We start from the raw sequence: 57,671 nt of genomic DNA on the forward strand, positions 1-57,671 counted from the left end.
AAGGGAGTCGTTATTTCCGTCAGCAACAACAAAGGTGGCGTTGGTAAAACTACCACGGTAGCAGCCTTGGCCGACCTGCTTTCCAAAAAGGGGAAGAATGTCCTGCTCATTGATGCTGACCCTCAGGGCAACCTTTCCAACACTTTTAACTATATGGGCGAAGGTCAAAATCAGATTCTGGACAATTACCTGGGCAATCTGTTAAAAGATAGAATGAGAGCCGTTCAGGACGATGCGCCGGATAAATGCGTGAAACTCGACTACTTTATCCTCAGCTCCACCGAATTCCCACGCATTGATCTTATCTGCTCAGATATCCGCCTTGACGGTACGTATGCTGAACTCAATGCTGGCGGCGTCCGTTATGCCTATATCATCGCTGATATTATCGAAGAGGCGAAGGCTATGGACAAATACGACTATATTCTAGTAGACAGCAGACCTGCCATGAATAACGAGGTGGCCATGTTCCTGCTGGGTACTGATTATGTAATCATCCCTGTAGAGCCGGCAAAACATGCTATCTTGGGTGCTAATGCAATGGCTCGTTTCGTTCTTACCACAGCTAAGCAGCGTCCGAGCCTCAAAATTCTCGGTGCCTTCATGACCAAGGTTGTAGACCGCACAAAATCTTTCCATGATTTTCTCCCCATGGTCCAGAATGGCTGGGACAAAATGCTTTTCGAGACTCGCATCCCCTACAACCAGGATGTAATCAACTCCGAAAACTTAAGTGCTCCTGTTACTTATAGAAAGCCTGCATGTAAGGCATCTAAAGCATATATCAAACTTTGTGACGAGGTGGTGGCTAGAATTGAGCAGCAATAAAAAGAAGAAAAACAACAATATAATGGGTATTTCCTTCGTCGACCTTTCAGGACAGACTGAGGAAACAACCACTACGCCCGTTGGCGTCAGCAGTCGTTTCGATAACGATGAGTTTAGAGAAATGACTAAAAAGAGACTTATGGCGCAAAATAACAGCACCTCAACTCCCCCAGCGTCTCCCTCCCCTATTGAATCAGCCGAATCCGTACGGGAAACCTCCGAAAAGACGGATAAAATTTTGCAGGACATTGCTGGCAATACCGGTGCCTACACCCTGCTGCCGCTTAATTTACTAACCCCCACTCCTGCAGAGTGGAATCAATTTTCGACCATCTCCAATGAGAAAAAAGTACTTATGGCCGACAGTATCTATCGTAACGGCCTTCAACAGCCGCTGGTCGTGCGTGCTTTGGATAAAGAAGGCACTACCTATCAGATACTGGCAGGCAACACCCGTAAAAGTATCTACGAAGTACTCTATGAAATCACTCAGGATGAAAAATACCTCTCTATAGAGTGTAAAGTATATGGTTATAAAGAACTAAGCGATGATCAAGCCAGAGAAATCGCTTCTGACACTAACTATGTACAAAGAGCTAACCTTACCGGCAGAGATAAGAGCTTTGCCGTACGCACAAAATTAAACATACTGAAAAAACGCGGCGAAAAGCAGATACTGGAAAAAGCGGCCGAACAAATGGGCATGAAACGCACAGCAGCATTCAGCTGGAACAAAATGGCTAATCTTATCCCGGCTTTCTTTGATATGTTCGATGAAGGCCTTATTTCCCAAAAGGCAGCTACACGTATTGCTGCCTGGTCGCACGAAGTTCAGGCGGAATTACACAAACAGGCAGACCTGCTCACCAACGAGATAATTATGGCCATTCCGGCCAAAACCCCATCGGAAAGGGTTTTAGATAAATTTCACGAGGTATTGGACCAGACTACGCAAGAACATACTGCTGCCACTAAAATTGGTTATATCGACACGCTGACTGAAGAAGATGATGGCTATACCATTCACCTTTCCGGCAAGGCTCCTTCCGCCTCTCAGCTGATTGTCATGTATATTCCAGATAAGAAAGCCACCGCTTTCAAAAACGCTTACAAAGATTATATACTCGACTCTTCCGAAAAAGCGGATTGACAGGTGAAAAGGACCGACTATTGTAATAAAGTCTGTCCTTTTTCTCTTATAGCTTTTATTGTGGGTCTTTTTGTCGGTGATTCAGCCTTTTACATTTATATACTTCTTTGCTATGGTACTTATCAACAGGATGTGGATAAATTTCCCCTTTATCTTAAAGGCTTTTCATATTTTATCAACAGGTATCTGTGGATAGAATAGACAGATTCCCCCACCATAACGGCTGAACAGACAAATTATACCACCAATAAAAAAACCTGCTGCTTTTCTATACCATATGAACCGACAAATCATACCACTACAAATGATTTAACGACTATTATTACCACAATAAATAATCTGCCATCCCAGATTTTATCTGGCTTCACAATTAGCATACTTCTAAAAGCTAAGACCTTCTCCGACAAAATTACCCACTACAACCGACAAATCATACCACCATACAAGTATAAACACCGACAAATCATACCACCACAAAGCCCTAAAACATGCTTACGCCCTTTTAGATAAAGGGGAATCCACTAGTTCCGACAAAGTCACCCACCACAAACTAATTAGAGACATAATTCCCCACTACAAACACTCATCCAATTATCAAAAAATCCTTCTCCGCCCTTATCACCACTGGATTCATCATCATCCGACAATTTTCCCCACTACAAGACTCTCTATATATAATATTATATGTTTATTATATAAACATATAATATATAAGAACTCTACTTGTTGTGGGAACTTAATGTTGATAATCTCTACCACAAATAGTATAATATAATATAATATGTATTTGCTATTATTCGAAAGGACATATGCATATGCCAGCAAAAAAGGGAAACCCTCTCTCCAATGAAACTGAATATGTTTATCAGAATTTGGATTTTGAAGCACCCACTAAGTTTGCAAACGAACTCATGTTTGCAAAACACTCCATGAAAGAAAATGAGATGAAAATCTGGCTTTTAACTATGGCATCCTTAGCTCGGGAACAGGAAATCAATAACGATGTACTTTATGAATATAACATTTCTGTTCTTGCAGATAAACTAAGTATCAATAAGGACAAAGGCTGGCGTGGCATTATCCGCGAAGCGCTGGACCATGTTTCAGATAAAAGTCTTAAAATAGTAAAGCGCTACTCCAGCGAGGAAGATAAACATAATTGGTTAAAAATACCATTATACAATTCTGTTGAGTACAATGATTTTAATGATACTGTTTCTGTCTCTGTAAATCAAAAAATGCTGCCTTATTTACAGGACTTTACCGAAAAGTTTACTGAAGTAGACATTGATGAGATGTTAGCTATACGAGGCATAACACAACTCAAAGTTTTCATGGTAGTTAAAGAGCTTATTGCAGAAGGTACATATACTATTTCCATTGACCGTTTTAAAGAACGACTTAACATGCCTGTTACTGCTTACGCAAATTTCCGTGATTTTCAACGTGATGTTTTAAAAAAAGCTGAGCAACAAATCAGGAAAAGCACTTCGCTAAAACAGTTCCACTTTTCACATGATGGTAAAGGTCGTCGTGCTGCCACAACCATTACTATTCATTTAACAGATGTTACTGGTAAGGTTTTACCGGCACCCAAAAAAGTAGTTACTACTGAAGATAAGATAGAAATGCTGGATTCGGAGCAGCTTAGATTGTTTGATGAATTTTCCTCTTTTGGAATCAAGCCCGAATCTACTTGTTTAGATATCATCAACAACTACAGTATAGAAGTATTAAAAAGCAACCTTGCATATTATAAGGAACAACTAAAAAAACGCAAACCAGAACAAGAACCGCTTAGTGCCGGTTATCTTATTACTTGTATAAAAAAAGACTATGCCAAATCCCGTCGCAAATCCTGGCTTCGTAAGGCTGATACAAATGGCAGTGTGGAGACTGAATTACAGAAGACAGATATGCAGTTGGAAGATGTTTACAAAACATGTAAAAACAATGCCGGTGTTCTAATCAAAAAAGGCAATATGAAGAAACTCCTTGAGATTTTCGATGTTGCTGCTATGTCGATGAAGAATATGGCGGCTAATATGGGAATACCTTATGACGAAGGGGAAGCTCGAGTTAAAATCCAAAAACGTGACCTTCGTAATAAGGAAACAATGCTTTTCCGAGAACATCTGGCACAACGGTTGATGTCCGGTTATATAACTATGGATAGCATGATATAAATAAATTCGCCGAGCGAATACTTTAATTTACTAAAGTATTCGCTCGGCGAATTTTATATCTTTTTTACATGATATAATCCATAAAAAATGAATAATGGACTTTATTGTGGTATTATTTGTCGGTCTACTTTTTTTGATGTTTCATAACTGGCTGCTAGATATTGAATTATTCAGGGAGGAGCTTAGGACAGACCTGGTTTCTATCTGGATGGAAGGGAGGGGAATAAATATATTGCTTACATGAAAACGCTTTTCAATTAGGCAGGATTTAGGAATATCATATAGAAAATAACATAGGAGTAGTGTGCTTGCTTGCAAGAATAATGTGTTGTCTTTTGCTTTTTATATACTAGAGGTGTCGTGGAAAAATGAGCAATAAAAAGAACGTGGCAATTATTACAGGTGCATCCAGTGGCTTGGGAGCAGAGTATGCCAAGTTTTTGGATAAAGAGGGAGTAGACGAACTGTGGCTCGTTGCCAGACGTAAGGAGCGTTTGGATAGTCTGGCGGCAAAACTTCGTACGCAATGTCAAATTCTTACGTTGGATTTAGCAGATGAAATATGTTTAGATGAATTGGAACAGGAGTTGGCCGTCCAAAAGCCTCATGTTAAATATCTGGTAAATGCAGCTGGCTTTGGCTGTATTGGTTTAAGCCGCGATTGTCCAAGGGTAAAACTCCAGCAGATGGTAAAGCTTAATGATATGGCAGCTATGGGAATTACAGAAATGTGCATACCGTACATGTCAAAGGGGAGCCATATTCTGGAAATTGTATCATGCTCAGCGTTCCAACCAATACCTAATCTTGCTGTCTATGCGGCCAGCAAGGCCTTTATGTTGTCATATAGCAGAGCATTAAGCGTTGAGCTTAGTGAATTAGGGATTCAAGTTACCGCTGTATGCCCGTTTTGGATTAAAGATACGGAATTTGTGGACAAGGCCAGAGAAACAGATAGGCATCAGGTTTATAAGGATATGCCAGGCGCAACTAACGCCAAGAGCGTTGCTGAAAAATCCTTACGGGCTGCAAAAGCAGGTGCAGTGGTATGTACTCCGGATACTGTAAGTACTGTGCACCGAATAATAGCCTCTCTTTTACCGCATTGGTTGTTGGCAAAAGTCTGTTTCTAGCGAAGTGTTTTCCCTAAGGAGAGGGGCGATTAAAATAACGATGATGGATAAGAAATAATAAAGGCGGACCGCTGACTAGAAATAGCCGGTGGTCCGCCTTTGGCGGCTGCTCTCGCTGCTGTATTTTATGGATTTTATTCATACCTTCTCTCATTTCTTCACGAAGATAATCTACTGCAATTAGTCGTCCGAATTCAGCCAAGGCTTGAATTTGGCATCTGCTCTACAACCGTTTTTTATCCAATAGCACAGCTCTTCATGACGGATAAAACGTCCGGTAGCTGCTTCCCAATACACATTGTTGTCAAAAACACCTGTTTCTGCCTTTATGCCCCAATGGGCCAGCATCTTCTCACAATCTGAGCCAATCCCCACAAAGGTAGTCTTATACGTGTGATAATTACCGGGCCAGTGGGTTTTTAAAGTACATTTCCCTAATGCGGTCAGAACGTGGTAAAAATGGCATGATTTATACGGAGATTGGAAGGTTTTAGTAACGCAGTGGCAGAAGTCATAATATTCTTCTACCATTTTTTTTGGCGCTCCGATACCCAAGGAACAGAAACATTTCTGCAACTGTCTTAATGATTTCGTTACAACGCCAATTCATTAGCTGCTGAAGGCTGGGTTGGCAGTACGGATGGTGCCCAGCTGGCTGGCGTTTAGAATTTGAAAAGCTTTTTCAACTTCCGGTGGGATATCTACGTGTGTGATGAAACCTTTACCTTGGGGGCCATAGCCATGCTTGTCATCTCTGAGCCGGGATATATCTCCCAGGAGTAGGGTAATATAATGCTCTACATCCCATAGGCCCCAATATTGGCGGATAAAGCGCAGGGAGCCATTTTCAGTGGCAAGATAGGGGAGGTAAGGTGCATAGTTTATGAAGGTAGTATCTGTGTTATACTTCAGCTCCTTGGCAAAGCCAGCTGCCATGCGGCGCTGCATAGAAGGCTCCTGCATGATTATGAGCGATTTTGCCGGGATAGCGGCCTCTTTTAGTTTTGCTAAGGCATAAGTGACATTATTGCCGCAGTTGGTGGATTTTGTTTCCAAGAGGATATCATGAATATCGTACTTCCGGGACAGGTAGTTGGCAATCATCTCGGCCTCTGCTTTGTCATTGGTTTCCATATCTGGGAATCTGGCTTTGAATTTAGCTCTAAGAGACTGGGTGGTATGACCGATGCCGCCAACTACCATCAGGTGGCGGGCCACGCCGCGTTTCCAGACGGTGGCAGCAACGTCACAGCCAAAGGGAATGGTGCCACCGAAGAGTATCAGTACATCAGCCTGTTTAATGCCATATTTGCTTTGTAATGTTTGGGGGCTTAGTTCTGGCAGGTCACGGACGCCGAGAAAACGGGTAAGTGTATTGGCAGCATCAGCAAGCTGCTGAAGAGGGATATTATTTTTCGGATAAATTTGCATGGCATTTTGTCCTCTGCTAAAAAGTTTACATATTGAAAAGGATAAGACCGCCTCTGCGGTCGTGGACGCAGGTATGGCTCCTTGAGGTAGGCAAAGTCTACATAGGCAGCTCTGGTTATTGGTAACAATTCTTGGCAAACCGGAATTTACCTGCTATTTTTACAATATATGGAAAAGGGCGCTGTGATGACACAGCGCCTGTTAGCGTTTAGGGAAAAGATTAACGGATCAAATCGAAATCAGCTGACTGGCAATCAATAAGGTTAGCAGGATCGATATTGGAGTAGATACCAGGAAGAACTTCAAACCTATTGAGATTGTCGGAGTTTTCTTCCATAATTATACGGTTATAATCCTCAACAAAATCATAAATCATTTTCATCATGATAAATCGCTCCTTTGCCCTAAATATAAGTGTAGTATATGAAAAAATGTTAATCGATTTATATATATTATGGCATATTATATAAAAAAATGTAAAATACGGGTTTTTGATATACTTATAGAGAAAAACTATGGAATAAAGCTATAACCGGCCAACATTCAAAAATAAAGGTGCTGTGACGAAATGGGAAATCATTACGTCACAGCACCTTTTAGCTATTGTTGATTGGCTGCGGCCGCTGCCGTCTGGCGGTAGTGGTCCATGATGTCTGCATGATGCTGCTGGAGGTAGTCCAGAGCCTGTTGCTTTTGGCTGGGGGATGAATCTTCTGCCAAATAGTCCTTGGCGGCCTGTTCCTGGTCTTTGGCCATCTGATTGAGACTGCGGCAGCCGATGGTCAGAGCGGCGGACTTCAGTGCGTGGATTTTTATACGGTAGTCATCCCAGTTGCCAGTGGCCAAATCTTCGTCCAGCCGCGCAATTTTGTCGGTGGATTGTTTGCTGAACATATCCAGTATTTGGTGGTAGATGGCCTCCATGTTGTTACAGTATTTCATGCCCAGTTCGCGGTCAATAAGCGGTGAGGGCAGTGTGTCTGCTGTCGTGGCTGGAGGAGCCTCTGAGGCAGGGGCGGGTGCAGGCGCTGCCATCGGCGGCAGGGCGGCCAGCGCCGGCTTTATCAGTTCTGCTGGCAGATAGCGGTGCAGCATGGCAGTGAGTTCATCACCGGTCATGGGTTTGCTGAGGTAGTTGTCAAAGCCTTCACTGAGGAATTTTTCCCGGGAACCCGAAAGGGCAGTGGCTGTCAACGCGATAAAGCGGGTGCTGCCGATGCCTTGCAGCTGTTTTGCTTTGTGCAGGGTTTCCACTCCGTCCATGCCAGGCATCATGTAGTCCAGCAGCACAACGTGGAACCTTTGTTTCTGTAGGGCTTCCAGGGCTTCTGCACCGCTATGGGCAATGGTTGTTTGCATCTGCGTTTCCTTGAGCAGGCTGTTGGCCACAAAGCAGTTCATATCGTTATCGTCAACGATGAGTACATGGGCGTCGGGGGCGATAAAGCTGGCCTGATGGCTTAGGTTGGTATCAAGGTCAGGCTGGTCATGGAGATTGAAAACACCAATCGGGTCAAAGGAGTGAACTTCCTGAGGCAGCTCGATGGTAAAAGTGCTGCCTTCGCCATAGGTGCTGTCTACATGAATGCTGCCATTCATAATGTTCAGCAGGCGATGGGTGATAGCCAGTCCCAGACCAGTGCCTTCAATCTTGCAGTTGCGTTTGATGTCAAGACGTTCAAAGACATGGAAAAGACGTTCTCTATCTTCCTCACGAATGCCAATGCCGGTATCGGTGATGGCAGCCCATAGGCGCAGGGTGCTTGCGCTGCGCTGGCCGCTAATGTCCAGTGTAACGGAGCCTGACGGTGTGTATTTTATGGCATTGTTCAGCAGGTTGATGAGAATCTGGCGCAGGCGGCCCGCATCACCATAAAGTCCGTTGGGCAGATAGGGGTCAACGTGAATCTTGAAGGTCAGATTTTTGGCCTGGGCCCGCACGCCTACCAGAGTGCCGACTTCGCGCAGAACCTGAGCCAGTTGATAATCCGTAGACACGATTTCTATGTGGCCGGACTCAATTTTTGAGAAGTCCAGAATTTCGTTGATGATGGTTAAAAGAGCTGCCGTAGCGGATTTGATGTTGCTGGCATACTGCCGGACTTCTGCAGGCAGATCCTGCCGCAGGATCATTTCGTTCATGCCGCTGATGGCGTTGATGGGGGTGCGTATTTCGTGGCTCATATTGGCCAGGAACTGGCTCTTGGCCTGATTGGCGGCGTCGGCAGCAAGACGCGCCTCGCGCAGTTCCTCCGTTTCGGCCACGCTTGTCTGGGCCATTAGCAGATAAATGCTCAGGCAGGCAAAGAGAATCAGCATAAAGGAAAAGAGGAAGAACACCCGCTGATAGATGCTGGTAATATGACCGGCCACTGCTGACCAGGGCATATAGCCAATTAGGGAGAAGTCGGTCTGGGGAAGGTCTGCACCAAAGACGAAGAATTTTCCCTCGGCTCCTTCGGTATAGACGGCAGCAGCTTTGCTGCGCTGCAGGCGGCGGTGAACCTCCCGCATACCCTCCTGAATCGTTTTATCGGCCCAGAATTTTGTATCATCAGTGGTGAAGTTTTCGTAGGGTACTGCCAAGGTGCCGTCGCGGTATTGGATGATGACATGGGTAAAGGCATCATAATCGGAAAGGGCAAACAGCTGGGGCAGGATTTCCAGCGGATATACCTGATAGAGAACATAGCGGACATTGTCACCGTAAAAGACCGGTGTGCCGAGCAGAATGCCGATTTCGGGATTGTAGTCAATGATGGTGTTGCCATGGAAGGCCAGCTGCAGGCGGGGAAAGGAATCCCTGTCCAGGTATCTTCCCATGGTATGATGCTGGAAGTCGATGAGACCCGCTTGCCCCTGGGGATTTTGCTGGACAAGCATCTGCAGTACAGCCTCTTTGTCCTGTTCGTGCGTGGATAAATGGTTGGCGGCCGTCTGCAGCGGCGTCATAAAACGGCGGAAACGTTCACCGGCCAGCAGGGAGAGGTCTTCGGTCTGGCGCGACACGGAATGCTCAGCGGCATTGTTGAGCATATTCACAATGCGTTGCTGTATGAAGATTCCTGCAAGAAAAATTAAAAAAAGCATCATTGAAATTGTGATCAGCATTTTTTTGCGATTATTCAAGAATCTCCACCCCCTTTACCAGCCAGTCCATGTGCTGCAGCAGGCGGTCATCCCGGATGGCTTCATCCGGACGGCAGCGCAGGTTGCCCTGCCGGTCGTAGATTTCGCCGGCAAAGACGAAACGGCCGTCCAGCATCTTTTTCTTTATCTGGTCAAGTTGTGTTTTTTGTTCGTCGGTGACAGCAGGGGAAAAGTCGCAAAGTTCCACAAAGCCGGCCTCCATGCCCATCCATTGCTTATCCACGAAGTTTAGTTCGCCCTTGAGATAGCGGCTGATGATGTTCTCGTAGTAGCGGTCCCAGTTGCAGATAACTGAGGTCAGAGCATGGCTGGAGCGCCAGCTGTGCTTGCCTAAATCTTCGTAATAACCAATGTAATCGATGCCGAGCTTTTCGGCCACATCAGCAGCTGCAGGTTCGTCCTGATGGTATGTGAGGATGTCGGCCCCGGCTTCTTCAATCAGGCGGCGTGCTTCCTGTGCTTCTTTTTCTTCGTCCTGCCAGCTGCCTGTCCACATGACTACAACCCTGGCATCAGGATTTGTTTGCTTTACTCCCAGCGTGAAAGCGTTGATGCCGCGGTTGACTTCGGAGTTTTTCATGGCCGCCACGTAGCCAATCACGTTGCTCTTGGTGCGCATTCCGGCCAGTGCGCCAGCCAGATAACGCCCCTGATACATACGCACGAAATAGGAGGTCATATTGCGGGCGTGACATTCAGCGGAGTTGGTGGCAAAGGCAATATGGGGATACTCGTGGACGAGTTTTTGGGCTTCCTGCGAGTAGGAGTAACTGGCCAGGAAAATCATGCCGGCACCATCATTGGCGAGTTCACGAACGGCCTGGGTGCAGGCACCATCGCCGATAATACGCTCTTTGGTAATGAGTTTGAGGCCCATGGCAGCACAGGCCTTGCGGATACCGCGGTACTGAGGAGCGTTCCAGCCCTCTTCGTCAATGCCACCCAACAGGACAATACCGGCTTTGGGCTGGGGCTGGTCGAAGGTGCTGCTGGAAAAAATCCAGCAGGCGGCAACCAATACGATTAAGATAAAGCTGACAATGAGCCGGGTAGCCCATTGGGATAATCTGTGATGCAGCCAAAAATTCATACCGTTACCTCCCATCCATGGAAAAAGATTGAAAATTTTACCTAATTGTAATTTTAACAAAAATATTGCAGGAAATCTATACTTAGATGGAAAAGTAGTGATAAAATGATAAAATAGCAGTAAAGAATAAGATTTGCAATTTATTGGCGGCTTTTATGTGAGATTGTCTATGAATAAAGGGAATAGCAGCTCAGAAGGCGAGGGATGTGAATGGAGTATTTATTGGCGTTAATGATGGTTCTTTTGCAGTTTTCTGGTGTTTGGCTTCGTTATCTGCCTTTTGCGAAAACAGTTACCGTTATTCAGCGGCGTAAATTGGTGCAGCTGGCAGTGGGCTGGGGCATTTTAGCTTTTGGTATCTATGCGGTTCTTATGAGTATGTATGGCGGGGAAGTTCTGCGTTTTAAGCTGCTGGTGGCTTTTGGCTGGTTGCCGTTCTTCCTTATTGCCTATTATTGTATTCCAAGGGACTTTGTGCAGCATTTGTATGTGCTCGGCATGCAGAGCCTGTATGCGGTGCTCTTGCATACTATCAGTGGTTTTGTCGTGGGAGCGGTACTCGCGGCTGAATATGGTGAACGTGTGCATATGCTCGCTGTAATCTGTTGTTATCTCGTGTTATTTACGCTGCTGATTCCCTTGGAACGCCGCTGGTTCAGTACGTTGGTACCGGCACAGCGATTTTTCCAATTCCGGCATCTGGGCCTATATGTTGCCTTGATGCCGATGGTGGTTCTGTTTGCGTATGCATTGCCCTGGCTGGATGGCCAGCTTTATCACAGCGTGCCTGAGCGAGTGGGACGACTGGCACTGCCCATATTGTTCTTCCTGGTTTTCCGGCTGGTGTTAGACGCTGCCCATCAGATGTCTAAGCATATGGTAGAAATCAACCGCAACAATCTGCTGGCTCAGCAGCTTTATTCCCTGAGAGAGTACACGCGCCTGACGGAGGAACGTCGTCAGACATTGCGGGTGCTGCGTCATGATATGCGCCATTATAACCGTTTGCTGGGTGCATTGCTGGACAGCGGACGCATCAGTGAAGCAAAGGAATTGGTGGAAAAACAGGCGGTGGAGCTTGAACGCACGACAATTCGCGAATTTTGCGCCAATGACCTCATCAATGCGACGCTGTCGATTTATCATTATCACTTGAGCAATCTGGAAATTCCGTTGCAACAGAAAATCAGCTTGCCTAAGGAGATGGCCGGCATGGATACGGATGTGGCTATCGTTCTGTCGAATCTGTTGGAAAATGCCCTGCATGCCAGCATGAAACAGTCGGTCATAAATCGTGAGGTTAAGGTGTCGGCTCAATATGAGGGAGGAAGTTTTGTACTGTCGGTGGCTAATCGTTTCGAGGAACAGCTGCTCTTAGACCGCGACGGCCTGCCCTACAACGAAGATCCTGGGCATGGTACGGGAATGATAGCATTGCGGGCCTTTATCCGCAAGTACAAGGCTCAATGTGAATTTTCCCAAAAGGATGGCTGGGTTACAGTGATACTTAATTGGCAGGGGGAGGATTAGTACGGTAATTTACTATTATTCGACAACAGGGAACTCTTTATACGTGGCCAGAGAATTGCAAAAGGCTATACCGGATGCTGAGATAGAATCCATATCAGAGGCCCTTCGGAAAGATAAAATGGTGGTTAATGCCGAGTGCGTGGGTTTTGTATTTCCCATGCACTATTTTGGCCTGCCGATACAGGTGGAGGAGTTCTTGCAAAAACTCACAATACTGGAATCTCCTTATATCTTTGCCATAGCTACCTGTGGTGTTCCCTATTGGGGCAGGCCGTTTATGGATGCAGAAAAGATACTTAAAGAGAAGAATTGCAGCCTGCACGCCTCGTGGTATGTGCGGTTGGTGTCTAATTATATTCCTTACCGGGATATTGCTGCCGATTGGCGGATAAATATCCGGGCATGGCTGGCTAAAGGCAAGCTGCAGCGCATCGCCAAGGCCGTAAATAACCGGGAGGCCCATAGTACATGGCAGCTGCTGAAGAACTTTTGTGGCCGATATCATGATAAATGGCTGGCAGGCCAGAAGGAAATTGATAATAACTTCCTGTGCGATACGGAGAAATGTACTGCCTGCGGTTTGTGTGAGCGTATCTGTCCCAGAGAAAATATTAAACGGCCAGCGGGAAGTCCGGTTTGGCAGCATCATTGTGTGGAGTGCCTGGGGTGCCTGCATATATGCCCGGCCAGGGCAATAGAATACGGAGAGATTACCAAAGGGCGCAAACGGTACCGGCATAAGGCGGTAAAGCCGGTAGATTTGTTGCGTAAGGGCTGAGACCCGCAAGGAGATTGACATGGATGAAAATGAGTTTGAGCTTTTAGCTGGGCTTAATAAGGCGCAGCTGGAGGCTGTTACAGAGACGGAAGGCTATGTACGGGTGCTGGCCGGGGCTGGTTCCGGCAAGACAAGAGCACTGAGTCATAGATTTGCCTACTTGGTAAACGAAATCGGCATTATGCCGGGGAATATCCTATGTGTGACCTTTACCAATAAATCGGCTGCGGAAATGCGGAAACGAATTCATTTGCTTACGGGGGATAATGATACAGGCTACATCAATACGTTCCATGGCTTTTGCGTGTCCGTACTGCAGGAAGACAGCTATGCCGTACAGTATCCCAAAAGCTTTCTAGTGCTCGATAACAGCGATATCGATGCCATGCTGAAAAATATCTACGAGGAAAGAAATCTTTCCCTGCGGGATATGACCTTTGCCAAGGCCCGGGATATGATAGAGGTACGGAAGATTTTCACCGAGCCGGAATACTATCAGGACATGATTGCCATGTCGCAGGAGGCCATCAAGGAAAAGTACGAAAGAGCTGTGGAGCCTGGTGATATTATCTTCTATGGGTATCTGTATCAGGAGAAGAAGTGCTTTGGCCTCGATTACAATGACCTCATCAAATTCACGCTGTATATTTTTGAGCAGAAAGAAGATTTGCGGCTGAAATGGCAGCAGCGGCTGGAATACATCATGATTGATGAATTTCAGGATATTGATGAGTTGCAGTACCGTCTGATGAAGATTTTATGCGGCTATCATAAGAATCTCTTTGTCGTAGGTGATCCCGACCAGACCATTTATACATGGCGTGGGGCAAATATCCGTTATTTGCAGAACTTTGACCAGGAGTTCAAGCCTTGCAAGACCATATATATGATGGAAAACTATCGTTCTACGCCGGAGATTCTGGCTGCAGCCAACGATCTGATTGCCCATAACCGTTACCGGATAGAGAAAAATCTGGTGCCAACGCTGCCCAATGGTGAATCTGTCCTGTGTTCCAGTAATGAATCGCCGGAAAAAGAGGCCAGGTGGATTGCACAGGAGATTGAAAAGCTGCATGAAAAGGATGTGCCTTATAGGGATATCGCGATTTTATATCGAGCACATTACCTGACGCGTTCGCTGGAAGAAGTATTTATGAAGGAGGAACTCCCGTATACGCTCTATAGCGGCATAAATTTCTTTGACCGCAAGGAAATCAAGGATGCCTTGTCCTACCTGCGTATGATTGCCTACCGGGATGACCTGTCTTTTCAGCGGATAGCCAATGTCCCCAAGCGTAACCTGGGGGAGCGGCGGATGGCCTTTTTGCAGGAATATGCTGAGCAGAATAAGTGCAGCCTTTATGATGCCTTAAAAACAAACCTTGACCATGAACTGATTAAAGGAACTAAAGCAAATCGCTTTGTGGAGCTTGTCGAGGAATTTTCGGCAGCATATAGCGGCCGGCCGGTATCGGAAGTGCTATCTGCGTTATTAGATGCCAGCGGCTATGAGGAAATGCTGCGCACGGAAGGCAGTCAGGAGCGGCTGGATAATCTGGCGGAGCTGAAACAGGCCATCTATGAGTATGAAACTTCCTGCGGGGAAGAAACCATGCTGGAGCACTATCTGTCCCGCGTGGCACTTCTTACCAATAGTGATACTGCTGAGCAGGGAGATAAGATAAAGCTGATGACCGTTCACGCAGCTAAAGGATTGGAGTTTCCCTATGTGATTATCTGCGGACTTAATGAAGGAATATTTCCTTCCAGAAAAACCAGAACGAAAGAGGCCATGGAAGAAGAACGGCGTCTGGCCTTTGTGGCCGTTACACGGGCACAGAAAAGGCTCTATCTGTCGGCAGCCTCTGGCTTGAATTTTGATGATTCCTTAAGATACCCCTCCAGATTCCTGTTGGAGATTGATGATAAACTGCTGGAATATGCAAAGCCCGTTGCCGAAAGTATGCAAAAAGATGCCTGGAATTACATCCGGGGGATGGAAAAACGGATGGAGCAGGGGCAGATTGTAAAAAAAGCAGCGTTTGCTAAAGGCGATAAGGTTTTGCATCGTATCATGGGTGAGGGAGAAATATTGGATATCAACATGGATAAGGGTGCCTATGTCATAAAGTTTGACGATATTGAAACGCCCAGGGAAATATCCTTTAAGGCCAAACTGGAGAAGTTATAGTTCCCAAAATAGATGAAATCGAATCCACGGCAGATTACGTTGGTATGTGCCAGCTGAACGTGCGGAAGGGAAAGCCGCCGTATTTCGGACAGCCTTTATTTGCCAGGAAAATCTTTTTCCTCAGGGCAGGTTTTGGTAAAATAAAACTAAGAATATTTTAGGAAAAGTTATATTGAGAGGAGAGTTTACAATGAAAGTCATGATGGTCAATGGTTCACCGCATCCACAGGGGAACACGGCAATGGCTTTGCAGGAAATGCAGAAAGTCTTTGCAGAAAACGGTGTAGAAGTCGAATTGGTTCATGTGGGCAATAAAGCAATTCGCGGCTGCATAGGCTGTCGGGCCTGTGCACAGAAAGGAAAATGTGTGTTTGACGATATCGTCAATGAAACGGCACCACTATTTGCCGAATGTGATGGTCTGGTCGTGGGCAGTCCTGTTTATTACGCTGCAGCAAATGCTACCTTGGTCGCTTACTTGACGCGCTTGTTTTTCAGTACCGGTTTTGACAAGACGATGAAAGTGGGAGCAAGCGTGGTTGTGGCCCGGCGTGGCGGTTTGTCGGCAACTTTTGATGAACTCAATAAGTTCTTTACCATCTCGGGCATGCCCATTGCCGCCAGTCAATACTGGAACAGCGTTCATGGCGGAGCGCCGGGAGAAGCCGCGCAGGATATTGAAGGCATGCAGACCATGCGGACGTTGGCGCGTAATATGACCTTCCTGATGAAGAGCATTCAACTGGGCAAGGAAAAGTTTGGCCTGCCAGAGAAAGAGCCGTGGCAAGCCACTAACTTTATCCGGTGATTACCCTGCATATGGGATTTGACTCGCTGCGGGATAAATTTGTCTTCGATATTTTTCATCAGACTTATCCGCATAGCGGATGAGGAGCAATTTTTATTACTTGACACTGGATTTACAATATGCTATTGTAAATTCATCAATAGTGGCAAAGGAGCCCAGGCGAAATATAGATTCGTCTGGGCTTTTTTATACCCTTGGATAGCTGCTGTTGGTAGTATATTGGTATTGCAGGACAAAGGTGTCCTAAATCATTGATTTGTGGTTTAGGATGCCTTTTCTTGCATTTTACGAGGGGGAAGAAAAAATGATTACATTTCCGTTGTTTACTGAATTAGAAAAACACCGTGATGAGGCCAATGAAAATTTCCATCGCAATATCAGGCCACAGCTGGTTGAACGGCTCAAAGCCTTTGGTTTTACGAGCATTAGCGAAGATGTTACGGGTATTATGCAGCTGCAGGAAAAGTCAACCAAGAATAAATATGTTCTGGCTATCTGCAATTACGAAATCACAATTCATTTCGAGCATATAAAAACAGGAGAGCAGTTACTGATTTGTTCTATAAGCAATTTTGAACTGAGTGCACATGTGATTATGGATATAATTATTGACTCCATAGACAGTTGGCTGCAGTATGGGGAGATTTATGATTACAAGGCTGCACAGAATCTGACGGAAAGAGCAAAGAAAAGACGGTAATCAGGAATAATCGTTGCTTCCTGTGATTAGTTTTTTATTCCCTTTGGTGGCCTGGTTGGCAACATAATTGCCAACAGAGATAGCAGCCAGACAAATGGCCAATAGACTTTTATCGCTTGTAGCCGGTGGCTGTTGCTTTGGTGTACCATTCCTGGGCTTTCTGCGAATTTTTTTCTACGCCTAGTCCGTTTTCATACATATGCCCCAAAGCTGCCATGGCCGGGGCGGCGATAATGTCACCGCGTTGGGCAGCTTTTTGATATAAGTTCAGCGCCTTGCTGTAATCCTGAGGAACGCCGTTGCCGGTTTCGAAAAGCCGTCCTAAATAATACGTACCTGTAATATCGCCCCGCTCGGCGGCAATGGCATACCATTTTGCGGCTTCTTTGGTATTGGCTTTTACGTCGTAGCCGTGTTCGTAGCAAAGGCCTATGTAACGAGGGGCTTTCATATGTCCTTTGCTGCTAGCTGCTGTGAAATTTGCGAGTGCTTTTTTATAATCGCCGGCGTTGTAGGCGGCAAGACCGGCATCCTGTAATGCTTTGGCAAGCAGGCTGTGTTGTCCTTGCTTGTCCTCTTTGCGCTGCTGAAACAGCCAGTCGCGGATAGCCTCGATATCATAGGCGAATGACCAGGTATACATGTGGTTGCCGCCGGCAAAGACGGAGTAATTTATAGGCGCATTGGCAGCTGCCAGGTCTTTGACATTTTTATTGATTTCCGTCATACTTGCATGACTGTCCCAAAAGGTCTTATTTCGCGCGACTTTGCTGCCCAGGGATTCCCAAAGGGCTGTTGCGTCATTCATGCCGGGGAAGGCTTTTGTATCGCCTTCACAGACGGTTATCCAGAGCTTTTTGTCCTTCATGGCAGCCATTTCTTCCACATTCCACTGGCAGGCTACGAGCCATTGTGCGGCAAATAAATCCGGATATTTATCGCTGATGGCAATGTTGGCCATGCCGCCCTGCGACTGGCCGGTGCCGTAGATACGGTTTTTGTCTATACTGTAACGCGCAATCACATCTTGGAGCAAATCGGAAACAAGGGTAAGTCCCGGTGTCCAGACATTTTCATCAGTGGTCATCATGCCGAGTTTTTCGACTAAGGCGGCGGTATACTGCGGAGCAAGGATAATGCATTCATGCTTGGCCTGTTCGCTGTCACTGGCCCAGACGGTGGCACCGTTGCCTTGGAATAGCGGCGTTTTTATCGCGTTGATGTTCGCACTGGCATCAGCCACAAAAAACAGCAGCGGATATTTTTTCTTGGGGTCATAATTTTGAGGCAGGTATAGATTATAGGGAATCGTGGCGCCCACTTGCTTATCGGTATATTCATATTGCTGGAAACGTTCCATGTCCGGCTCATTTACCTCTGTCGCGGATAAAGTCAGTGGGGCAAAGGTGGTGCCGTCAATAGCGGTAAGAGGGCGCATCTGTTGTACCTGCAGGGATAAGTCCGGCAGTTTTCTGTTGGATTGGCGGGGCGCATCAGTGCCTCGGCCGTTTTTATCATCAGCAGGTTTTGGCTGACGCCCAGGCTTTTTGCTCAAATCACCATCATAGACATTGTTCTGCTGGGCAAACTGCAGGATAACATAGCGCCCTGTCTGTGCTTTGTCTGTAAGTTCCGGTTTAGCGGTTACCCTTACCGCCGTAATCTCTTTGCCGGATACAGTAAAGTCCGTTGGCTTTACTGTATCCGGCAAAAGTGCTTTAGGATATTCTAAAATCGCAGCGGCAACCTGTTCGCCGCTGCCGTAGACGCGAGTTACAGCCGTGACTTTTTGCAGGCCATGAGCGGCAGCCGCTGCCTGAACTTCACTGGCCTGTACGGTGGCTGCCTGTACCGGCAAAGCGCCCGGCAGCATAAATGCTCCTGTCCCCACCAAAGTCAAAGCCAATAATTTTTGATATCTGCGCATAATTGTACCTCCATACTCTTTTTGAGCAATAAAAAAATCGACGCTCCCTAAAAAGGGCAGAAAGCCACTGAGGCTCTCCACGTCGATTTTCTGCCGCCGAAACAGCACGGCTCCTACACAGCCGTATATGCTATTGGACATACTATAACACAAGCAGAGCGGATTGACAAGGATGTTCTCGGCTATATACTACGATTATTTTTAGGGGTCGTAATTACGCTTTGCAAAAGCTATCCTGTCCAATAATATGACGTGCTGGATTTTAGTACCGGTTTTGACATGACGCTGAAAGTGGTAGCAAGTGTAGTTGTGGCCCGGCCTGGCGGTTTGTCGGCAGCGGTTGAATACAATAATATGTTCTTCAACATCTCGAGCATGCTCTAAATTTTATATCAGCGCATGGCCATAGAATAAAGCAAGGCCTTTATAAAAGATATTATTTGATATAATGTAAACAATGTCTTAGTCGATGTTTTACATAAAAGAAGAATAAGATGAAAATAGGTTATGTTCGTGTTTCCACCTTGGAACAACACGAGGAGCGGCAAACGGTAGAGCTGACAGAAAAAGCACACGTTGAAAAAATCTTCCTTGATAAACTATCCGGCAAAGATACTGACCGTCCCCAGCTTCAGGCAATGTTGGAGTTCGCCCGTTAGGGTGATACGGTCTATGTATCAGAGTTCTCCCGGCTGGCGCGTAGCACAAAGGATTTGCTGGACATTGTGCAGCAGTTGAAGGAGAGTTTTGATACATCAACACCTGCTGGCGAGTTGGCAATGACCATGTTCGCGGCTATTGCTACATTTGAGCGGAAGATTATGTTGGAGAGACAACGAGAAGGAATAGCGCTTGCAAAGGCGCAAGGAAAGTACAAAGGGAGAAAAGAGGTCAAAAAACCCGCTAACTGGCAAGAGCTTGTTGAAAAATATAAATGTAGAGAAATATCATCTGTTAGTGAGTTAGTAAGAATTTGTGGGTGTTCTCGTCCTACAGTTTATAAATGAATGGCTGAAAGAAATAGGTATAAAAGCTTGAATTGAAGCTTATTTAATTATATAATATATATACAAGGGGTGGATAGTGTGAAATTAAAGATTGCAAAAAGCGCAAGAAAGTTCGGGTATTTGATCTGGAATAATAAAACCAATGATGATATGGAAAAGTTACTGTCCGAAAAAAGTTATGTACAAGTAATTCTAAATGGATTTAATCTTGGAAAAAAACATATTGATAGGAAATATTATCGAATATCATTAGGTTATAAGTTTACGCGCTCTTTACCGAGTGAACATGATACATTTAACATTTCATTACGAAACGATTATTTAGAGGTAATAACAACTAATGAAAACGAATGACATTTATCGAAGTCCAATTATCCATAATGTTCCCAAAGAACATGAGCGGTTGATTGATACAGGTATGCTACATTATGAATCTTCTGTGGCTGGCTATAATGAGAGATATCATAGAGGTGAAACATCCCATACTATTCATGTATGGTGGGCAAGACGACCTCATAGTGCAATGAGGTCGTTATTGTTTTCATCTCTTTGCAGAAATAACGATGAAACTTCTATAGAGACTATGGCTAATCTTGCTATGAATTGCAATAAAGAAAGCCTTACTCAAGCAAAAAATATTTTAAAAAAAGACTATCAATATCAACCGAAAACACTGGATATGTTTGGTGGTGGTGGAACAATTCCATTTGAAGCAAAAAGATTAGGATTTGATTCATATTCTATTGATTCTAATCAATTATCTGTTTTTATCCAGCGTTGTAACATGGTTTATGCTAATAAGATAGATCTAAAAAAAGCAGAGATATTTGTAAAAAATATCGGAGAAGAAATATTAAATAATCTTTTAGAAAGAACAGATTGGCTTTACCCTTTACGTCAAGAAACTAAAGGAAAAACATTTGGATATATATGGACTTATAAAACTAAGTGCCCACATTGTGGTAAAATATTTTATTTATCTAAAAGACCATGGTTATCTAAAAAAAATGGAAAAAAAATTGCATTTGTAAAAAATAATAATAACAATGACGAAAAATTATGTATATGTGACTTATCTAATGGAGGAGAACCATACAGCTCAGCATGGGAAAAGCGAACGGGAATTCTTCGCTGTCCTAAATGTAAAGAGATATTAGATAAACCAAATGTAATTAAGTGTCAAGATGTTATGATTGGGTTAGTGAGTAAAGGCGAAAAAACTGGCAAAGTATATACTGAAGCAAATCAAGATGATGCCTTGCCTAATATAGAGAAAATAAAAAATGAGGAAAATAGAGTTCTTACCAATATAAAATGCTCGTTACCATCATCAAAATTACCTGTTTGGTCTGGAATAGTAAATCCAGCATTATATGGAATTGAAACCCATGCTGATTTTTTAAATTTTCGTCAAAGACTTGTATTACTATATTTAATTGATGAACTTATTATGCAATATGATAAATTGGTAGTAAGTAATGTTGAAATGGCTAAATTCGTCATAGGTTCATTGTCAAGTTTAATAGACCAAGTTGTTGATTGGAATTGTCGTCTATCAATGTGGATTCCTCAAAACGAGCAGGTGGGAAGAGCCTTTTGTGGCCCTGGGATTGCAATGCTATTTGATTATTGTGAAACAGATATGTTATTGAAAGGCCCTGCAAATTTATGGGATAAACTAAAGAGAATTATAAATGGTGTTAAGTCTTTTGAAGGTTGTATCGGCGATGCTCATATATATCACGCTCATGCGCAAGATTTGCCTTTTGAGAGCAATTACTTTGATGCCATTGTAACAGATCCACCATATTATGATAACATATATTATTCAATCTTAGCTGATTTCTTTTATTCATGGAAGAAGATATTACTTAAAAAAATGGAACCAGATTTGTTTAAAAGTGATATTACTGATTACAAATTTGAACTAGTAGCATCGTCTAGAAGAGTTGATACCAATCAATCACCACATGATGAATACTGTAAACAACTAAATTTAGCATTTAGTGAAGCAGCACGAGTGCTAAAAGAAGATGGGATTTTTTCATTTGTCTATTCTCATAGTTCTGTTAATGCTTGGGAAGCTGTTGCTGGTGCATATAGGCAGTCACCTTTTATCGTAACAAGTGTTCAGCCGCTTAGTATAGAGCGAAAAGGACGGCCTAGAGCAGTAATGTCTCAAGCCGTTAATACATGTGTTACTTTTGTTGCTCGAAAAATTAACGAAGAAAAGAAGCCTATATCATTACAATATTTGCTAAATAAAACAGAAGAATATGCTCAAAATTTTGGTAAGTCGTTAATAGAAAAATCTGGATGGACAGAAAATGATGCTGGTCTTGCAGTGATAGCATGTACAGTTGGTCTTATGGCTAATGCAAGTTCTATAACTGGTAATTACACTAATAAATCTGCTTTAATTAGTGCATCGAAAATTGTAAAAAATTACTTTCCAGATTTCTCAATAAAAGTAAGGGATTCCATATAAAGAATGAGGAAAAGAGTCTTTTAAGGGAGACTCCTTTCCTCATTCTTATATTTAATCTAAATCTTTATATGTTCTAAATTCGTCAATATGTTTAAGATATTCTATTGCTTGGCAATTATCTCTTGATATAATCATTTTTAAAGCATATTCTTTCAATTCATCTATAGTTTTAAATTGTTCCATTTCAGTAGAAATGTTTTTTTCTGTTTCAATTATAGTGCTTTCGACTATTTTTCTGTACTCCGCAATAGCAGATATAATTCTAGAATGATATTCTTTTATTTCAGAATCATACTGTTGACTATTAATAGAAATCAATGTGCATACATATTTTTTTATATATCTCCAATAACTTGCCTTATTTCGAGAAGTATTAACTCTATTTTCCCGATACGACCAAAGACCATTTAACTCTTTTATAGAATAATTATTTTTATATTTTAAAAGGAGTGCTAGTATTTCATATGGAAACATTACTACAGGAATATCTAGGTTAGTACATTCTTCGTATACTTCGCTATCATTTTCCCATTCATGTAATGAGGAATATGTAACAAGTCCACCTATGACTGTATGTTTAGAATTCGTTTTTAAATACTTTTTATTAAGATTATCAATCCATAACTTTACACTTGCTAATTTCAAAAAATCTTTTACATTAGGTGCTTTTTGACTACGACCAAGCCTAAATACCTTCGCATCACATACAATAGAGATATCATCTTTAATTAGTTCAACGTCTTCCGTTCCTGATTTCTTAGTAGGAAGATTATATGTCCCTCCAATACGTCTCCACCATTCCCCGACCATTAACTCTGTTAGTTTCGTGAATAATTTTTCACTTTTTCCCATACCGGAATATAAATCTGGTATAAAGCAGCTTATCATAATTTCCTCAAAATCAGAATCAGATATTTCTTTCAGACTGACAGCTGTTTCATTAACAACTGATGAAATATCAACTGATGGTCTTTTTTCGTCAGGATAGTAACTATCTACAATGTTTTTAAAAAAGAAAATATTATTGGAATTCATAATTATCCTCCTCTATGTTATTAAAAAGTTCACCCAATGTAATATTGAAACCTTTTGCAATTTTCTCTATATTGCAGATGGAAATATTTCTTTTACCTGACTCAACAGAGGCATAATATGTTCTGTCCATTTTTATAGATAATGCAAACTTTTCTTGACTTATCCCCATTGACTGACGATACTTTTGTATGCGTTTACCTAATTTTTTTTTGATATCCAATAATCATCACACCTTTTGTCTTATCACAATATTTAAATGTTAATATATATGTGTATATAAGACAACGGACTATAAGTAACAATGATAATAAAAATGAATAAAGTTTAACAGAAATCAACTTGACTTTTATTTTGATTTCTGTTAAACTTTATTCATAAAGAAAAGCTAAACATTAAAAAAGGACGTGTTGAAAAATATATAGTTAAAACTATATATTTTGATTTTATGTTCATTTCTGCAATACAAGAAATAATATAGGGAGGAAAAAAATGGGCAGAGGCGGGGCAAGAGTTGGAGCAGGCAGAAAAAAAGCAGAAGTTGAAAAAAAAATACGAGGTTTCCGTCTCACTGATAATGAATGGGCCTTTATAAAAAAAGTACTGGATAAATACCGCAATAGCAACGTTACTGAGCCACCAGCAAAGCAGCCCAGCAATGACAGTTTACAAGTCCGGCAGTCCAATTCTACCAATGAAGAACAAGGAGCCAGCTTGCTGGCCCACCTAGAATACTTATACAGACAGCAGTATAGGTGGCTTTTGGAATACAGGGATTACATGAAGGATGAGAATTACGATAAATATACATTAGATGAAATATCTCTGCATCAAGAAATGGTTCATTTACAAAAGCTGACTTTGCTTCCGCACTTACAAAAGCTCAAGTTTAGTGAGAGAGTAAAATCGGCCTGTTCTCTTTTCGATGTAGCTTCTATACATCCAGTAGCTCTTTCATGTATAAAACAAAAAAATGAGCTATATGTTTACCCCTGGAAGGAGCAGGAAACGCTGGACTATAATGAGGTGAATAAAAGTTTGGATAAAACCTTTGAAGCCCTCAGCTTGCTAGAACTTGAAGTAAAGGCATTAGAAAAGAAATTTGAGATAAGCAAGCATAATATCCTTGAATCTTCCTGTATCAAATAACATACAGCTATTTTTTTCAGCTTCGTCCTGCGCGGTTAATGGTTTAACTTCAGATAAGGCCGTCAGGGCTTCTTCTAATGTCTTTTTGATATTGTCCGGGGAGCGGTCAGGGTATCTGCGTGAGAATGTCTCCAGCAGGGCAGATAGTTCTTTTAATTGCAGCTCGTTCATGTGGCAAAGTCCTTTCTTTGTAACATAACCATATTATCATTATACCACGAACAACCAACTGATCCCCGCGTAAGCGGGTCGATTTTAAAAAACGCCACCAGCTGCCGCGCTGGGCGCGGTGGCTGGTGGCGTTCCTTATTTCTGGCTTCCCTTAATTATTCCCTATATTCAATTTTGTCGGTTGAAGTATTATATATCAATTCGTAGATTTTTCTATTTTGCCCGTTATAAAAAAACTCTAACCCGTTAATTGACTTTCCATTTTTTGTCATCGTCTTGATTGATGCGAAAGATGCACCATATGGATTGTAATAACTGTTACTATCTACATAGACTTTATATTTTCCATCTGACCCTTTTCCTAAAAGGATAGCTCTACCTATACGAGTTGTGTAGTCGAAATAACCATAGGAAAAGAAATATTTACCTTCCATTTTAATAGCAGACATTTCTCCAATATCGGCATTTTTCATATTAGGCACATCTAACATATAAGTAACTTTGTTTTTCTCGATAATCATAAATTTGTTTATATTATTACCAGCATGCGTTATCTGTAAAGTTACTTTTTGACCTTCGAGGTTATATATCTGTTGACGATATTGTTTATTGCGAGTTGTTAATACAGGTCTTACTTGTAATTGTCTAACTTCCTCATACACTTGGCTTCCTAACCCCGTCCAATTTGAGTTTTTCATAGCAATTTGTGCTAGATATCGAAGTTCTTTTTTACTATCAGACAATTCGTGTCTTCGCTCTGCGTCTAAAAAGAATTTATCCCGGACAGGGTCCCACCATATACAAGTTTTACCTGTTAGTTCTATAGAATCGACTCTCTCGTGACCAATTCGCCATGCAAATCCCCCTGAGGAAAATCGCATAACAACAAGACCTGCTTCAATATCTGTTCCACCAATCATTTCAGCAGTATTTAGTTCAGCATAACTTCCAGCCCCAGTTCCGTGAGAATATACTAATAAATTTGTGTCTCCATTTACGTATTTCAGTCCGTCTACTGTTTTCATATCTGCAGCCTCTGTTGGTAATGGCACGAAATAGACTGGAGAGCATACAGTAATTGCGGCTACCATTAGGGGAAATATTTTCTTCCTTAAATACATTTGTTAATCACTCCCATAGATGATGAATTATAGTTACTAACATAATTAGACATCTATATTTCATTATCCTTTAAGTTCTTAAATAAAACAATTCCCTACATCTTGGCAATGATTATATCATTGTTAAGATGTAGGGAATTAAAAAATAGGTTTCTCCCTGCAGTACTTCTCTTTTTGACAATAGCTGAAAAATCATATAATCCCGATGATCCCCGCGTAAGCGTGGCGATTTTGAAAAAACTCTTTTTGCTTATATGATTATGGTCATACATATTTCAAAAGGCGATGCCCTACGGCATCGCCTTTCCTTTATCCTGCTACAATTTCAATCATATAGTCAACGGCTTTCTGTGCTGCATTCGCGCCATTTATTAGCCAATCGGGGGTTCCTTGATAGCTGCGCTCCAGCCTTGCAGGTAGGCTGCTGTGTTGTCATCCTCGGATATAGTACCAGATGGACGTCAGATGAAAGTAGCACCGAACTCAGCTACAATTTCTTTCTTTGTGGTATCCGCAATAGGAAGGTGACAAATCTGACTTGGGCGAAGGTATTATGAGGACAGTGTGAATCGTTTATTTTTTTCTGCGCACAGCGGTGTCTTCATGTGGAAAGCCTTAACTATTGTAAAATCCTGCAGCAGCAAGGGAAAACTCCTGAGGAAACCCTGGAAATTCTTGCAACCCGTTCCCGTGATAATGGCCGCACCCCCATGCAGTGGTCAGCAGAAGAATATGCGGGCTTTTCTACGGCCAAACCCTGGATACTGCCGCCGGACAACTACCGCCAAATCAATGTGGAGTCAGAGCAGCAGGAGCAGGATTCCATCTTTTCCTTCTACCAGCAGCTTATCCGTCTGCGTTATGAACGGCCACTCATTGCCGAAGGTTCTATAACATTTCTGGAAAGAAAAAATACAGATATAATTGCCTATCAGCGGGAACTGGACGGGGAAAAACTTGTCGTCTTCTGTAATTTCCGCAGCCATGAGGTTTCCTTGCAGGAAAAATCCCTGCAGGAATACACCGAGGCCGGTTTCAGTAAGTTACTGGGAAACTATGAGGGGTTGGAAAAAAATCTGCGGCCCTTTGAGGTGGCAGCTTTAATTCGTTAGTCATATTTAGGGAAAACAGTTTTGTTTTCCTTAAGCCACATTCATGGCATAGGTGCCAATGATGAATCCTGCAAGTTGACAACTGTTGGCTATAGTAATAGAATACGAAGTGTCGAATGATTTCTTCGATTAGATATTGTTTTTTATTGTTGAGGAGCTGTCCCGGTTGTTTGGAGCACTATGTTCTGCATTGTCTGCGAAATGACCCGTATTTTGTAAAACAAGATAATTAAAACAGCCGCTGTGGGGGAATATTATGGATGCTATGGAATGTATATCCAGCAGACGGAGCATACGGAAATTCACTAATCAACCGATAACGAAGGAAATTGTAAAAAAAATTGTACAAGCATCTTCGTATGCACCTAGCTGGAAAAATACTCAGACTGTACGTTATTGTCTAATATTAGATACGGCGAAAAAAAGAGAAATTGCTCAAAACTGTGTAATGGATTTCAAATTGAATCAAAATACCATAGAAAATGCGCCTGCCTTAGTGGTACTATCATCTGTTACAATGCGTTCCGGTTATGAAAAGGATGGTTCTTTTTCCACGGATAAGGGAATGCATTGGCAATCTTTTGATGCAGGAATTTCGGCACAAACATTCTGCCTTGCAGCACATGACTTGGGCTTAGGGACTGTTATTATGGGCATATTCGATGAGAAGAAAATTTCCGAGGTAATATCATTGCCACATGATCAGCAGATTTCCGCTTTAATTGCTATTGGCTGGCCGGTCGAATCGCCCAACATACCTAAACGCAAAACGGTGGATGAACTATTACAAATTATAGAATGAGCAGTAATTTTGTATGAAACAAGAATCTCTGTTGCTGTAGAAGAGGATACGGCAGCCTTTACTAAAATGTTGGACAAGGGAACGAATAATGTGAAAAAAAACCATGTGGATCTGTCAGACCCACATGGTTTTTTTCACAGGCAATTTGTTTTGTTTTAATGTTCCACAACAGCAGCGTGGACTTTTTTACCGTCCTCGATGCCACGAAAGTCTTTTTCAATCTGCTCCAGAGAGCGGCCTTTGGTTTCGGGAACGAATTTGAAGGTGAATAACAGCCCCAAAATCAGCGGCCTGCGGCCGTGACGTCCCAGCATCCAGATGCCGAAGAAGGTGGCTGTTACGGAAATCACGCCGTTTGCTACGTTGCCAATAAGGGCTGCTTGTGTGGAGAACCCTGCTTCCGTAAGAATCTGGGTGCCATAGTACATAATCGAGTTTACCCCGGAAATTTGCTGGCAAATGGCAATCCCCATGGCAATAAAGACAATGTGGCGAATCCAGGGAGTAGCCAGGTCAGAGTATGTGGCTTTTTCCATGTTCTTTTCCGTGGCCAGGTTGTCCTGAATTTCGTTCAATTTAGCGGGTGTTTTGCTTTTCTTTTTTTATATGATGTTATATAATATGGTCAATAGAAACTTAGTAAATAGCTATTGAGTAAAAGGTGATGGAGATGCAGGAGTATAATTTTATCGGTCGGGAACGAGAATTAAAGAGATTGGATAAAATGTATAGCAGCCGGGGGCAGGAAGTTGCTTTGATTTATGGTCGGCGCCGTGTAGGCAAAAGTGAATTGATAAAGTATTTTATTCAGCAACATGATGAAGATGCTATTTATTATGAGTGTAAGCAGACCACTGAACTTAACAATGTAGATTCGCTGGCTGAAATTGTTTCGGAAAAAATGAATTTACCACCTCTGGGATTTATCAATGTGGAACAGGTACTGGATTTCCTGTTCAAGCAAGCTTGTACGAGAAAGACTATATTGGTGTTGGATGAGTATCCGTATCTGCAAAAGATAGTTGCAGGATTAGATAGTATACTGCAGGCACTGGTTGATAAATATAAGACTCAATCGCAAATGAAGCTGATATTATGTGGCTCCTTTATGGATACGATGAAAAAACTTCTCTTGCGGCATAATCCTTTATATGGGAGAATTTCTGTCGTACTCAATCTAAAACCTATGAACTATTTGGAGTCAGCACGCTTTTATCCATCTTTTTCCCATGATGACAAGATAAGACTTTATAGCGTATTTGGTGGAATCCCATACTACAATAGCCTTATTGATGAGAGCTTGTCAGTGAAGGAAAACATCATGGATTTGATTGCGCTGCCTGGTGCTCGTCTGGAAGATGAAGATTCCATGTATCTGAATACGGAGCTTTCCAAGATAAACAGTGCAAATGAAGTGTTTGAGGCATTAACCAGAGGGGTTTCAAGATTCAGTGATGTTCTATCACAATCGCATTTATCCAGTAGCTCTTTATTGGCCGATGTGTTGAAAAAGCTGATGCTGATGGATATGGTAGAGAAGGAAGCGCCTATCAATGATGCCAACAATAAGCGGAAAACTGGTTATTATATCAGCGATAATATGTCGATGTTTTATTATCGGTATATTTTCCGTTATGCCTCCCAAAGGCGCATTATGAATTCGGAAATCTTCTATCAGCGTTACATCGAGAATGATTTTGAACAATTTTATGTACCAAAGCGGTTTGAGGATATTTGCAAACAATTCCTTATTATGAAGAATCAGCAGGGGGAAATGGAGGAACCTTTCGAGGCCATAGGTAAATATTACTATGATTTGCCCAAGGAACATAAAAATGGTGAATTTGATGTTGTGACGAAGGATGACCGTGGGTATGCCTTCTATGAAGCAAAGTTTCGCGAAGCACCTGTTTCCAACGCCATGGTTGAAAAGGAAATCCAGCAGGTAAATATGACTGGGTTGTACTGCTATCGGTATGGATTCTTTTCTAAATCAGGGTATGATGAAGATATTTCACGTTCGGATGTGGTCAAATATACATTGGATGACCTTTATAATGAAAAAAATAGTTAACATTGAACCTTATCGACCGCGCCATTCTCGCTTTTGTGTGGTTCCGATTGGCGAACCAAACATCGTTGACCGCTACACAGAAAATGGGCAGGGGATGGAGTAGACCTTCTTGATCTTGCCGTAATCAAATTGGACGAACACCGTACTATTTACTGCTTACCATAAAGCCCCCTATAAGTTAGATTCCTTGGTCTAACTTATGGGGGGCTCTGCATTTCAGCCATGGCCCAAAACATCGACACAGAAAGGTGCTGTTTCACAGAGGCTATTTTTGCCTTTAGTTGCAGGAGTAGCAGTCTTGGGGAGAGAATATAAAGTAAAGGCATTGGCATGAAAATTTGCCGTTGAGAAAGAGGTTCAGGTAATGGAAGAAATGGATGAACGTTTATGGATACAGCTTTGATTGCGCGGCACGTGGGGGCCTCAATCCTGGCTATGCTAGGGGCTATGGCGGGGAGTCTTGCGAATAGTGCGCTGGCAGGGATATTTTTTGGGGCAGCCGGGCTGGCCGTCATGAGTGTGGTGATGCCCTTCTATTTTCTGTTCTCCGTTATCGGTTCCTTGGTGGGCGTGGGTGGAGCTACGGCAGCCGCCTATTCTTTGGGGCGTGATGATACGCGCGGGGCAGATAGCGCATTTTCATTGTCCGTCTGGTTGTGTCTGGGGCTTTCATTCTTGCTGGGAGCAGCAGGTTCTCTATGTTTGCCGGATATGTTGTATGTTTTTGGTGCGACGCCTGAGATACATGGAGCGGCTTATGACTATGGCTTGGTCTATATATGGGGCGGTGTGGGCACGGCACTTTTTTATTTGCCGTTTAATTTTCTGCGATTATCCGGGCGTCTCAAACTAATCATCGGTTTGTTTTTGGGATTGGCGGTGCTGAATGTTGCTTTGGATTTGTTTTTTATCCAGGTGCTGTCTTTGGGCATCGCGGGCATTGCTGGTGGAACCGTGCTGGCGTCGGTTCTGGTTTCGCTGGCGGGGTTGTTTTTTTTGCTTAGGGGGGAATCGGCTTTTCACTTTGTGCGGCAGTGGAACATGCGCCTTGCTTTGCGTCTTATGCAGTTGGGGAGCCCGGCTGCATCAAACAATCTTTTGACGTTTTTCCGGCTGATAATTTTGAACCGTTTATTGCTGGCGACAGCTGGCGAAGTTGGGCTGGCAGCTTTTTCCGTGGTTACGGCTTTGGAGAATTTTTCCCTTATTGTGCTTTCCGGTTTAGCACAGGGGACATCTTCGTTTATCAGTGTATTGACGCGGGAGTTTGATACCGTAAGCGTGCGGCGTATTGAGCATGATGCGCATATTATCGGTTTTGTGCTGGTGGGGATTTTGTCATCAGTTATCTGGCTTTTTCCCACAGAGATTGCGGCTTTGTTCGGTCTGTCAGGTTTGGAACTGGCAGCCGCTTCTGAGGCGGCCTATATCTTTGCCTTTAGTCTGCTGCCGTCTGTATGCTGCTATCTGATGATTTTCTATTATCAAGCGGCAGGTTTCACAGGCCTGGCCAATGTGCTGGTGATTTCCCGGTCCTTCATCTTTATTCTGCTGCCCGCCTGGCTGCTGGCACCTATATTGGGACTGTCAGGCATTTGGTGGTCGTTTACGATTGCCTCTCTTAGCCCGCTCATCTTTATGCTGATTGTCAAGCCATTTTATGCCCGGCGCGGGTATGCTGGTTTTCTGCTGCAGGACCTGACCGCTGAGCGCACGGGGAAATACTATTCCTTTTCTGTCAAGGCTGACACCGAGGCCATCGTAACAAAGATGGATGAGCTGGAGGATTTCTGCGAGAAGAATTCTTTGACTGGCAAAGAAACTATGCTGGTGCGTATGTCCATGGAGGAAATGATGTTGAGCATCAAAGACCATTCCTGCCGGGACAAAGAAGCTTTGCTGGCTGGTCGGATATTGTTGGTAAAAAAAGAGGGGAAAAACACAATTGTCCTGCGTATCCGAAATATGGGAAAAATGTTCAATCCCTTGGAATATTATGGGAGGCTGCAAAAGACCGATCCTTTGGCGCTGCAGGATGCGCTTGGCATTGCGATGGTGTTGAAGGCTGCAGATGTGATTCATTACAAAACGACTTTTGGCATAAATAACCTTATGGTTCTGATATACAGGAAATGAAGGAGGCAGCGTATGGAATGTAAGATAGCTGAGCGTGATGGACAGCAGCTGCAGGTGGTGTATCGCGAATTTCGCATCGCTGATGCACCAGGGCTTATTGCCTGTATTCGGGACGAATATGACAGCACTTATTTGAAACCTGATTTCTATGATCCCGACTTTATTGTGAGCGGCGTGGAAGAGGGGACTTTTTATTTTCTGTTGGCTGAAGCAGAGGGAAAGATTGTAGCAGCTTTAGGGCTGAAACTGAATCCTCCCTACGATACCATGTGCGAGTGGATAACCGGAGTGGTGCTGAAGGCATACCGCCGCTTTGGCATCATGAAGGTCCTGTTTCGGATGATGCTGGACAAAATGGCGGTCATGCCGGGGATTTCAGCGGGTTATGGTTTTTCTGTTACCTATCACGATATATCGCAACGGGCAATGGGCCAGCTGGGCTTTATGCCCTGTGGCTTTTTGCTTTCTGTGTTGGCTATACAAAATATCTCCCATTCCTATGTCCGTGATGGAAATAGGAAGCATCATCATATCATCATCGTCAGACGGCAGGAAAAAGAAGATGCAGGAACAATCTATGTGCTAGCTGAGCATGAGAGCATAGCTAGGCGGGTTTATGACTCTTTAGGCGTAGCGGTAGCTATTGATAGTGATTTTGTCCCACTGTATGGGGAAAGTCATTGCCGGGTGGAAAACGATGTTGGGCAGGCAAGCTGTACCATCTGGGTAGAGGAATGCGGTTTGGATTTAGCAGAATGCATCGCCGCCATTGAATCTGAATATCAAGGGCAAAACCAAACCTTCAACGTTTTTTTGAATGTGAGCGATGAGCGGGCGGTGGCGGCATATCAGGAGCTGCGGCAGCTGGGATATTTCTTTGCCGGCTGGCGCCCTATTTCCGGACAGCGGGAAATCATGGTACTGCATAATCCTTGCGGGGTACCGATAGATTTTGCTGCACTGTCTATTGCTGAAGCTGGTGAATATTTGCGGGAGTATGTCGCAACGTGTTATGAGAACAGGGGAAATTCTTATGGTTAAAACGGGGATAAAAAAGCAAACCTTGATGCTGTTGCTTTTGTGTATTCTGGTGACACTGGTTCTAGTGGGAGGGATTGCCCTTTATGGCATGGTAAACATCCGCTCCAGTGCAGTTCAGATCGGACAGAGTATTGGGCAGTCTGCGGCGAAGAACAGCAGTGAAGTTCTCCGCGAGGACCTGAAAGGCGATTTGAGGCGTATGCTGGCTAACCGCGGCAAGCAGATCGAGCTGATATTCGCAAATATAGGTCAGAACGTGACCATGCTGTCACAGGAAATGACGAATATTCGGCAGAATCCGGGGAACTATGCCCTGCGCCATGTATACGAACCTGATCGCAGCCGGGCAGGGCAATTAACAGCCCAGTTGCAGTATGCGCCCAATGCGGAAAAAGGCAGCGCGGCTTTGCAGCGAGAAATTGGCCTTACAGCTAATCTGCAGGACTGGCTGTTTCAGGTAAACGACAGTCAGGCAGCAGTGGCCTCGGCTTATGTGGCCTCAGCCAGCGGTTTCGGCATTACCGTAGATGATCGTTCGGACAAGAAATTCAAAGATGGTGAGGCGGTGCCCTTTGCTATTGACTTCAGGACTCGTCCATGGTATCAAGATGCAGCCACCCAAAAGAAGATGATTTTTTCCCGCGTGTTCCATGATTTATACAGCGGGAATTTGGGCATAACCTGCGCGGCCCCGTATTATGACGAGCGGGGAGAAGTAGCTGGTGTTGTAGGTATGGGCATGTTCCTGACACAGGTCAGCGATGTCATCGAGGGCACCCGTCTGGGCGAGACCGGTTATGGCTTTTTGATGGGAAAGCAGGGGCAGATTATCTTCTCGGCTAAAGAGAGCGGTGTGCTAAAGGCCGAGGGGCCGGAAGGGAAGAGCTTGTTTGAGGCTGAGGATACACTGGCTGATATTGCCCGCCATATGACAGCTGGCGAGACCGGCCTTAGTGAGGTAATAATTGACGGTGTGCCCTGCTATTTGGCTTATGCGCCTGTGAAGGAAATGGATGCCAGCTATGGCATTGTCATGGAGGCGGAAGAGGTCAACCGCCCGGTTAAGGCCAATGCAGAAGTGATTGAGAAGACTACGGCAGACTTTATCGATGTTCTGAACCAGTCCATATGGCAGACGCTGTTGGCTGTGCTGTCGCTGGCAGCTTTGTTCCTGCTGGCTGTGCCTTTTGTCAGCAGCCGGGTGGCAGAGCGTTTTGTCAGCCCTATTCATGAGCTGGCTGATGGCGTGCGAGAAATCGCTAGTGGCAATCTGGAGAAGAAACTTTCCATCAATACGGGCAATGAGATTGAGCATTTGGCGGTCTGCTTTAATGCCATGACCGATGAATTGCAGAATCAGATGAAGAATCTGGCACAGGTCACGGCGGATAAAGAGCGAATCTCCACGGAGCTCAGTGTGGCGACCAATATTCAGGAAAGCATGCTGCCACGTATTTTCCCACCTTTCCCGGAGAAAAAGGAGTTTGACATTTATGCCAGCATGCATCCGGCCAAAGAAGTAGGCGGCGATTTTTATGATTTCTATATGGTAGATGATAATCATGTCATGATTACGATTGCCGATGTGTCCGGCAAAGGGGTGCCGGCCGCGCTCTTCATGGTGATAGCTAAGACTATCCTGAAGAACTTCGCCCTTACCATGAGCGGCAGCAAGGATTTGGCACCGTTGGTGTCCTGCACGAATGACCAGCTCTGCCAGAACAATGATGCCATGATGTTTGTCACCGCCTTTGTGGGGCTCTTGAACATCAAGACGGGGCATTTGACCTATGTCAATGCGGGACATAATCCTCCTTTGGTCTATCGGGCCAAGGACAAAAAGTTCTCCTATATGGAGGTGAAACGCAATTTTGTTCTGGGAGGAATGGATGAACTGGTATTCAAAGGTCAGGACCTGACTTTGGAGCCGGGCGATAAGTTATTCCTCTATACCGATGGCGTGACAGAGGCTTTGAATGAAGCCGATGAAATGTATGGCGAGGAGCGGCTGATAAATGCTCTGGATGCTGCTGGGGCAGATAAACTGAATTTGCAGGAACTTTTAGCAGTGGTGCAAAAATCTCTGGCGTTGCATGTGGGAACGGCGGCGCAGTCTGATGATATTACCATGCTGACCTTGTCGTATTATGGCGATATGACAAAGGAGGGGGAAGATGTATAAGGAACTAGTTACGGCGGCTAAGGTAGAAAAGCTGCCTGTAGTCAATGAATTCATTGAATGCCTTTTGGCAGATATGGACTGTTCCCCGAAAACGCAAATGCAAATTGAGCTGGTGGTAGAGGAAATTTTTGTGAATATTGCCAGCTATGCGTATGAAGGTGAGGAAGGTGAAACCATCATACGCGGCCGAATCATCGAGGACCCTTCAGGGATGGAATTGATCTTTATGGACAAGGGGAAACCGTATGATCCTCTCGCCCGTATGGACCCCAATGTTAATGTATCCATGGAAGAGCGAAACATTGGCGGGCTGGGGATTTTCCTCGTCAAAAAGAATGTGGATGCTATACATTATGAGTATAAGGAGGGTAAGAATATCCTGAGCATCCTTAAGAATTTTTAGGCACCAGTCGTAAATTCTTGGTTTCTTTGCACATCTTTGTGCTGCAGCTGAGCCGGAAAACATGGCAGACTTGCATTTAAAAGAAAGCGTCTATTCCGTGCTGTATAAATACATGTTGAAAGGCTGCTAAATCTTCCGGATGAAGAGCCGGAGTATGAGCGAAGGCATATTCCTTTCTGAGCAGGTGGTATTTATTCTCGCCAAATTGGTGGAAGGGCAACAGCTGCACGCGCCGGGCACCAGTTTCCTGGAGACGCTGGACGAATCCTTCGGCATCGGCAAGGCTGTCGTTATAGCCGGGGATGACGGGGAGGCGTGGCAGGACATTTTTTCCCTGCTCGATGGCGGTTTTCATATTTTTTAGTATCACTGCATTGGATACGCCGGTTCCTTCTATATGCTTTTGGTTATCCCAATGTTTGATGTCAAATAATAGCAGGTCAAGATAGGGGAGAAGTTTGGCAAATGCAGCTGGGGAGGCAAAACCGGTGGTTTCCATGGCTGTATGGATATGCTTTTCCTGCAGCGCTTTTAGCAAGGCCAGGGCAAAATCTGGCTGCATGGCGGCCTCTCCGCCGGAAAGTGTCACGCCGCCGCCGCTTTCTTCATAGAATGGTTCGTCCTGCATGACGATGCGCATAACTTCATCAACGGTTTTTATGTCCCCCTCGGCTTTTAAAGCGCGAGAGGGACATTTTTCTATACAGATTTGGCAGGAGGCACAGGAATTGCCCTCAGAGCAGCGGTGTGAGTCAATGGCAATACAGCTTGCCGTTGCGGTTATTGCTGAGTGAGGGCAGTTTTTCAGGCAGGTATGACAGCCGCTGCATTTTTGGCTGTCCCAGATGATTTCTCTTTGTGGCTCCTGGCTTTCGGGATTGGCGCACCAAGAACATTTAAGGGGGCAGCCTTTAAAGAAAACCACTGTACGAATTCCCGGCCCGTCATTTATGCTGAATTTTTGAATGTTGAAAATCATCCCGGCTGCGGTGTTTTTCTTCATTATAAAGACACCTCCGTTTATTCCCGTATACTTGTTTCTTTAGAAGCATTGTAGCATGGAGGTGAAAATTTGTAAATGGAAATATTTCGTTACGAAAATAAACGATAATCGAATGAAAATATTCGTTGACATATAAGCAACTATGAAATAAAATATAGCTACAAACGAAAATATAAATATAATCAACGAAAGGAAGGGCTGCTATGGAAAACACGAAACATTTTGGTGCATTGACGGAACGGATGCAGGCATTTCGTGAAGAGGTGCTGGATGAAAAGCCTTATATTGATGCTGAACGGGCAATGCTGGTTACCGAAACATACAAAAAACATCAAAACCAGCCGAATGTAATGAAACGTGCTCTTATGCTGGCTAATGTTTTGGAAAACATGACCATTTATATAGAAGACAAGACATTACTGGCAGGCAATCAGGCCACGAAAAACTGCAATGCGCCAATTTTCCCGGAATACACGATGAAATTTGTCATGGATGAGCTGGACAAGTTTGAGAAACGTGATGGCGATGTTTTCTATATCACGGAGGAAACGAAGGAACAGCTGCGCGCCATTGCACCATTCTGGGAGAACAACAACCTCCGGGCCAAAGGGGAGGCGCTCCTGCCGGATGAAGTCAGTGTTTTCATGGAAACAGGCGTCTTCGGAATGGAAGGCAAGCTGAACGCCGGGGACGCGCATTTAGCTGTAAATTATGGCAAGATGCTCGCTGAAGGACTGTCCGGCTATGAACAGCGCACGCGGGATTTAAAGGCAGCGCTTGACCTTACTGACCCAGCCAGTGTTGATAAATACGTCTTTTACAAAGCCGTGCTCATTGTAATTGATGCCGTTCGTAAGTTTGCTGCTCGTTACGCGAAACTGGCAAAGGAGCTTGCTGCTAAGGAACAGGAGGCAAAGCGCAAGGCAGAGCTGGAGGAAATGGCTAGAATCTGTGCTAAGGTTCCTTATGAATCGGCGGAAAGTTTCCGTGAGGCGGTGCAGGCAGTCTGGTTCATTCAACTGATTCTCCAGATTGAATCTAATGGACATTCCCTGTCTTATGGGCGCTTTGACCAATATATGTTCCCCTATTACAAGCAGGATATGGAAAAAGGGACAATTACGAAACCGGAGGCCTTGGAGCTCTTGACCTGTCTGTGGATTAAGACGCTGACCGTGAATAAGATTCGCTCGCAGGCCCATACCTTGAGTTCGGCTGGCAGCCCCATGTATCAGAATGTCACGATAGGCGGCCAGACCACGGATAAACAGGATGCCGTTAATGACCTTTCCTTTTTGGTTTTGCAATCCGTAGCGCAGACAAGATTGACGCAGCCCAACCTTACAGTGCGTTATCATAAGCATCTCAATAAGAGGTTTTTTGATGAATGTGTAGAAGTTATGAAACTGGGGTTCGGGATGCCGGCACTGAATAATGATGAAATTATTATTCCTTCGTTTATCAAATGGGGCGTAAAGGAAGAGGACGCCTACAACTACAGTGCTATTGGCTGTGTCGAAACAGCTGTGCCGGGCAAGTGGGGATACCGTTGCACAGGGATGAGCTATATCAACTTCCCCCGGGTGCTGCTCTGCGCCATGAATGATGGCGTAGATATGACCAGTGGCAGAAGGTTCACCAAAGGCTATGGCTATTTTAAGGACATGAAATCTTATGATGAGCTGCTGTCGGCTTGGGACAAAACAGTACGTGAAATGACCCGTTACAGCGTCATCGTGGAAAATGCCATTGACAAGGCCTCCGAGCGTGATGTGCCGGATATTCTCTGTTCAACGCTTACTGATGATTGCATTGGCCGTGGCAAGACCATCAAGGAAGGCGGCGCGGTTTATGATTTCATTTCCGGTTTGCAGGTAGGTATTGCCAATATGGCGGATTCTCTGGCGGCAATCAAAAAGCTGGTCTTTGAGGAAAAGAAGATAACGGCGGCGCAGCTTTGGGAGGCTATTCTGGATGATTTCCGTTCGCCGGAAAGTCGGCGTATTCAGGAGATGTTGGTTAATGATGCGCCGAAATATGGTAATGATGATGATTATGTAGACCAACTGGTCGTAGATGCTTATGATTCATATTTGGACGAAATTAAGAAGTATCCGAACACGCGATACCAGCGCGGCCCTATCGGCGGTATTCGTTATGGCGGTACATCATCAATTTCGGCCAATGTCGGTCAGGGTATGGGGACAATGGCAACGCCCGATGGCCGTCATGCGCATGAACCGTTGGCGGAAGGCTGCTCACCTGCCCACAGCGCTGACAAGAACGGGCCAACCGCTGTATTCAAATCGGTGGCTAAGCTGCCTACGGAGAAGATTACAGGTGGGGTCCTGCTTAATCAAAAGATGACACCGCAGGTGCTGGCCAAGGAAGAAAATAAGCAAAAGTTGGAAATGCTTATTGCTGCCTTCTTCAACCGCCTGCATGGTTACCATGTGCAGTATAACATTGTTTCGCGGGAAACCTTGCTGGATGCGCAGGCTCATCCGGAAAAGCATAAAGACCTTATCGTTCGCGTGGCAGGTTATAGTGCTTTCTTTAACGTACTGTCAAAAGCAACGCAGGATGATATCATCGGCCGGACAGAGCAGGCCATCTGATTATCAGGCAAAATGTAATTATTGCTAAGCATTTGTATAAGCATAGGGAGGAACATATCATGAAACTTATTATTGACGATGCCCACATTGACCAGATTAAGAAAATCTATGAATTTTACCCGGTAGATGGTGTGACGACTAATCCCACCATACTGGCTAAGAGCGGCCGTCAGCCTTATGATGTGCTGAAGGAAATTCGTGAATTCATCGGGGCAGAAGCCGAACTGCATGTACAGGTCATTGCCCGGACGGCAGAGGGCATGGTGGAGGATGCGCATCGCATCAGAAAGGAACTGGGGGAAAATACCTATGTGAAAATTCCCTCGGTACAGGAAGGTTTCAAGGCGATGAAACTCCTGCACAATGAAGGTGTGAACATTACGGCTACAGCTATTTATACGCCCATGCAGGCATTCCTGGCAGCAAAATCAGGCGCAGCTTACGCGGCACCCTACATCAACCGTATAGATAATATGGGCTATAACGGCATTCAGGTGGCGCGCCATATTCATGATATCTTCCGTAACAATGATTTGAAAACAGAAGTGCTGGCCGCCAGTTTCAAGAACTCGCAGCAGCTTTTGGAACTCTGTGAATATGGTGTAGGCGCAGCTACTGTTTCGCCGGATGTTATCTTTGGGTTGGTAAAGAATCAGGCAATTACTTCAGCGGTAGATGATTTCATTGCCGATTTTGAAAAACTTGTCGGCGCTGGAAAGACGATGAAAGATTGCTGACCGCAGTATGGGTGAATTATAAAGGTTTCGAACGAAAATGATTTCTTTTGTCTCGATGGTATCTATGTTATAATGAAAAGAAAAAGCAAAGGATGAAGCAGGATGCACGCCAGACATGCAAAGATATTAGATATTATGACGCAGAAGAAGAAGGCCACGGTGACGGAACTGGCCGAAACGCTTGCTGTTTCTGAAGTGACGATGCGTAAAGACCTCTCCCGGCTGGAGGCAAAAGGCTTTTTAAAACGTGAACACGGCTATGCGGTGCTGACTGAAAGTGAAGATGTAGGCAACCGCATGTCCATTCATTATGATATAAAACGCCGTATTGCCATGGAGGCTGTCAGTGCAGTAAATGACGGCGAAACAGTTATGATAGAATCTGGTTCTACATGTGCCTTATTTGCAGAGGCCTTGCTGACGCAGCGCAAGGATATTACCATCATTACCAATTCTGTGTTCATTGCTACATTTGTGCGTAACAAGCCCAATGCCCGCGTTATATTGCTGGGGGGAGACTTTCAGGTCGACTCGCAGGTTATGGTCGGTCCCCTGGTCCGCAAATGTGCGGAGGAGTTTTTTGTGAGTAAATTTTTTGTCGGCACAGATGGCTTTAGTGATGCCGGGATTATGTCCACAAACCTGATGCGGGCAGAGGCGGTTCGCAGTATGGCCAGTAGTGCCAAGCAGGTTATAGTGCTTACAGAATCAGAAAAATTTTCGCAGTTGGGAGTAGTGGCTTTGCTGCCGTATAAAGACATTACTGCTGTGTATACGGATGATCAAATACCAGCTGATATGAAAGATAAACTGCAGAAAAAAGACATTCAGATTCATACTGTATCATTTCATGCCTAAACGAATGGGGGACATCACATCATGTCAGGTCAGAAAAAATTAGTATTGGGTTTTATCGGTAATGGTAAAAGTACCAACCGCTATCACCTGCCCTTTATCCTGACACGTCAGGATAAAATCAAGGTGAAAACGATTTACCAACGTACGCTGCGGGACAACGGCTGGGCAAGACTCCCTGGTGTCAGCTATACAGATGATTTGGCTAAGCTGTTAAGTGACCCGGAGATAGATGTGGTCATTATTACCACACCGGCGGCTGCTCACTATGAGATGGCTTATAAGGTGCTGTCTGCCGGTAAGCATTGCGTGGTGGAGAAACCTTTTGCTACCAGTATAGACGATGCGGCACGGTTGTTTGACCTGGCCAGGGAAAAAGGCTTAATAGTGCAGTGCTACCAAAACCGCCGTTTTGACAGTGACTTTTTGACGGCGCAAAAGGTAATGGCCTCAGGCGTTTTAGGTGAAGTCTACGAAATCAACATGCATTATGATTATTACCGTGCTTATGTGCCGGAACAGGAAACGTCATACCGCCGGGAAAATGCTTTTCTTTATACCCATGCCTGTCACACGGTTGACCAGGTGCTTTCCTGGCTGGGACAGCCGCAGGATTGCCACTATGAAGTACGTCAGCTTTTGGGCAAGGGGCGCATGAATGATTATTTTGATTTAGATCTGCTGTATCCCAATCTTAAAGTTTCTGTAAAATCCAGTTACTTCCGGGCCAAGGCCCGTCCCAGTTTTGAAATATATGGACGGCGCGGTGTGTTCATTAAGCAGGAACAGGATAGACAGGAAGCTGACCTCAAAAAATTCTATCTGCCGGAAGGGCATGATGATTTTGGGCTGGATATGCCGGAGAACTACGGAACGCTGATATACTATGATGAAGACGGCGTTTACCATGAAGAAAAAGTGCCCAGCGAGCGCGGCGATTATGGCCGTTATTACGATGCGCTTTATGCCACAATCATGCAGGGCGCACCGCGACTGGTCACGGAAGAACAGACTATGGAACAGATGCGTATACTGGAAAATGCCGGGCAGGAATTAATGAACCAAAACTAGCTATAATAAACGTAAATATGGTTTATAATTAAATATGAAGTGCCGGAAACGTGTTCGACAAAGGCGATTCACTGTCTCTTTTGAGTCAGTGGATCGCCTTTATCATATTGAATATACCGGGTCATTGACATGAACAATTTGCAGTGTGCGTACCTTTAGCAAAATTATGCAGGCTGCCCACCTTCCTCGCTGATGCAAGGCATTGATGTGCAACAAGGCTATGAACCTGACAAAGAGCTGGTTTAGCCTCATGATTCATAATTAAATATAAAGCATGAGGCTGATTAAAAATATACTATTAGTCATGTGGTACCAGCTTGGAGGTATATCTTTTTGATAGCCGGTCTGCAACATGGGCGTACCGGGCTGTAACTTTAGGATCACGGTGGCGGAGCGTATCCTGTACCAGTCGCAAATCCTTGGTTTCTTTGTACAAATTCGTGCCGCAGCTGTGCCGGAAAACATGGCAGGAGTAACCGGGATGCTTCAAATCGCAGGCAGTCAGAGCCTTGTTCATAATGGAGCGAATCCCATTACGGGAAATACGCCCCATGAGATTCCTATTAGATGAAGAAAGTATCAGCGGCGTGAGAACGCCGTCTTTTTTTATTTTCCGGTCAGTAGGAATAGCCTGCAGGTATTCTTCCAGAATATCAAAGGTTTCATCGCATGGATATATAGGCTCCAATCTTCCCTTGGCACCTTTACCGCGAATCATAATCGCCCGGGCATCCCAGTTGATATCTTCCACGCAGGCGCGGTGCACCTCTATGTTGCGCAATCCCTCAACGCCCATTAGGTACAGGATAAGCGTGTTCCGATATCGTGTAAAAAGATTCGTGTCTTCATCAAAAACATGTACGATTTCATTCATCTGCTGAGGCGTGTAGTAATGTAACAGTGCCTCACTGTTGCTGCCGATAGATGGTGTTTCTAAATCTGCAGCTGGGTTTAGCTTTATAAGACCGACTTTCTTTGCAGCAGCATAAAAGGCTTTTACAGCGACGAGCATAACCTGAATGCTGTCCGGCTTGTACTGCCTGTTCAAGAGAAATTCCCGATACATGATAAGTTGGTACTCATTAAGTGCTAACGGATTGCGTTCATGAGATATACACCAACGGATGAAAAAGTCAATCTGGTTGCAGTAATGCCTCATGGTATCATCGGAGGGATTTCCCTTGGCAATAACCCGGCGAATAAATTCAGCATAGTGCAGGATGAAATATTCCGGGGTAATCTGTTGGACATCTAAAGTTTGCGATATAGAACTGGTTGATATAGTCAAATTAGTATCAGACATGGAATCCTCACCTCTGAGTTATCAGATAATTATGGTAATATCAATTGCAATGAAAAAGATGGTGGGAATGTTTCTTTTTATATTTTACTGTGGTTTTTAGGAAAAGAACGAGCATATAGCTCTGGTGGTCAATGGCTTGGGCGTGGATGAAAAGAAGTTGCGTGACATATTAAAGACTGCACCAACCGAGACGGATATAAATGAGTTTGGCCGTTTTGATGACCTGCTGGAAACCTTGGATAAGGCCAAGGCTAAGAAATTTTTAGCGGAAAGAGAAGGTAAAGTAATTCCTGTGCCTATGGTTAAGATACTATCAAGTAAGCTTTTGCGTGAATTTATTCTTACTGGAAATCTATAAATAGTGGTGTCTAATTAAAATGTAAAAAAAATGCGCCTATTGTGTAGAGCCCCCCATAAGTTAGACCAAGGAATCTAACTTATGGGGGGCTCTACACTAAGAGGCGTATTTTTTTTTCAGTAGCCTCATGATATATGATAAGTGGGGTATCATGAAGTATAAGTACAGAAAAAGATAGTTTTGGTGTAGGGGGTATTTTGTAGACACATCAGGCAAGAATGAGAAGAAGATTGCGACGTACATACAAGAGCAGATGAAGGAGAATGAATTGTCAGAGCAGTTGACGTTGAGCTTTGAGTACTCGTTTACAGGTAGCAAGAAGTAGCCGTACCCTAAATGCGCAATGAAGCGCAGCCAGTATTCTTGAGGCCTTACAGACCGTTAATGAAAAACCACCGGCTCAGCCGGGGGGCAATAATTGTAGTGTTCCAGGCATGGGAGTATTCAATCGGTGAAAGTCCATAGTCTGCCTTAGTATTTTGAAAAGCATAGCTGAACACCAAGAGTATATATCGTGAAGTGATTATTAGATGTGAATCCGATTTCGGCTTGACTCGATATTGAAGTTATGATATGATTATGACAATAAATGTGAACTATATACATATAGGTGAACGGAATTTCGTTCTTCTTCAGCCTGGCAATGTCAATATCCTTGACTATGACCCGGTTAACACCGGTCACCCTGGCTATAGATTGGTTGGTGTGGGTTCCATTTTCCAGCAGCTTGCATATGTATGCTTCAATATCCTTGGTTATGTGATGACGTCAGCCTTGAATGGAATGTGGCTGTATATGGGGGGCCACATATGGGACAACGCATCCGGAATACAGAACAATAGAGACGGTTATAAATATCTCCATGAATGAGCTGCCAAAGTTCCACGTTGGAATGGTTGTGAATTGATAAGTTCAACTAGATTGGAATCCTACAAGAAAATATTCAGATCCAAATAATCAATAGCATAAAAATTGGAGTGATTTAAGTGCCTAGAAAAGGAAGTACATGTATACCCGCTGAAAAACAAAATTTGGTGATTGATTTATATAAAAAAGGACATGGAGTTTGGTATATATCTGAAATTGTGGGTGTGCATGGAACTACAATTCATCGATTTTTAAAACGAAAAGGTTTAAACAGAAGCGTTCAAGAAATTCCTAAAAAGCATCATTATAATGAAGATTTCTTTGAAACAATTGATTCAGAAGAAAAAGCATATTGGCTGGGATTTTTTTATGCAGATGGCTATCTAACAAGTGATAAATATAGTAAAAGGATAGGTTTATCCCTAGGTAAAAAAGATAGAGATCATATTGAAAAATTCAAGCGTGCCATCAACAGCGACCATATTATTCACGATTATAAAACAACAGGTGGCTATAAAATAGGTACTGAATATAGTCGAATTATGTTAACTAGCTCCAAAATGTACAATGATTTAGTAAAACAAGGATGTTTTCCCCATAAAAGCAATATTTTGAAGGGGCCTAACATCGAATCTGATTTAAAGTCACATTTTATTAGAGGCTATTACGACGGAGATGGAGGTGTAACACAAACAAAGAGTAAAGCTAAGAAGTATTCCAATGCAGAGTCACCTCTTATTTTTTATCGGATAAAAATCACGGGGACGCCAGAACTGTTAGATTATATAAAAGAGTTTATCGAAGAAAATGGTGTAGCTAAAATTAAAAGATATTATCAAAGAAAGCATGGTCAGATAGTTCGAACACTTGACTTTGGTGGGAATATACAAGTAAAAAATTTCTTAGACTTACTTTATAATGATGCTACTGTTTATTTGACACATAAGTATGACCGCTATGTATGTTTATGCAATCAAGATCAAGAGTCCAGATAGCATAAATCCCCTTCCCGTGTTGGGGCTATATAATTTTCCTCATTTTGTATAATCTAATTGATATATTCGATTAGATTGAAACTATTCGGCCTCATTATAAATGTGTATTGTTTTCTCTAAGTGATAAAGAAAGGCGGTTTTTATCATGGTAAAAGAGTATACTAAAGAAGAATTTGAAATGGAATTCCAGAAGAATGCTGATAAACTTAAATGTAAGTGTGATAATTATATTCGTTTGGCAGCAGCAATTGCTTTTTTGTGTGAAAAGAAAGATAATTTCTTTCTAGATTGGAATTTGCACATGTATAGTACTCAGAGTGCGGATGACGAGCAGATGCTTAGCAATCCACAAGTTGGTATTCGAGATATTTGCCGGTCACTAAAGCGTCGGGATGATAATCCTTTCAAAGAAAGTGATTTGCCCAGATATATTTCACTGGAAGATGATTTAAGTGATTATGTAATTATCTGGCTTAAAACGCTTGCTAATGATTATATTGTAAAAAGTATTGCAGATAATAAGTGTATAAAAGTCCTGAATGACTATTACATGAAGAATGCTGTATCAATAAACAGGCATGAATACACTCAAGACGGCTGGATTAAAGAAATAATATTTGAACTCAACTTTGATGAAAATTGGCCACTTTTTAGTCAACCTTATCATGGAATTGCATCACATATCCTTGATGAAACAATAATGAACATGAACAGTTTGAAGCTTGATAACTTGCAGAGTTATTCTAGCAATACTGCAGTTAATAATGTGATTGAACAAAATAGTACTATTATCACAGAATTTATGAGGGATTATGATAGTTTTGTTCACGATAAATCTTTCAAACCTCGCTCAGAGTACTATATTTGCGCTAGGCCTCGTCTCAGTGATTATGTCGACTATTGTAAAGATGATGATATAATACCGGATTATTTTGAGACTTTAAAGGCTTATTGATAATTATTATGATTAAGGGAATCTGAACGCTGGCAGTAAACTACTGTTTCGAGAATAGGATGTTTCGACGAGAGCGTTTACAGGGTAATATTCTAATTATAAAATCATTAACTGGATATAGTATTGACGTGTATTCTCAGTAGTAATAAAATAGCTAATAACAATAGATGATTATGAAAGGATGTTATAGGATGGACAAAAGTAAACTGAACGGCTGTCATATCAAAGGGGAAAAGTCTGATACACTATCTTCGGATGATTATAAATCATCTGCCTATATTAGACCTTCTAGTCATGAAGAACATCTTCAAGAAATAACTTATGATTTGGCAAGAATGATGAGAAATATACGTTGCTTAGTAAAGCGACGTGGAGTAAGCATTGAAGATGTAGAAGACGGAATTGGATTACATCGGGGAGAGCTTTCATTACTTGAAAGCTCGAAGGCAATTCCAAAAGTTGATTTGATTATGTCGGTAGCAGCTTTTTTGGATATCCCTGTTGATGATCTGGTACTCGTAGATTTATCTTATACAGAAAATGCAGACGACAATGTGATACTGAAAGAGTTAATTGCTCAGATCATTGAAGACACACGGGGGAAAGTTATTAATTGGAGATATGGTTTAAGGGAGTACTATGAAGGATATAAATATGAAGGTAAACACCAGCTTGAGAATGGTGATCCGCCTCGCGAGTTTAGCGAACTTAGCGAGTGTATTTCAGAAGGAAATATTGAAGATGAGTACTATGCATATATTCCACAAGGAATATATAGTTTTACAACTGATGAGGTATATTTTGCCGAAATCAATGCTGGCATAGTAACCATTATTGGTGGCAGAGATAAAGACAAGTCCTGTGAAATGCAGTATAGTTTAACCTTAACTCCTCCAGGGGGGAAAGAGTACGAACTCGCTTACACATTGTGGATGGATGATTCTTTATTAGATTTGTTTAATATCCTGGTAGATGAGGTGAAGAAAGCTCTTGGTAGAAAGATTGTGAGCGAGGATGTCTTAGCTTCTTTAAATTCTTTCATCGGAGAGAATGATGATGATACTGTTGAAATAGATATCGATGGTTGTATGGAAGATTTCGAGAAGGGTGGGGATGATTAATGCAAGACATATATCATAATCGTCGATTTGTAGATAATATCAGTGAAGTTCGGAGACGTCTTAAAGTTAGGATTGGCACTTTTGAAAAAAAAGTAGGTATAAGCCACGGGTATATCTCTCGGCTGTCCAATAAGTCTCAAAATGCCGCGCTTTCAATTGAGGTGGCATCAAAAATTTGTTGTTACGATAGGAGCGAACACATCTTGTTAGATGTTATCCTGGGAGCAAAAATGGTTCCGTTGGACAATTCAGAAATTGTTATTAAGAAGTTTCTACGTAAACTTTTAGATAGTACGAGGCAGGGGAAAATTAAATGGGAAGTAGATGCTGCCGACTCTCTAAATGAATTGTACCCCGATTTAGGACGGTCTGCTCATGTCTTAGAAAAAGAAAAAATGGATAATTTCGGTTGTGAATCCGGATTTTTTTTCTATGCACCTATAATTGGCGAGTTGGGGGAATCTGAATCATGTGATGTCTGCATACATACTGCTATTGATGATGCTAACGATATATACATCGCAAAGATAAAGAACATTGGTACGCATGCAATAGACTATGAGCTTCATATGGTGACAAAAGGTGAAGAGAAACCGAAGCCAGTATACTCAACAAGACAGCGTAATGAAGAATTGTCAATCATGCTCCGGATGGTCTACCAAGTTGGTAAGTTGAGTTTGACAAAAGCAAGTATTCCTGTTGAAGTCAAGGATTTTATTCTTAATTATCTCCGTGCACGAGGAGGAGAAAGAAATAAGTGATCTTTTAGAGTTGAATATGATGTTTTGACGACTAAGCGAGACCTATACAAGCAAGCGGTCTTGAGTTGAAGCGAAAGGTGGTATCGATTACGGGCAATACCCACATCAAATCGAACTATCAGTGAGAGAAATATAATATGATACCATATATATAATGGAAGAAAGTGATAAGCTTGTGCTGGTTGCATACATTGCAGGCTTTCATTAAGCTCTTCAAAAACCATAGTCCAAAGGCGGCCGTACTGCAAATATGGCCGCTTTTTTGTGTGCACGGTGTATTAGTCCGTAGACAGTCCTAGTAGTGGGAAAGGCAAAGCTGAACATCAAGGTGTTCCATCAGAGGTGGAATCAGAAAGAAAGGTGCAGCAAACATCTAGTCAAATGTACAGAAATCATATTCCAACGTGATCCATCGGGAAGGTGCCAGACAGGCTTAAGCCAATGAATACGCTAAACGGTTCAAAGTAAATGTGGCAAATAGGCGGAAAGAATACGTTCTTACCTGGCGAGGTCTGCATGATATGCATTGCGGAGAAATACAACAGACACTTCCAGGTAATCTATTTAGAGAAATGGAAGACGAACATGTACAAACTAGTTCAAGACCGATGATATCGCTGAAATCTGTGGAAGCCGGTGAGAGTGAAGGTCTTAACGGTTACAAAAGGACAGACATCACTTACCCAACGACGTTTGCTTACAATGAAATCACTTGCTGGAGGAGACACCAGGAATCGAAAGCAAAGTAAGGACGCCTGAAATGTAGGTATAGGTGCTGCAGGCCAGAGGCACATCCTGAAATGACCGAACCACTATTAAACATTACACATGGTGGTTTGAGGGGATGGAACCTGTACTATTAAATATTAAATACTAAGAAACAATAAAAGGGAACATAATCTCTAAAGCGAGAACATAATTTCTGTTGAACCCGCTTGCAAGTGTGAACGGGTTATGGTACAATGAATAAAGATAAGATAGTGAACAGTCGTACGCTCATAGTCTGTGCCAAAGGCGAGATAGGCATTTTGCAGGAATTCCTGCTTCTATTTCCTGACCATGTTTGGATTCAGGCCGTTTCCAGAGCAGAAGAAGCTGAACTCCTTGTCGCCTTGAAGACATTTCTGATATTCAAAGAAAGGAATGATTTCTATGAAATCGAACGAAAATAAAAGAGCTAGTTTTGAAGAACTTGTTAAAGAAATTCCAGAGCTTTCTATAAAAAGCTCAAAAGGATCTAAACCATTGCCAAGAATGTCTACCGGAATTATTGAATTAGATCGTATCCTTGACGGTGGCCTGCCTATTGGTCGTTTTGTGGAATTTTTTGGTGATAAGGATTGCGGAAAGGTGGAAATTGCATATCAATGTATCGCTGCAGCACAAGCAAGAGGTAAAAAATGTGCCTACATTGATGCTGCGCAAGGTATTGGGAAGAGGTGCAATCTTATCAACGTTGAACATACTTTTGATCCCTTCAATGCTGAAAAAATTGGTGTTGACAGAGATAACTTAGATGTTCGTACCCCACCCGACGGTGAAATTGCGTTTAAAATGGTCGAAGAATTAATTAACAGCTATATTGACTTAATTGTAATAGATTCTGTCGAAGCTCTTGTTCCAATAGAGGCGCTAAACAGTCGTGATTATGAAACGCTAAACACGAAGCGAGCTCAACTCATGAATTGGGCATTGAAAAAGCTAGTGGGGCGAGCGAAAGCGACGGGGTGTACGATCATCTTCATTAATCGTAATAGAAAAACGGGCTATGTGAATGACCATGACAGTATCGGTGGAAACGGTTTCAAGAGCTATTTAAGTGTCAGAATAGAAGTTAATAAAACCAAAAAAAACGGAGTGGACTACATAAAAGCTTTGACAGTCAAAAACGATACATTTTCACCGTTCAAGAAAGCAGAGTTTGAATTATCAGAACTAGAGGTGTAGAAAAGCTTTAAGCTCTCTAAAACCATATTTTCTATATTAGAAAACGTGGTTTTAGAGAAGATATTAATGTCGTATTTTATGTGTTGATTTGCTGTCAAGTATTTTTTATTAATTTGCTATAATTTCTTGAAAAATCTTCCGTTTTTCAAGAAATATGATACATTATTCTCGGCTAAAACGCCGAAGAACTTTCACTTATTTTAAGGAGGAATTAATATGACTAACGAAGAGCTTAAGCAGAAAATGGAAGACCTGATCATGATTGCGAGAGGGAGGTTGACCATAGCCAAAAACACATACAACGAACTAAAGCATGACGTAGAAGATTTCAAGGAGTTCGTCGATATCTACCAACCAATCTATGACGGAATTGGCAAGGATCTTCCAGAAGATGAGACCTTCCGGAGGGATTTGAAGGAGCTTTTAGACGAAGCATATGCTATCATAAAGGCGCACACTGATAAGTAAATAGTTATCCCCAATAGGCCGCTGCCCTAAAAAGGTAGCGCCTTTTTTATATGCTCACTGGTTAGACGGGGAAAGTATGTTTTTAGCGATTCTTGTATTCATCTCCGAGGGAAACATCACTTTGTTGGATGTAATGATTATACCCTTTATGAGAGAAGGAACTTTGGGAAATATATATTTTGTAATCTCGATTCTTAGCTTTTGTGTCGGCGTCACCTCTTGTCTGGGAAAAAGGAATTCGTGTGGGCAATATGCTGCCGGCCTTGTTTTAAGCCGTGGTGGTTGCCTTTCTTCCAATGGGGGGCTAAGTATATGTATATGTTGCTGGCTTAGGCCCGTCTTTTTGAGTGGGAATATGTGGGAAGGTAATGGGGAAGAATGTAGAGATTACGGGCATTGTGGAGTATAATCATATGGGAAGAGGAGAAAAGATTCCTCGCGCTATTAAAGGATTAAGGAGCGAATTCAATGCCGTTTTATAGTAAGCAGTTTCATGCAGCATATGAGTTGGATTGGGGAAAGAAAATTATTGAGGAACATGGTGGGGAGGCTCAGAGGGTAAGGACCCTCTACAGCCATGCAGGAACCTTTGACCTCATAAGCAACTATATTCCCAAGGGACTGGGAGATAATAGCAGAGTTAAACTGCCATTAAAGTTCCTATAATGAACCAGACAAATGCACAGCCGGTTCCGAAGAAGGCCGCAATCACAAGGTTTAAAAGGTTACGCATATCCGCTGCGCGTTTTGCCTGACAAGCTGCAAGTACAAGTTGAAGGTGTTGTTCATTGCTATACATGTTGTATTCCTCCCGGTTTTATTGCTATGTTTGATTACAAGGATATTATAAAAGAAATGTATATACATGCCAATACATGTATATACAAATGTTTATTACTGTATAATTTGATTTTATGTTATACTATACTTGTATATACATGTAAATACGGGGGAAGTATAATGACTACAAAATCCAGTGATGTTATGATGTCGATACGTCTACCAAAGGAGTTAAGGGATTCTTTTGCCAAGGTATGCGAAGAAAGAAACCAAACGGCTTCTCGGGTCATTAAGTCTTTTATGGAAGACTATGTAAAAAAAGCTGAAGCGGAAAAAAAGGAGTAATTGGTGAGAAATATAAAAATCTTTGTGGGAAATCCGCCTGTTCCAGTAATTAAACTATGGAAAAATGCCATGGCACAATCAACAGAAGGGATTTTTCTGCTGTATCTGATAACTTCTGTGATTGTTGAATCCGTAAGAAACAACCGCCTGACCTATTCATGGATTGAAATCATACTTATGGTGTTCACTGTGGGGAGTATTTGTCAGTATTATAAAAGGCATAAGCAAATATACCTTATGGTTTTCGATAATATGAAGTATCGACTGGAAAGATACATGGCAACGCCTGCCTATTTTGATAATAAAAACATACAGGAACTGGCTAGACAAGCTATTAAAGCCCGCAATGAAGGGCATTTGCCGGGATTTACGGCTTATTTGTCCAGCATGGCTTACAGCCGCTTAGACCAGCTGTCACAAAAGATTGTAGAGGCTGCCGGAAGCAAGGCTCGTTACTGGGACACGTTCGTATTGGTCTGCATCGTGACTTATGCGATAGTAACGATTGGAATTATGGTCAGAGACTTTTTATAAGCGAAGAAGGGACTGTTACATGAATTGATAGTTACTATTCATGTAATAGTCCCTTATATATGGTATGCGAGCTTTTATAACGGGCCAGGCATGGGGCGATTCCAGCCAGGGGAGGAACCTGGGCTGCTATGCAGGGGGGCGGGCTGACCGGTCAAAACTGACCGGCAGCAGGAAGGTAGCTTATAACAATATGAGCTCTTTTTAATTAGGAACCGCAACACAGCAAGGTTAGATTCGGCTGGCAGCAACGTCAGGCGGTGGACACACAAAAAGAGAGCACATCTGATGATATGCCCTCTGTCTATGTCTTAGCCTATATCGCTATTATTTACCAACACAAGCGCTTGCGTTTTGTGTTTCATCTACATTTGCTGCCATAGAATTTGCATCATGTTTGCTAGGGCGAGGACGAAAAATAAGATTTGGCCGAAATCCCCCAGCTACCATGTCCAGTTCCATATTATCCATCTTGTTCATGAGCTTTTCCATTGTGTTTTCCTCCTCACAGTCTTGAGTGTTGTTTTTGTTTTCTGTTCTTTATATCCCCGAAAGCAAAAAGTGTGTAGTGCGGGAGAAAAAAATGTAATACTTGACTTTATCAAGCGTATGTATAGGCAAAGGTAAACAAAGTCAACTAAACACAAAAGAAAGGGGATGTCAAAAATGATGGACAAGAAAGAACTTAACGTAATGGAGAAGAAAGAACTGGAGTTTATGGAACTGGACAATGTGTCTGGTGGCAGCTGGTGGGATGACGCTATGGACATTGCTAAAGAGGTTTACGACACGGTGAATCCTCTTTAACCAGTAACTGAAAAGGGGCTGTGAAATAACACGCTAAGGATGAAATTATGAGGTGCAAGAGTGCCGCATGATGGTGCCACTTTTAGAGCATGATTATCAGAAATCCTATACCGCCTATAGCAGCGAGGACAAGCAAAAGCCCCAGAATTATTCCGCAATAAGCCAAGAGATTTTGCTTTTGCTTTTCCCGCTCTTCCGGAGTATCTGCAAGCTTCATTGCACATAAAATACTGGCACCAGCCCCGGCAAAGATGAGGAAAATAGCAAAAGCCAACGCTATTAATTCTATATTATCCCCGCGTTCCGTCGTTAGTGCCATGATTAGCGTGGATAATGCCATAAAACATAGGAATACTGCGACATTGTATTGCTTTTTATAAAAAAAGTAATAACCTGCTGAGGCCAGGCAAAAAACGCATCCCGACAGCATAAAGCGCGGGCCTGCAATACCGCTGCGGTGAAGCCATCTGCCTAAGCCAGTGCAAGAGGTACATACAAGTGTGCGATGCTTTTCTAATTGCTCATCCAGATAGTTCAATAAATCTCTTATAGACACGGGCGTCATCTCCTAATATGTTCTGATGCAATCTTACCATCTGAATCTTAGCTGGAGATTAAAAACGAGCCGATATCCATAACTTGCCAAATAATACATCAGCACCTATAATAGGGATATGCTATTTTAGGAGGAAGATTGAATAATGGCAAGAAAAGCAAACTATGAAGAAAAAATCAGCGCGCTGGAAGTAAAAATTGAAAAGAAGCAGAGCGAAATCAAAGCTCTGAAGGCTAAGGCTGCTGAGCTGAAAGCCCAGAAGGCAAAATACGACTATCAGGAATTGACCGAATACATGCAGGCTAATGCTCTGACCGCTGCTGAAGTCCTGGCTTGCATTAAGGACTAAATTTAATCATGAAGAATAGCAGGGCTGATATGGCCCTGTTTTTTTGATGAAAACGCCTCGGAGAACCTCCGGGGCGTTTGGCTATATGTGAATTTTTAACAGAAAACCAAGAAGGCTTTAACCATATGTTAAGAATATCGTGATATAATCTCTCAGTGTTTGTGTGGATACAGCTATAGCGAATACGAGATTGTGGGGATAGAGCGCAAATAAACGACAAGGCGGCTGATAGGTCAATAGACCTATCAGCCGCCTAATGTTTATAGGGCTTCGCTTATGCACTGCATCACATCATAAACACGGGGGACACATAAGGATTTGCCGCAAGCATCTCAGTAGAAACTGTCTAATGCGCCCCTTTTCTTTTCATGGCAGGTGAGTATTACTCGCCATAAACTTCCTTGAGTTTGCCAAGAGCCTCTTCAGGAGTAATGCCTTTATTTACAAGGTACTCATTGAGAACCTTGCAATCAGTTCTGGTCTTCTTGGCTTCAAGGTCAGCTAATTGTGCTTTGAGCGCCTTGAGTTCTTCAGTCTTCTTTTCGATTTTTGAAGTGATGCTTTCAATCTTCTGTTCGTAATTTGCTACTCTTGCCATGAGGTTTCCTCCTAAAATTGGATTATTTATTTTGATTCCATCTAAGATATGTAATTTCCACCTAAAAGCGGATTTTCCTGCTTTTCAAAACAATCATAATGGAATTTCTGGGCCAAAATCACTGGCAGGAATACTCATGTCCTGTAAAGTGGGCACACCTACGGAGGCATTGCTTTCATCCAAGGGAATGGCAGTATCTTTTATATTGGTAGTCGGGATATTGCTATTTTTTGAAGACCTGGGCATGTCAACAAATTCTACTTTGTCCGCAGTTACCTCACTGAATTTTAGATGTTTGCCGTCTGATGTAGTGTAGGTATTATTGGAAAGGTGGCCTCGGATATTTAATTGACGGCCTTTTACAAGATAGTCCCGGCAGTTCTCGGCAATTTTTCCCCATGCGTTGATACGGTGAAATTCTGCCGGAATCTTACCGTCCTTATTTCGCTTGAAGCCTGTCGGGGTGGCGAGATTAAAGTGAGAAACCAGTCTGCCATCTTTGGTAACACGGCTGTCAATATCCGTGGCTACACGGCCACTAAGAATTACAATGTTCATAAATTATCCTGCCTTTCGTTTGAAGCTTTTCTTATTGTAGCTGCCGGTCTTTTTCTTGGCCGGAGCGGGACTCCAGTCGGGCTGGCCTCGTTTATCGCTGAAGATGGATTTGCATTCCCTTTCTGGGTCTGTGCAAATCCAATATTTTTTACCATTCTTTTTGGAGGTAATGAGCTTCAGCGGTCTGCCACACTGGGGGCATTTGGGAATATCCTTCGGTGGTTCGATTTCCTTATGAATGGCATCATCAAGAAGCCGCTCGATGTAGGTTTTCTGCTGGGAGAAGAAATCCTGCACGGACATTTCCCGGTTGCTGATGGCCTCTAAGTTTTTCTCCCAGAGGGCTGTAATATCCGGGTAGGTAATGCTGTCCGGCAGCAGCTCGATTATCATCATAGCCTTTTCCGTGGGCACAAGGTTTTTCTTATCCAGCTTCAGATAGTTGCGTTCCTGCAGAAGTTCAATCTCTCCTGCCCGAGTTGCCTCGGTGCCGATGCCGGAGCAGTCCTTCAATATGGGCTTTAGGGATTTGTCTTTGACGTAGCTGCCGATATTCTTCATCGCTGCCAAAAGGGTAGATGTGGTAAAATGCTTAGGCGGCTTGGTGACCTTTGTGATTAACTCTGATTGCAGATTGGTCACGCCATCCCCGTTCTGTACTGCCGGAAACTGGGCTTGTTCCTCATTTTCGCCGTCCTTGTCTGTTGGCTCGCCCTGATAGAGCACTTTCCAGCCCTGGGAGAGAATGACCTTGCCACTAGCAACAAAGGGTTCCCCTGCAGCTTCAATCTCGATATGAGTAGTAAGAAATTTTTGGGCTGGGTAGAACTGGGCGAGGTAGGCTTTGGCCACCATGCTATAAAGGTTCCGCTGCATATCCGTCAGTTCAGCCATATTGGCTTTTACTGTTGTCGGCACAATGGCGTGATGGGCAGAAATCTTCTTGTCATTCCATGCCTTGCTGCGGAGTGCGGTATCGGCGCTTTGGGTCAAGGTCGCAAATTCTTCAGATAAAGAGGAAAGGTTTTCGATAATTTTCGGCACATCGGCCAGCTGGTTGGTGGGCAGGTAATCGCAGTCGGAACGAGGATAAGTGGTTAGTTTCTTTTCATATAATTCCTGCTGGGTGTCCAAGACTTGCTGGGGAGAATAGCCGTATTTTTTTCCTGCCGCAATTTGCAGAGCAGACAAAGAATAAGGTAGTGGCGGTTGAGCCTGACCTTCCTTTTGCTCAACTTTGCGGATAACGCCTGTTTGTCCCTGAACCTTGGCTGCTATGTCTTCTGCCCGTGCTTTTTCTAAAAGTCTGCCTTCGGCATCCAGTCCTTCCATATCCTCCGGCATCTGCCAGTGGGAACGGATTTCCCCTTGCTCATGCTGCCAAGTAGCGCTGACCTGAAAATAGTTCACCGGGTGAAAATCCTGAATTTCTTTTTCCCGGCGCACCACCAGCCCTAAAGTTGGTGTCTGTACCCGGCCAACGCTGACCACGCTGCTATAACCAACCTTTTCGGCATGTTTGGTGCAGGCACGAGTCATGTTCATGCCAATAATCCAGTCAGCCCGGGAACGGGCAAGGGCTGAATTGCGGAGGCCGATAAATTCCCGGTTATCACGTAAATCGGCCAAGGATTCATGGACAGATTTTTCATCCAGAGCATTGACAAGGATGCGCTGAATAGGCTTTTTGCCGAGAACACCAATGTAGTTCAGCACCTCATCCACGAGTAACTGTCCTTCTCTATCTGGATCACCAGCGTTGACAATGGTATCGGCCTTCAGGGCTAAATCCTTCACGGCCTTGAATTGTTCTTTGGCAGTTGACTTGACCTTCATCTGCCATTTTTCCGGGATAATGGGCAGCAGCGTAATATCCCAAGATTTGTATTTTTCGTCATACTCCTGTGGCGCATACTGCTCCAAGATATGACCGAAGCACCATGTAACAACGTCATTTCCACAGACAAAGCAAGACCTTTGTTTGTCCGCGCTGCCCAGCCCCTTGGCAATTGCCTCGGCAAGGCTGGGCTTTTCGGCTATGAATAGTCGCATGAAATTCCCTCCTTAAAAACTGGCCTTGCTGGCAGATGCAGCAATTTTTGCTTCGGCTCCATCACTGGATGAAGGAACAGTGGATTTTTCCATTTCCGGCTTTTTCTCCTTGCCCATGTTCTCGATAATGAGCCGGAGGGCTGCTTGCATGGTTTCCTTATCCTCAAGGTTAATACCGTAGCTCTCTAATTCACCAACCATATTGGAGTGCTTGCTGGCGTTCAGGCTATATTCCAAAGTCTTGATTTCCGCTTTTAGCTTATTGCGGCGGTCACGGAGTTTGTCTAAATCCTTTTCCACTGCTTCCAGCTGCTCTTTCTTCTTGGCCAGCTGTTCGGATTTCTTTTCTCCGTCACCGCTGACAATCTGGTAAATGCTTTCTACTTCCTGATGGCTAATGTTCATCATAAATCTGC

56 protein-coding genes and 3 pseudogenes (2 of these 59 cut by a window edge) are annotated in these 57,671 nt (G+C 43.4%); 38 read left to right on the plus strand and 21 right to left on the minus strand.

Annotated features, from left to right (window positions below; genetic code table 11):
• The 4 genes from DL94_RS0113445 to DL94_RS0113465 all read left to right on the plus strand — a co-directional run.
• Positions 1-828, plus strand: the 3' portion of a protein-coding gene (locus DL94_RS0113445) for an AAA family ATPase (protein WP_028130608.1). Its footprint begins 174 nt before the window's first position; only the last 828 of its 1,002 coding nucleotides appear in the window; its start codon lies beyond the left edge, outside the window; it ends in the stop codon at positions 826-828.
• Positions 815-1,978 (plus strand): ParB/RepB/Spo0J family partition protein, encoded by a 1,164-nt coding sequence (locus DL94_RS0113450; protein ID WP_028130609.1) that lies wholly within the window; start codon positions 815-817, stop codon positions 1,976-1,978. The genes DL94_RS0113445 and DL94_RS0113450 overlap by 14 nt, the downstream gene beginning before the upstream one ends.
• An 815-nt stretch (positions 1,979-2,793) precedes the next feature.
• A complete protein-coding gene (locus DL94_RS0113460) occupies positions 2,794-4,164 on the plus strand; it encodes a replication initiation protein (RefSeq protein WP_028130611.1) in 1,371 nt (456 codons plus the stop codon).
• A gap of 368 nt (positions 4,165-4,532) precedes the next feature.
• The gene (locus DL94_RS0113465; RefSeq protein ID WP_028130612.1) at positions 4,533-5,297 is read left to right on the plus strand and encodes an SDR family NAD(P)-dependent oxidoreductase; all 765 of its coding nucleotides are present in this window, start codon (positions 4,533-4,535) and stop codon (positions 5,295-5,297) included.
• 180 nt (positions 5,298-5,477) lie between these two features.
• Here DL94_RS0113465 and DL94_RS16225 read toward each other — a convergent pair whose 3' ends face one another.
• The 5 genes from DL94_RS16225 to DL94_RS15010 all read right to left on the minus strand — a co-directional run bounded on the left by DL94_RS16225 (position 5,478) and on the right by DL94_RS15010 (position 10,968).
• Positions 5,478-5,828 carry a hypothetical protein gene (locus DL94_RS16225; protein WP_156031894.1) on the minus strand — a complete coding sequence of 117 codons (351 nt, stop codon included), beginning with the start codon at positions 5,826-5,828 and terminating at the stop codon, positions 5,478-5,480.
• 78 nt (positions 5,829-5,906) lie between these two features.
• Entirely contained in the window at positions 5,907-6,728 is an 822-nt protein-coding gene (locus tag DL94_RS0113475) for a YdcF family protein (protein WP_051586472.1), read from the minus strand.
• Between the two features lie 220 nt (positions 6,729-6,948).
• Positions 6,949-7,113 (minus strand): hypothetical protein, encoded by a 165-nt coding sequence (locus DL94_RS16230; protein ID WP_156031897.1) that lies wholly within the window; start codon positions 7,111-7,113, stop codon positions 6,949-6,951.
• Positions 7,114-7,328: 215 nt separating this feature from the next.
• A complete protein-coding gene (locus tag DL94_RS15470) occupies positions 7,329-9,764 on the minus strand; it encodes an ATP-binding protein (RefSeq protein WP_231464719.1) in 2,436 nt (811 codons plus the stop codon).
• Positions 9,765-9,849: 85 nt separating this feature from the next.
• Complete coding sequence (locus DL94_RS15010; RefSeq protein ID WP_051586474.1) at positions 9,850-10,968, minus strand: BMP family ABC transporter substrate-binding protein; 1,119 nt, start codon at positions 10,966-10,968, stop codon at positions 9,850-9,852.
• A 210-nt stretch (positions 10,969-11,178) separates the two neighbouring features.
• Between DL94_RS15010 and DL94_RS0113495 the strand changes: the two genes are divergently transcribed.
• The 6 genes from DL94_RS0113495 to DL94_RS0113515 all read left to right on the plus strand — a co-directional run bounded on the left by DL94_RS0113495 (position 11,179) and on the right by DL94_RS0113515 (position 16,975).
• Positions 11,179-12,498, plus strand: a complete 1,320-nt coding sequence (locus DL94_RS0113495; protein WP_028130614.1) for a sensor histidine kinase — start codon at positions 11,179-11,181, stop codon at positions 12,496-12,498.
• 7 nt (positions 12,499-12,505) lie between these two features.
• Positions 12,506-13,276: an EFR1 family ferrodoxin gene (locus tag DL94_RS0113500; RefSeq protein ID WP_255326896.1), complete on the plus strand. Its 771-nt coding sequence runs from the start codon at positions 12,506-12,508 to the stop codon at positions 13,274-13,276.
• Positions 13,277-13,295: 19 nt separating this feature from the next.
• Positions 13,296-15,467, plus strand: coding sequence for an ATP-dependent helicase (locus DL94_RS0113505; protein ID WP_028130616.1), 2,172 nt, complete (start codon positions 13,296-13,298; stop codon positions 15,465-15,467).
• Positions 15,468-15,657: 190 nt separating this feature from the next.
• The gene (locus DL94_RS0113510; RefSeq protein WP_028130617.1) at positions 15,658-16,275 is read left to right on the plus strand and encodes a flavodoxin family protein; all 618 of its coding nucleotides are present in this window, start codon (positions 15,658-15,660) and stop codon (positions 16,273-16,275) included.
• Positions 16,272-16,358 (plus strand): 1-deoxy-D-xylulose-5-phosphate synthase N-terminal domain-containing protein, encoded by an 87-nt coding sequence (locus DL94_RS16625; RefSeq protein ID WP_369793733.1) that lies wholly within the window; start codon positions 16,272-16,274, stop codon positions 16,356-16,358. The genes DL94_RS0113510 and DL94_RS16625 overlap by 4 nt, the downstream gene beginning before the upstream one ends.
• A gap of 221 nt (positions 16,359-16,579) precedes the next feature.
• Positions 16,580-16,975 (plus strand): hypothetical protein, encoded by a 396-nt coding sequence (locus DL94_RS0113515; RefSeq protein ID WP_028130618.1) that lies wholly within the window; start codon positions 16,580-16,582, stop codon positions 16,973-16,975.
• A 109-nt stretch (positions 16,976-17,084) separates the two neighbouring features.
• Here the strand turns inward: DL94_RS0113515 and DL94_RS15015 are convergent, their stop codons facing one another.
• On the minus strand, positions 17,085-18,902 hold the full coding sequence (locus DL94_RS15015; RefSeq protein ID WP_051586475.1) for a prolyl oligopeptidase family serine peptidase: 1,818 nt from the start codon (positions 18,900-18,902) through the stop codon (positions 17,085-17,087).
• 494 nt (positions 18,903-19,396) lie between these two features.
• Here DL94_RS15015 and DL94_RS15020 point away from each other — a divergent pair.
• The 3 genes and pseudogenes from DL94_RS15020 (at position 19,397) to DL94_RS15025 (ending at position 22,397) form a co-directional block, all read left to right on the plus strand.
• Positions 19,397-19,909, plus strand: a pseudogene (locus DL94_RS15020) (recombinase family protein).
• A gap of 78 nt (positions 19,910-19,987) precedes the next feature.
• Positions 19,988-20,263 (plus strand): hypothetical protein, encoded by a 276-nt coding sequence (locus DL94_RS0113530; RefSeq protein WP_028130619.1) that lies wholly within the window; start codon positions 19,988-19,990, stop codon positions 20,261-20,263.
• Positions 20,250-22,397: a DUF1156 domain-containing protein gene (locus DL94_RS15025; RefSeq protein ID WP_072023130.1), complete on the plus strand. Its 2,148-nt coding sequence runs from the start codon at positions 20,250-20,252 to the stop codon at positions 22,395-22,397. The genes DL94_RS0113530 and DL94_RS15025 overlap by 14 nt, the downstream gene beginning before the upstream one ends.
• A 51-nt stretch (positions 22,398-22,448) precedes the next feature.
• Here DL94_RS15025 and DL94_RS0113540 read toward each other — a convergent pair whose 3' ends face one another.
• A complete protein-coding gene (locus DL94_RS0113540; RefSeq protein ID WP_028130620.1) occupies positions 22,449-23,432 on the minus strand; it encodes a HindIII family type II restriction endonuclease in 984 nt (327 codons plus the stop codon).
• The gene (locus tag DL94_RS0113545) at positions 23,419-23,652 is read right to left on the minus strand and encodes a helix-turn-helix domain-containing protein (protein ID WP_028130621.1); all 234 of its coding nucleotides are present in this window, start codon (positions 23,650-23,652) and stop codon (positions 23,419-23,421) included. Before DL94_RS0113545 ends, DL94_RS0113540 begins: the two co-directional genes overlap by 14 nt.
• A 269-nt stretch (positions 23,653-23,921) precedes the next feature.
• Here DL94_RS0113545 and DL94_RS0113550 point away from each other — a divergent pair, with 269 nt between their 5' ends.
• The gene (locus DL94_RS0113550; protein WP_028130622.1) at positions 23,922-24,578 is read left to right on the plus strand and encodes a hypothetical protein; all 657 of its coding nucleotides are present in this window, start codon (positions 23,922-23,924) and stop codon (positions 24,576-24,578) included.
• Here the strand turns inward: DL94_RS0113550 and DL94_RS16240 are convergent.
• Together DL94_RS16240 and DL94_RS0113555 are read right to left on the minus strand one after the other, a co-directional pair.
• Complete coding sequence (locus DL94_RS16240; RefSeq protein ID WP_156031900.1) at positions 24,519-24,749, minus strand: hypothetical protein; 231 nt, start codon at positions 24,747-24,749, stop codon at positions 24,519-24,521. The genes DL94_RS0113550 and DL94_RS16240 overlap by 60 nt on opposite strands.
• A 155-nt stretch (positions 24,750-24,904) precedes the next feature.
• A complete protein-coding gene (locus DL94_RS0113555) occupies positions 24,905-25,870 on the minus strand; it encodes a hypothetical protein (protein WP_028130623.1) in 966 nt (321 codons plus the stop codon).
• Between the two features lie 605 nt (positions 25,871-26,475).
• On the opposite strand from DL94_RS0113555, the gene DL94_RS0113560 reads away from it, so the two are divergent.
• The gene (locus tag DL94_RS0113560; protein WP_028130624.1) at positions 26,476-26,982 is read left to right on the plus strand and encodes an alpha-amylase family glycosyl hydrolase; all 507 of its coding nucleotides are present in this window, start codon (positions 26,476-26,478) and stop codon (positions 26,980-26,982) included.
• A 256-nt stretch (positions 26,983-27,238) separates the two neighbouring features.
• Positions 27,239-27,784, plus strand: coding sequence for a nitroreductase family protein (locus tag DL94_RS0113565; protein ID WP_037371972.1), 546 nt, complete (start codon positions 27,239-27,241; stop codon positions 27,782-27,784).
• A gap of 155 nt (positions 27,785-27,939) precedes the next feature.
• Here DL94_RS0113565 and DL94_RS0113575 read toward each other — a convergent pair.
• A pseudogene (locus tag DL94_RS0113575) lies at positions 27,940-28,365 on the minus strand (MFS transporter); the annotation flags it as partial.
• 83 nt (positions 28,366-28,448) lie between these two features.
• Here DL94_RS0113575 and DL94_RS0113580 point away from each other — a divergent pair.
• The 5 genes from DL94_RS0113580 (at position 28,449) to DL94_RS0113600 (ending at position 35,620) form a co-directional block, all read left to right on the plus strand.
• Complete coding sequence (locus DL94_RS0113580) at positions 28,449-29,858, plus strand: ATP-binding protein (RefSeq protein WP_156031903.1); 1,410 nt, start codon at positions 28,449-28,451, stop codon at positions 29,856-29,858.
• 387 nt (positions 29,859-30,245) lie between these two features.
• Positions 30,246-31,994 (plus strand): MATE family efflux transporter, encoded by a 1,749-nt coding sequence (locus DL94_RS0113585; RefSeq protein WP_028130628.1) that lies wholly within the window; start codon positions 30,246-30,248, stop codon positions 31,992-31,994.
• Positions 31,995-32,006: 12 nt separating this feature from the next.
• Positions 32,007-33,035, plus strand: coding sequence for a GNAT family N-acetyltransferase (locus DL94_RS0113590; protein ID WP_028130629.1), 1,029 nt, complete (start codon positions 32,007-32,009; stop codon positions 33,033-33,035).
• Positions 33,028-35,217, plus strand: coding sequence for a SpoIIE family protein phosphatase (locus DL94_RS15475; RefSeq protein WP_051586477.1), 2,190 nt, complete (start codon positions 33,028-33,030; stop codon positions 35,215-35,217). Before DL94_RS0113590 ends, DL94_RS15475 begins: the two co-directional genes overlap by 8 nt.
• The gene (locus DL94_RS0113600) at positions 35,210-35,620 is read left to right on the plus strand and encodes an ATP-binding protein (protein ID WP_028130630.1); all 411 of its coding nucleotides are present in this window, start codon (positions 35,210-35,212) and stop codon (positions 35,618-35,620) included. Before DL94_RS15475 ends, DL94_RS0113600 begins: the two co-directional genes overlap by 8 nt.
• 76 nt (positions 35,621-35,696) lie before the next feature.
• On the opposite strand, the gene DL94_RS0113605 is transcribed toward DL94_RS0113600, so the two are convergent.
• Positions 35,697-36,623: a glycyl-radical enzyme activating protein gene (locus DL94_RS0113605; RefSeq protein WP_028130631.1), complete on the minus strand. Its 927-nt coding sequence runs from the start codon at positions 36,621-36,623 to the stop codon at positions 35,697-35,699.
• Between the two features lie 203 nt (positions 36,624-36,826).
• Here DL94_RS0113605 and DL94_RS0113610 point away from each other — a divergent pair, with 203 nt between their 5' ends.
• The 4 genes from DL94_RS0113610 to DL94_RS0113625 all read left to right on the plus strand — a co-directional run bounded on the left by DL94_RS0113610 (position 36,827) and on the right by DL94_RS0113625 (position 41,904).
• A complete protein-coding gene (locus DL94_RS0113610; RefSeq protein ID WP_028130632.1) occupies positions 36,827-39,241 on the plus strand; it encodes a glycyl radical protein in 2,415 nt (804 codons plus the stop codon).
• Positions 39,242-39,300: 59 nt separating this feature from the next.
• Entirely contained in the window at positions 39,301-39,978 is a 678-nt protein-coding gene (locus DL94_RS0113615; protein WP_028130633.1) for a fructose-6-phosphate aldolase, read from the plus strand.
• A 102-nt stretch (positions 39,979-40,080) separates the two neighbouring features.
• Entirely contained in the window at positions 40,081-40,836 is a 756-nt protein-coding gene (locus DL94_RS0113620) for a DeoR/GlpR family DNA-binding transcription regulator (protein WP_028130634.1), read from the plus strand.
• A gap of 21 nt (positions 40,837-40,857) precedes the next feature.
• Positions 40,858-41,904: a Gfo/Idh/MocA family oxidoreductase gene (locus DL94_RS0113625; RefSeq protein ID WP_028130635.1), complete on the plus strand. Its 1,047-nt coding sequence runs from the start codon at positions 40,858-40,860 to the stop codon at positions 41,902-41,904.
• A 298-nt stretch (positions 41,905-42,202) separates the two neighbouring features.
• On the opposite strand, the gene DL94_RS15035 is transcribed toward DL94_RS0113625, so the two are convergent.
• Complete coding sequence (locus DL94_RS15035) at positions 42,203-43,207, minus strand: tyrosine-type recombinase/integrase (RefSeq protein WP_051586478.1); 1,005 nt, start codon at positions 43,205-43,207, stop codon at positions 42,203-42,205.
• A 142-nt stretch (positions 43,208-43,349) separates the two neighbouring features.
• Here DL94_RS15035 and DL94_RS0113635 point away from each other — a divergent pair, with 142 nt between their 5' ends.
• The 9 genes and pseudogenes from DL94_RS0113635 to DL94_RS0113675 all read left to right on the plus strand — a co-directional run bounded on the left by DL94_RS0113635 (position 43,350) and on the right by DL94_RS0113675 (position 50,679).
• On the plus strand, positions 43,350-43,565 hold the full coding sequence (locus DL94_RS0113635; RefSeq protein WP_156031906.1) for a hypothetical protein: 216 nt from the start codon (positions 43,350-43,352) through the stop codon (positions 43,563-43,565).
• A gap of 118 nt (positions 43,566-43,683) precedes the next feature.
• Positions 43,684-43,890, plus strand: a pseudogene (locus DL94_RS16495) (transposase); the annotation flags it as partial.
• A gap of 661 nt (positions 43,891-44,551) precedes the next feature.
• A complete protein-coding gene (locus DL94_RS0113645) occupies positions 44,552-45,427 on the plus strand; it encodes an LAGLIDADG family homing endonuclease (protein WP_028130638.1) in 876 nt (291 codons plus the stop codon).
• Between the two features lie 145 nt (positions 45,428-45,572).
• The gene (locus tag DL94_RS0113650) at positions 45,573-46,382 is read left to right on the plus strand and encodes a hypothetical protein (RefSeq protein WP_028130639.1); all 810 of its coding nucleotides are present in this window, start codon (positions 45,573-45,575) and stop codon (positions 46,380-46,382) included.
• A gap of 191 nt (positions 46,383-46,573) precedes the next feature.
• The gene (locus DL94_RS0113655; RefSeq protein ID WP_028130640.1) at positions 46,574-47,503 is read left to right on the plus strand and encodes a helix-turn-helix domain-containing protein; all 930 of its coding nucleotides are present in this window, start codon (positions 46,574-46,576) and stop codon (positions 47,501-47,503) included.
• A 203-nt stretch (positions 47,504-47,706) separates the two neighbouring features.
• Entirely contained in the window at positions 47,707-48,264 is a 558-nt protein-coding gene (locus DL94_RS0113660) for a hypothetical protein (RefSeq protein ID WP_156031912.1), read from the plus strand.
• Between the two features lie 962 nt (positions 48,265-49,226).
• On the plus strand, positions 49,227-49,436 hold the full coding sequence (locus DL94_RS0113665) for a hypothetical protein (RefSeq protein ID WP_028130642.1): 210 nt from the start codon (positions 49,227-49,229) through the stop codon (positions 49,434-49,436).
• Positions 49,417-50,211 carry an ATPase domain-containing protein gene (locus DL94_RS15040; protein ID WP_051586479.1) on the plus strand — a complete coding sequence of 265 codons (795 nt, stop codon included), beginning with the start codon at positions 49,417-49,419 and terminating at the stop codon, positions 50,209-50,211. The genes DL94_RS0113665 and DL94_RS15040 overlap by 20 nt, the downstream gene beginning before the upstream one ends.
• A 216-nt stretch (positions 50,212-50,427) precedes the next feature.
• Entirely contained in the window at positions 50,428-50,679 is a 252-nt protein-coding gene (locus DL94_RS0113675) for a hypothetical protein (protein WP_028130643.1), read from the plus strand.
• Positions 50,680-51,319: 640 nt separating this feature from the next.
• On the opposite strand, the gene DL94_RS16245 is transcribed toward DL94_RS0113675, so the two are convergent.
• Positions 51,320-51,478 (minus strand): hypothetical protein, encoded by a 159-nt coding sequence (locus DL94_RS16245; RefSeq protein WP_156031915.1) that lies wholly within the window; start codon positions 51,476-51,478, stop codon positions 51,320-51,322.
• A gap of 161 nt (positions 51,479-51,639) precedes the next feature.
• Between DL94_RS16245 and DL94_RS16250 the strand changes: the two genes are divergently transcribed.
• A complete protein-coding gene (locus DL94_RS16250) occupies positions 51,640-51,804 on the plus strand; it encodes a hypothetical protein (RefSeq protein WP_156031918.1) in 165 nt (54 codons plus the stop codon).
• A 3-nt stretch (positions 51,805-51,807) separates the two neighbouring features.
• Positions 51,808-52,338, plus strand: a complete 531-nt coding sequence (locus DL94_RS0113690) for a hypothetical protein (RefSeq protein ID WP_037371975.1) — start codon at positions 51,808-51,810, stop codon at positions 52,336-52,338.
• A 324-nt stretch (positions 52,339-52,662) separates the two neighbouring features.
• On the opposite strand, the gene DL94_RS16255 is transcribed toward DL94_RS0113690, so the two are convergent.
• Positions 52,663-52,827 (minus strand): hypothetical protein, encoded by a 165-nt coding sequence (locus DL94_RS16255; RefSeq protein ID WP_156031921.1) that lies wholly within the window; start codon positions 52,825-52,827, stop codon positions 52,663-52,665.
• 174 nt (positions 52,828-53,001) lie between these two features.
• Between DL94_RS16255 and DL94_RS16260 the strand changes: the two genes are divergently transcribed.
• Complete coding sequence (locus tag DL94_RS16260) at positions 53,002-53,142, plus strand: hypothetical protein (RefSeq protein ID WP_156031924.1); 141 nt, start codon at positions 53,002-53,004, stop codon at positions 53,140-53,142.
• Between the two features lie 82 nt (positions 53,143-53,224).
• On the opposite strand, the gene DL94_RS0113705 is transcribed toward DL94_RS16260, so the two are convergent.
• Positions 53,225-53,698, minus strand: a complete 474-nt coding sequence (locus tag DL94_RS0113705) for a hypothetical protein (RefSeq protein WP_156031927.1) — start codon at positions 53,696-53,698, stop codon at positions 53,225-53,227.
• A gap of 145 nt (positions 53,699-53,843) precedes the next feature.
• Here DL94_RS0113705 and DL94_RS0113710 point away from each other — a divergent pair, with 145 nt between their 5' ends.
• Positions 53,844-54,047, plus strand: a complete 204-nt coding sequence (locus DL94_RS0113710; protein ID WP_028130647.1) for a hypothetical protein — start codon at positions 53,844-53,846, stop codon at positions 54,045-54,047.
• A 382-nt stretch (positions 54,048-54,429) separates the two neighbouring features.
• Here the strand turns inward: DL94_RS0113710 and DL94_RS0113715 are convergent, their stop codons facing one another.
• The 5 genes from DL94_RS0113715 to DL94_RS0113735 form a co-directional block, all read right to left on the minus strand.
• Positions 54,430-54,645, minus strand: a complete 216-nt coding sequence (locus tag DL94_RS0113715; RefSeq protein WP_028130648.1) for a hypothetical protein — start codon at positions 54,643-54,645, stop codon at positions 54,430-54,432.
• Between the two features lie 93 nt (positions 54,646-54,738).
• Positions 54,739-55,203 (minus strand): single-stranded DNA-binding protein, encoded by a 465-nt coding sequence (locus DL94_RS15045; RefSeq protein ID WP_051586480.1) that lies wholly within the window; start codon positions 55,201-55,203, stop codon positions 54,739-54,741.
• A 3-nt stretch (positions 55,204-55,206) separates the two neighbouring features.
• Entirely contained in the window at positions 55,207-57,255 is a 2,049-nt protein-coding gene (locus tag DL94_RS15050; RefSeq protein ID WP_072023131.1) for a DNA topoisomerase III, read from the minus strand.
• 12 nt (positions 57,256-57,267) lie between these two features.
• Positions 57,268-57,663, minus strand: coding sequence for a hypothetical protein (locus tag DL94_RS0113730; RefSeq protein ID WP_028130649.1), 396 nt, complete (start codon positions 57,661-57,663; stop codon positions 57,268-57,270).
• On the minus strand, positions 57,660-57,671 hold the 3' end of the coding sequence (locus DL94_RS0113735; protein WP_028130650.1) for a hypothetical protein. It continues 177 nt past the right edge of the window; 12 of the gene's 189 nt are visible here — the last part of the coding sequence; the start codon falls outside the window, past its right edge; the stop codon is at positions 57,660-57,662. Before DL94_RS0113735 ends, DL94_RS0113730 begins: the two co-directional genes overlap by 4 nt.

The organism is Selenomonas sp. AE3005 (genome assembly GCF_000686945.1).
Taxonomy (GTDB): Bacteria; Bacillota; Negativicutes; order Selenomonadales; family Selenomonadaceae; genus Selenomonas_A.

Coding starts and splice junctions, on each gene's coding strand:
- DL94_RS0113655 (WP_028130640.1), top strand. CDS start 46,574: ATGGACAAAAGTAAACTGAACGGCTGTCATATCAAAGGGGAAAAGTCT.
- DL94_RS16240 (WP_156031900.1), bottom strand. CDS start 24,749: ATGAACGAGCTGCAATTAAAAGAACTATCTGCCCTGCTGGAGACATTC.
- DL94_RS0113505 (WP_028130616.1), top strand. CDS start 13,296: ATGGATGAAAATGAGTTTGAGCTTTTAGCTGGGCTTAATAAGGCGCAG.
- DL94_RS15015 (WP_051586475.1), bottom strand. CDS start 18,902: ATGCGCAGATATCAAAAATTATTGGCTTTGACTTTGGTGGGGACAGGA.
- DL94_RS0113610 (WP_028130632.1), top strand. CDS start 36,827: ATGGAAAACACGAAACATTTTGGTGCATTGACGGAACGGATGCAGGCA.
- DL94_RS15010 (WP_051586474.1), bottom strand. CDS start 10,968: ATGAATTTTTGGCTGCATCACAGATTATCCCAATGGGCTACCCGGCTC.
- DL94_RS16250 (WP_156031918.1), top strand. CDS start 51,640: ATGACTACAAAATCCAGTGATGTTATGATGTCGATACGTCTACCAAAG.
- DL94_RS0113540 (WP_028130620.1), bottom strand. CDS start 23,432: ATGAATTCCAATAATATTTTCTTTTTTAAAAACATTGTAGATAGTTAC.
- DL94_RS0113580 (WP_156031903.1), top strand. CDS start 28,449: ATGGAGATGCAGGAGTATAATTTTATCGGTCGGGAACGAGAATTAAAG.
- DL94_RS0113675 (WP_028130643.1), top strand. CDS start 50,428: ATGACTAACGAAGAGCTTAAGCAGAAAATGGAAGACCTGATCATGATT.
- DL94_RS0113515 (WP_028130618.1), top strand. CDS start 16,580: ATGATTACATTTCCGTTGTTTACTGAATTAGAAAAACACCGTGATGAG.
- DL94_RS16245 (WP_156031915.1), bottom strand. CDS start 51,478: ATGTATAGCAATGAACAACACCTTCAACTTGTACTTGCAGCTTGTCAG.
- DL94_RS0113715 (WP_028130648.1), bottom strand. CDS start 54,645: ATGGCAAGAGTAGCAAATTACGAACAGAAGATTGAAAGCATCACTTCA.
- DL94_RS0113475 (WP_051586472.1), bottom strand. CDS start 6,728: ATGCAAATTTATCCGAAAAATAATATCCCTCTTCAGCAGCTTGCTGAT.
- DL94_RS15470 (WP_231464719.1), bottom strand. CDS start 9,764: ATGCTCAACAATGCCGCTGAGCATTCCGTGTCGCGCCAGACCGAAGAC.
- DL94_RS0113710 (WP_028130647.1), top strand. CDS start 53,844: ATGGCAAGAAAAGCAAACTATGAAGAAAAAATCAGCGCGCTGGAAGTA.
- DL94_RS16230 (WP_156031897.1), bottom strand. CDS start 7,113: ATGATGAAAATGATTTATGATTTTGTTGAGGATTATAACCGTATAATT.
- DL94_RS0113465 (WP_028130612.1), top strand. CDS start 4,533: ATGAGCAATAAAAAGAACGTGGCAATTATTACAGGTGCATCCAGTGGC.
- DL94_RS15045 (WP_051586480.1), bottom strand. CDS start 55,203: ATGAACATTGTAATTCTTAGTGGCCGTGTAGCCACGGATATTGACAGC.
- DL94_RS0113650 (WP_028130639.1), top strand. CDS start 45,573: ATGGTAAAAGAGTATACTAAAGAAGAATTTGAAATGGAATTCCAGAAG.
- DL94_RS15475 (WP_051586477.1), top strand. CDS start 33,028: ATGGTTAAAACGGGGATAAAAAAGCAAACCTTGATGCTGTTGCTTTTG.
- DL94_RS0113550 (WP_028130622.1), top strand. CDS start 23,922: ATGGGCAGAGGCGGGGCAAGAGTTGGAGCAGGCAGAAAAAAAGCAGAA.
- DL94_RS0113555 (WP_028130623.1), bottom strand. CDS start 25,870: ATGTATTTAAGGAAGAAAATATTTCCCCTAATGGTAGCCGCAATTACT.
- DL94_RS0113510 (WP_028130617.1), top strand. CDS start 15,658: ATGAAAGTCATGATGGTCAATGGTTCACCGCATCCACAGGGGAACACG.
- DL94_RS16255 (WP_156031921.1), bottom strand. CDS start 52,827: ATGGAAAAGCTCATGAACAAGATGGATAATATGGAACTGGACATGGTA.
- DL94_RS15040 (WP_051586479.1), top strand. CDS start 49,417: ATGAAATCGAACGAAAATAAAAGAGCTAGTTTTGAAGAACTTGTTAAA.
- DL94_RS0113605 (WP_028130631.1), bottom strand. CDS start 36,623: ATGAAGAAAAACACCGCAGCCGGGATGATTTTCAACATTCAAAAATTC.
- DL94_RS0113665 (WP_028130642.1), top strand. CDS start 49,227: ATGAATAAAGATAAGATAGTGAACAGTCGTACGCTCATAGTCTGTGCC.
- DL94_RS0113730 (WP_028130649.1), bottom strand. CDS start 57,663: ATGATGAACATTAGCCATCAGGAAGTAGAAAGCATTTACCAGATTGTC.
- DL94_RS15035 (WP_051586478.1), bottom strand. CDS start 43,207: ATGTCTGATACTAATTTGACTATATCAACCAGTTCTATATCGCAAACT.
- DL94_RS0113625 (WP_028130635.1), top strand. CDS start 40,858: ATGTCAGGTCAGAAAAAATTAGTATTGGGTTTTATCGGTAATGGTAAA.
- DL94_RS0113565 (WP_037371972.1), top strand. CDS start 27,239: ATGGATGCTATGGAATGTATATCCAGCAGACGGAGCATACGGAAATTC.
- DL94_RS0113600 (WP_028130630.1), top strand. CDS start 35,210: ATGTATAAGGAACTAGTTACGGCGGCTAAGGTAGAAAAGCTGCCTGTA.
- DL94_RS15025 (WP_072023130.1), top strand. CDS start 20,250: ATGAAAACGAATGACATTTATCGAAGTCCAATTATCCATAATGTTCCC.
- DL94_RS0113590 (WP_028130629.1), top strand. CDS start 32,007: ATGGAATGTAAGATAGCTGAGCGTGATGGACAGCAGCTGCAGGTGGTG.
- DL94_RS0113460 (WP_028130611.1), top strand. CDS start 2,794: ATGCCAGCAAAAAAGGGAAACCCTCTCTCCAATGAAACTGAATATGTT.
- DL94_RS16225 (WP_156031894.1), bottom strand. CDS start 5,828: ATGGTAGAAGAATATTATGACTTCTGCCACTGCGTTACTAAAACCTTC.
- DL94_RS16260 (WP_156031924.1), top strand. CDS start 53,002: ATGATGGACAAGAAAGAACTTAACGTAATGGAGAAGAAAGAACTGGAG.
- DL94_RS0113620 (WP_028130634.1), top strand. CDS start 40,081: ATGCACGCCAGACATGCAAAGATATTAGATATTATGACGCAGAAGAAG.
- DL94_RS15050 (WP_072023131.1), bottom strand. CDS start 57,255: ATGCGACTATTCATAGCCGAAAAGCCCAGCCTTGCCGAGGCAATTGCC.
- DL94_RS0113615 (WP_028130633.1), top strand. CDS start 39,301: ATGAAACTTATTATTGACGATGCCCACATTGACCAGATTAAGAAAATC.
- DL94_RS0113495 (WP_028130614.1), top strand. CDS start 11,179: ATGGAGTATTTATTGGCGTTAATGATGGTTCTTTTGCAGTTTTCTGGT.
- DL94_RS0113585 (WP_028130628.1), top strand. CDS start 30,246: ATGGATACAGCTTTGATTGCGCGGCACGTGGGGGCCTCAATCCTGGCT.